Consider the following 57,671-nt stretch of genomic DNA (forward strand, 5'->3'; position numbering starts at 1 on the left):
GGCGGAGGCGGGGCATGCCCCGCCTCTTACACCACATCTCTGCACGCTACCTGCTGCGAGGATTTTCTCTTTTATATCAACCGTTTTTCCAGGCCCCTTTTGTATGGTATCAATCGCCAGGATCAAAGAATTAAGCCTAATCACGCCTCGCGCTGTCAAATTAAACTTCTTACAATCGGATGCAACGGTTCCGTCCTCAAAAATAAACACAAAACGCTCTAATGAGTCGGTTTTAAATGCAAAACGACCATGCGCGAGAGCATTCCTTATGTGATAAAACAAACTCATATATTTGCTCGTATTGCCCTTTGAATTAACTTACACAAACACCATACGCTGATCATCAACATTTTCGTAAAAAAGCTCATCCAAGTTTAGCTTTTTGCAGGCGCCCTCTAATTCTTTCTTGCTCCCTACCGAAAGCATCACATCAACATCTCTGCGACTAAATATGGCTTGATTTAGAGAAGTCTTTAAGCTTCGAGTCCCCACCCAAGGGGCGGGCGCCCATTTATCAATGTCGTTATTCTTACGGTTGCTCTGACCCGGGCAGGGAGACTCAATCAGGAAAAAATGAACTATACGCATCCAACTAGAGTCTTCCAGAATCTGAGGCGGCAGGGGCTCATTTAGCCAAGAAGTCCGAAGTGTTGCCATGTCTACCTCCTGCAACAGCTTTACAATCAACATCACAAGGCAATTCTCGACATTTGCCGAAATACCCCCGTACGAGAGACTTCTTAAGAGCCTCAAACGTTTCAATCTGTCGTTTCGCGTCAAATCGTAATTCTATGTTCCTATCGTAAGTTATATCGCGATTTATCGGTTTATATAAGTTTGTATAAACCTATATAGTGTTGTATAAGTTTATCGCGGAATATCGTTGGTCTCGATCTGCTGCATCCAACATATTGAGACGGGCAATTACCGCAGAATAGAAAGTCTGTACACCTCTAAAAGCCATCGGCTCGCTCTAACAGGTGTGCTGATTGACCCGTTATCCACGGCTTGAGGGAAATCGACCCCAACATGGTAAAGTAGTCGCAACAGGCAACCATGGAGGAACAATGCTCAGCATTCACTACGGCGACAGAGACGATGTGATTTATGACACGTCGACATTCTTTGATTACAGCTATTCTCCCTCTTGGCTGCAAGATCCCCTGTCACAGCGCATTATCAAATCTATTGATAATGGCACTGTTCTTGGCGCAAACGCAATTGACACCAAGGTGCTTGGCGTTATTCCGCCAGAGAAACTATCAACGGGCACCAAAACACTTCTACTGATGCTCTTTATGCCTCAAAACCTCTACAACGCCTCAACCTGCGGAGATAATTGCGCCTATTGGATCTTGCGCATCGCCTCCAAACATGACATCACCATCAACCTCTACCATATGATGGATTTTGGCAAAGCACGTTTTACAGCCCGTGTCATCAATTCCGGACAGATTGTTCATACCATGGATGAGCTTGTCCTTATCTCGGCAAAATGTCTGAGGGAGGCTCGAGCATGAGAGGGGAATACCAGCTGACCGTAAGGACCAATAAAGTCCAGGTCAAACTCACCATTCGCCGAAACCTCACCATCATCCAAGGCAAAAGCGCAACAGGCAAAACCACCCTGCTGGACAGTCTCCGTGCATACGAAAACCTAGGAGCCCAAAGCGGGATAATCGTTAATTGCGCAGCCCCCTGCCGCGTCATCGGCGGCATCGATTGGGAAGCGCAACTCAGCCGCATCGATAACAGCATCGTGTTTGTGGACGATACGCAAAAATTCGTAAGGAGCCATGCATTCCAGCATGCAGCTCGACACAGTTCTAACTACTACGTCATCGTTGCGAGGGACGAATTGCCCCAGCTCCCCTATAGCGTGGATGAGATCTATGGCCTCAAAAACACCAACAGGGCAACAACAAAATATCCTGTCTACACACGCACGTACACTTCTAGCTACCGCATTTACGGAGACGAGCCCTACGATGGAGATCGGCCAGAAGAAGTCATCGTCGAAGACAGCAATGCCGGCTATGAGTTCTTTAAAGTCCTGTGCGCCAAAAGTAAAATTCGCTGCGTAAGTGCCGGTGGCAAATCAAACATATACGAAACCGCTCTGAGCTCCCCAGCCCAAAAGTTGCTCGTAATTGCAGATGGGGCCGCTTTTGGGCCCGAGATGCCCTATGTCTATTCGCTCAGGAGATTTAAGGAGATCGAGCTCTTTTTGCCGGAATCGTTTGAATGGCTTGTGCTGAGATCGGGACTCTTCAACGATGTCGAAACGCAAGACATGCTCCTTCATCCTGCCGATTTCATCGACTGCGAGAAGTTCTTCAGTTGGGAGCAGTTCTTTACTAAACAGCTTAGGGAACTGACCAGAGACAGCTACCTAGCCTATAGAAAAGAAGCTCTCAATCCCGCCTACCTACAGCAACATGAGCTCAACACGATTGCTGAATCGCTACCCAAACTCGGAATCACTTCGCGCTAGATCGAGAAATACTCGCTCTCAGCGGATAAGTTCGGCCCCAACCACGGATCGCCCGTCAAGAAGAACTCAGGCCAGCACTGCATGAACAGGGCTTGCTCGCGCTTCCAGCGGCGCAGCTTTTCCTCGTTGGCCTCTTCCCTGCCGCGCGAGGTGAACTCGTAGTGGTACAGCTCGGCATAGGGCGTAAAGATGGTTCGATAGCCGGCCTCCCACACGCGCAGGCAAAAGTCTGCGTCGTTAAAGCCAACGGCGAATTCCTCGTTATAGCCCCTGACCTGCTCAAATACGTCGCGTCGCACCATCTGACAGGCACCCGTCACGGCGCTAAAATTGCTCGGGCGAACTGCGCGCTCATAGTAGCCCTCACGCCTTGCCGAGAAGTCCTGGTTGGCATGGGCAAGTGCGCCACGCACGCCAACCAAGATGCCGGCATGCTGCACCAGATAATCGGCAAAGTAGAGTTTGGCGCCCACCACGCCCGCATCGGGACGCTGTAGATACCCCATCATCTCTTCGATAAAGTCGGGGCTTATGACCTCGGTATCGTTGTTCAGCAGCAGCAGATAGTCGCCCTTGGCATGCTCAACACCAAAGTTGATGATCTGGGAGTAATTGAACTCGCCCGGCCAGTACACAACGCGCACAGCACCCTTACCGTCAGATGCAACGGCTACGCGCTCCGGCAGCGATTCGTAATACGCAAACGTCTCCGGGGCTTCGCTGTTGTTCTCCACCAAGACGATCTCGTAGTTGGCATACGTTGCCTTATGGGCGATCGACATCACACAGGCGTCAAGCGTCTCAATGTGATCCTTGGTGGGAATCACAATACTCACCAGCGGCGCAGGCTCCGGCAGCGCATAGCGCATGCGGTAGACAAACGGCGTATCGGCCTCCTCGGCCGTTCCGCAAATGCCCAGCGAGTCAAAGTGGCGCTGAAGGGCAAGGCGCCCGGCTTCAATAGCATACGGCTTGCTATCGGCAGAGCCATCGGCAGTTGAACCGGGATGCACGCGCCAGTGATACAGCACATGTGCAACGTGCTCAAAGCGCGCGCCAGCTGCAAGGCAGCGAAGCGTAAGGTCGTAATCCTGGGCGCCCGCGACGTCTTCCGGCGACATGCCAATACGGTCGATGAGTGCCTTCTCCACCATCAGAAAATGCGTCACGCAGTTATGGCTATAGAGCAGGTCGACGTTGAGCTTAGTCTTAAAGACCGGCTGGCCCCACTCCCCCGTTTTCTGGAACATGTCCTCATCGCAGAACAGGACCTGGGGACGCTCGCCCTCAACCGCCTTATTCAGCGCGGAAACATAGTGGAATAACGCGTCCGGTTCCAGGATGTCATCATGGTCCAAGAACGCGATGTAGTCGCCCGTCGCTTGCTCAATACCAGCGTTGGTGTTGACCACAATGCCGCCGTTGCCGGGAAGCTCGATGCGACGGATGCGCTCGTCATTGGCATCCGCCGCAAGATTGGCCACCGCATCCCATTCAGGCGAGGCATCCATAAGGAGCAGTTCCCAGTTGTCATAGCTCTGGGCTAGCACCGAGTCCAGCAGCTCGCGCAGGTAGACCCGATCAGTCTTGTAGCACGGCACCACAATGCTCACGAGCGGCCTATAGGCAAAGGCCGCCGAAGCGACACGCTGGCACGCCATATCGCCCGGCTTTGCGCGATGTTGCTCAAACCAACGTCGATAAGCTGCGTCGTCTGCACGCGCATCCTTCATGCGGTTCCAGCTGTCGTCAACCATGCCGTTGTACAGGCGACCATCCATGGCGCAAAAACCGCTCTGGATTAGGCCCGTGGGATCGCTCACAATCGCGACAAAATCTCGTATATTCCGAGGCATCTCTACGCTCAGATACGTTTTATTGACGCGGCAACCGTTGCGCTGCGGCACATCGAACTGCGATTCAAACACATGCACGGTGGCATCGATGGCGTTCATATGCGTATCGAAGATCAGGAGCTCAGGTGCGCACTGGGGGTCTCCCGCCCAGGTAACCTCATAGCGCCACACCGCGCCGGCGTCTGCCGGCAAATAGCGAATGGCATCGATCTCGTAGAGGCCGCAGTGTTCGCCACGTTGCGCATCGCGGATAAGCGCACACAGCGCAGGCTTAGCTTTGTAGTTAATCTTGGATTCCAGCTTGGCCACGCGGCTATCGAGGCGAATGGAGCCCAACCTTTGGTCACCGGATGCAAATGTGACGTCAATCGTAGAGCCGTCCAGAAAGGGAAGCACCAAGACGGCGAGCTCGCGCTCGTAATCGGAAACGGAAGGGCAAAGCGCCAGTACACGGCCATGATCGACCGGGAGCACCAGCGACGGCACAGAAGAACCGCTCGTCGTCGTATGGGCAAACGCTTGAGAACCCTCCCGCTCAATAAGCGCGGCGACATCCTGACCGGCAAAACGAAGCAGCACAAACAGACGGCCCTGACTGCGGCAAAGTGCCAAACGCTTGATACTCATCTACACTTCTCGCTTTCCCAGGGCGTTCGCTGCCATGCGCTTGCAGGCACCCAGACGCCCAAACCTCAAGACGTCGTAATCGAACATGAGCTTTTTGCACTCACGGGCATTGGGGGCCTTGCCGGCAAGCGCCGCACGCACCATAGCGGCAACAGAAGGAGCGCATTGTGCGAGCGCAGCATCGCTACCCACGGCAGAACCGGCAAGCGCCGTGGCAACGGCAGCAAACACCTTGCCGCAGCCCGAACCCAGCAACCTGAGCGCATCGTACAGCACCAGATCGCATAGGAAGTACGCCAGGTCCTCGGCATGCTGTACATCGAGACCGTCGCGCTGCCAGTCAGCCATCACCGCAGAGTAAATCTTCACGTGCTCCAGCAGTCGCGTCTCGTCGTCATAGCGCATAGTGTCCATAAGCGAGCCCTTGCGCGCGACACGATAGTCATACAGCTTGTTCGAGATAAGCGCGGTCTTACGCGAACGACCGTACACGGCAAAATCGAAGACCTGGTCCTCGCCATACTTGACGGTTTCGTCGAACACGATCCCGTTACCCAGCAAAAACTCACGCTTGCAGGCGGTGCGCCATGCAAAGGGGCGAGATGCTTCCTTAAACAGCAGGTCAGAGCTATAGCCTTCAAACGACACATCGCGCGGGCTCAGCACATAGTTAAGCCACGGATACCCTGCCTCGAGCGGATACGGATTCGCGCCAAAGGTCAATACGTCGCAATCCTCGCGCTCAAAGGCATCGACGATCACACGGCACGCATCGGGCGTAAACCGGTCGTCGGAATCCAAAAACGCGACGATAGGCGCCGTGGACGCGGCAATGCCCGCATTGCGCGCGCTCGACAGGCCGCCGTTCTCCTTATCGACCAGCGTAAAGCGCGCGTCCTTTTCGCAATAGGTAGCCGCAATATCGCGCGAGCCGTCCGGCGAGCCATCGTTGACCAGCACGCCTTCCCAATCGGGCATGTCCTGCGCAAGCAGGGAGTCCAGGCACCAGGCCAGGCACTCCTCCACGTTATAGATGGGAACGACAACGGAAATCTTGGGGGTAGCCATAGTCAAGTGCTCCTACTGTGCGACCGGAACGTCATCGGGGTGCGGGTTATCACCGTAGGTGCGCTGATACGTCAGCACGCGCCAGACCAGCGGCAGGCCGCCAATCTTAAAATAGTGCTTAAACGTATTGATCTTGCCCGGCTTTTTAAAGCCAAAGCGCGAATCGATATAGGCTCGGGGCGACTTGACCATCAGGCGCAAGTCGGTCTCGCCACGCGGATCGAACAGCGACAGGTCAAAGCGACCGGCATCCCAATCGGACTTGAGCTCGGGAGAGGCCTTCTCCCAAAACTGCTCGCGCAGTTCATCGACCAGGCGCTCATCATTCCAACGGTACGTATCGACCTTCATGCGCATTAAAATGCCCTGAAGCTGAGCCTTAAGCTCGGGGCGTTCATCCAAAAAGCGCTGCATCTCGGCATATTCGTCGCAAACGCAAAACACCTTGTTGGGCGAATTAACGGAGCTCTTCTCGTTATCTTGGCGATAGCACAAAATGGGGTCCGCAATAAACGCGGCACGCTCGGCGCATGCCCAGACCTTAAAGTTAAAACCCGCATCCTGATACGAGGCACCCGGCGTGGGAAGGAACCGAATCTGATTGTCGTTGAGGAACTCGCGCCGATAGATAGCCGACCAAATGGAAGGTTTGCGGTAGAAGATGCCTGGGCGATCGACGGGGCGATACGCGGCGCCCGTCATATGCTCGTCGATGATCCCAAACAGCTCACGGCGCTCGCTGGGCGTGGACCAATACAGGTAAAAGTCGCCCTTCACCACATCGGCATGCTCGGCATCGGCCTTGGCGACCAGCTTTTGGAGCGAATCCTCAAACATAAAGTCATCGGACTCAAGGATGCCCACGTACTCACCGCGCGCCATCTCCAGGCCGCGGTTCATCGAGTCGCCGTAGCCGCTGTTGGCTTTGTCGATCATCTTTACACGGGGGTCGCGCTCCATGTACTCGCGGATGATATCTGGCGAGCTATCGGTAGAACCGTCGTTAATGCAAATGATCTCAATGTCTTTGAGCGTCTGTGCCACGGCGGAATCGAGGCACTCGCGCAGGTAGCGCTCGACATTGCAAATGGGGACAAGCAGTGAAACTTTAGGGGTATCAGAGTTCTGCAAGAGAACCTCCTGTTGAATAGCGTGTAACAGGGTTATTTTAGCAGCCGAGTTGCGGCGGGCGGCAGCGCTTGGAATTAGAGAAAGCGCTCCAGGCAGGCTTTGAGACCACGAGTCGAAAGATAGAACATCGTGGCGTCTGTCATCGAAACGCCCGAGGTCGCCGCAACGAGCTTGTGGGCAACACGACAAACGGCACCCTTAGCAGGCATATCCACCCACTCCGTTCCCAAAAACGTCGTGAGGTCCATGTTGACGCGAGCCGCCACGCGATGGAAGTCATCGGCATCCAAGCGCGCCAGGTCGAACACAATGAGGTCCAAAAACCAAGTTATCAGCTCACCGGGACACAGGTCCAAAAGACCGTAGGCCGACCAGTCCTCCAAGACTTCCTCGAGCATCCTCATGTGGGCGTTAAGCTTTTTGGCGCGAGCCCCGGCACTGTTGAACTCGTGCGTCGCCGATTCGCTCTCCATCACGTAGTGGTAGAACTTGTCCGGCATGACAACGGTCTTGCGGGCAAGCGCATAGGCCGCAAATTGGAAGACAACGTCCTCGCCCAAAGCCAAACCGGGGGCGAAGCGAATGCCTTCGCGGTTGAGTAGCTCGCGCGAAAAAGCCGCACGGCAGGCATAGGGCTGCGCATTCGAATGGAACAGCAGTTGGGGATCACGGGCGCCGAAGGTACCGGCTTTGGGGCTCATGAGTTGCTGGACGCGTTTAGGGGCAGCATCGGCTGGCTCACAGACGCCGCCAAAAACGGCGGCCTCGGCATCTGCAGACTCCATGGCATGCAGCACGCGCTCGACCGTCTGCGCATCGATGTAATCGTCGGCGTCTACAAAAAAGACGGTCTCGCCCTCGGCGGCATCGATACCGGCGTTTCGAGCGCACGAGACGCCCGCGTTTTCCTGGTCAATCACCAGTACACGATCGTCGGCCTGCGCGACCTGGTGCAACACGTTCGACGAATCATCAGTCGAACCGTCGTTGACGCAGACAACCTGAATCGCGCACTCGGACTGGGCCAACAGCGAATCGAGGCATCGCTGAATGGAGCGCGCAGAGTTGTAAACGGGGACGACAATGGTAGCTTTAGGACACGAGGCCTCTTCCATGCCGACCTACCCCCTCAGCGATTCGATGAGGAAGGCGGCGACCACGCCTGGGCCTCCAACCGATGCGTAGTATTTGGCGCGTCCCAAGGCTCCATCCGTTGCAAAGTGCGGATGTTCGTCAACCCAGCCCTCAGGATCTTTGAGGATGGCAGCGAGAATTGCGCGCTTCCACGGCTTGAGGTCGTCAAGCGAAAACTCCCCCGCGTCCAAAGCCGCCTGAAATTCTTTGGCCATCTGCACCAGGAACTCCTTATAGAACTTGGGCGCCAGGCGCACGTAGTTCCACATGTACGAATCGTACTTAATGAGCTGATTGAACTTGAGCATGCGCGCGACGTCATCACCTGCGTGGTCACGGGCATAATCCTCTCGAATCCAACGCTCAATCTCGGCATACTCGGAATTGACGCAAAAGACCTTAGCCGAAGAATTGACCGAGGAATTCTCGTTGTCCTGGCGATACGACAACACGGCATCATGCAGGTAAACAGCCTTATCGGCGCACGCGATCACCTTAAAGGCGAATGACGTGTCCTGAAAGGATGCCCCCGGAGTCGGCAGGAACTTAATGCCGTTCCGCTCAAGAAAATCGTGACGGTACACGGCCGACCAAATCGACGGCTTTTGCTTAAAGAACTGCGTCGTATCGCTCGGGTGCACCGGCTTGCCACAGTCCTTGGCTTTAAACATCTCGTGCAGCGAACGGCGCTCTTCGGGCTTAGACCAGTAGAAATCAAAGTTCGCCTTCGCAAAGTCGGCATTATTGGTGTCGGCGGCCGAGACAAGCTTTTCGAGTGCGTCGGGCGCCATAAAGTCATCGGACTCCAAGATGCCAACGTACTTGCCACGCGCCATCTCCAGACCGTGGTTCATCGAGTCGCCGTAGCCGCTGTTGGCCTTGTCGATCATCTTGACGCGCCCATCGCGCTCCATATACTCGCGGATAATCGCCGGCGAGTTGTCGGTCGACCCGTCGTTAATGCAGATGATCTCAATATCCTTGAGCGTCTGCGCCAGGGCGGAATCGAGACACTCGCGCAGGTAGCGCTGAACATTGTAAATGGGAATAAGCAGCGACAGAACAGGGCTGCCAGAGGCGTTAGTAGACAAATGTGCTCCTTAGGAAATACCTGTCGTTTCATGGTATCAAAGGGTCAGCGCGCCAGCGGGCGTTTATATAATCTATGGAGTCTCTTGCGGGCAAAGTAGCCCCACGTCATGCGCCATACCCATGGCAGGTTCCTGCGTTTTATTCAAAGCTTGCCGTCAAGGTGCGCTGAGCCTTTACAATAGGACAGTCCCAAGGACGTATTCGATAGCTTCCGTGCAGCGCATGTACGCCGCGCGTGAAAGGATATATTGCCCCATGCCTTCAACCCTTCCCTCTCCCATCGATAAGCTCGCCATCGTCGTCGTTACGTACAAGCGCCAGGAACTCCTGGCCAACCTGTTCGACTCCATGACCGAGCTCACGGCAGCGCCTTGGCGCATCGTGATCGTCGATAACGAGAATTCGCGCGAGACCGAGGCCATGTGCGCCGCATTTAACGAGCGCTTGGCCAACCTGTGGGGCATCGACACCGATCAACCCGACGCAAAGGGTGGCACCGACCGCGTCATCTATGCCCCGCAGCTTGAAAACGGTGGCGGCGCGGGTGGCTTCTCCGCCGGTACCAAGTGCGCCTACGACCTGGGCGCTCAGTGGTTCTGGGTGATGGACGACGACGTGCTCGTCATCCCCGAGGGCATTGAGCGCCTGGCCAAGTGGACGGATCGCTACGACGTCATCCAGGGCTCGCGCCTGGACTTTGACGGCGGCGCCTTCTTTTGGCAGTACCAGCTCATCCTTTCACTCGGCATCCCTAACCCCATCGCTAAGTGGGATCTAGGTCCCGAGGGCTACCGCACCATGAACCAACTGTGCTTTGAGGGCGGCATGTTCTCGCGCCGCGTGGTCGACAAGATTGGCCTGCCCGACGCGCGCTTCTTTATCTACGGCGACGATGCCTGCTATGGCTACGTGGCCAGCCAGCACTTCCCCGCCGCCGTTGTTGCCGACGTGGTGCTCAAGCGCGCCCGCGCCGTCTCCAACTGGGATATCGCCGGCAAGCGCCAGCTCAACTCCACGAGCGACACCAACCGCTACTACATCATGCGCAACCGCGGTTATCTGGCACGCTACATGCAGATCTACGGCGACTACCACCCAGTGCTGTTCCGTCTGGGCAACGCCGCGACCTTCTGCAAGGAATTCATTCGCCTGGCCGCCGTTGACAAGTGCTTTAAGACCGGTATTCCGGCACTGCGCCGTGGCATGAAGGACGCCCGCAAGATCGTTAAGGATCCCGACTGGAAGCCCATGCCGCCCCTGAAGGACGCCGAGTAGTAAAGGGCTTTCGCCCGCCGCTACAGTCGTTGACACACCACGGACACACGCTGACCGTCAAAACCAAAGCCCCAACGCATGCGCCCGACGGCGGGGCGCGGCACGCGGATATCATCGATGCCGTCGCGCTCTATGTCGAGCAGCGCCTGAACCGCTAACAGTTCCAGGCCCAGGGCATCGACGCCAGGGTCATACAACATGTTGATCGTAATGAGCGGTCGCTCATCGAGCATGCCGAGCGTGTCGGCCACGTCAAACACCCGACCGGTGGGAATCACCTGGATATCCCAGCGATCCGAGACGCCACTTCGCTTGGAGCTGGGATTGCAATAGCCGGGCAGTCCAAAGCAGAGCCCCTGAAGCGCCAGATGATAGGCTGTCAGCATATCTGATTGGCCCACATCGATGCCCAGATCGCCGATAGCACAGCTCAAAGCTTGCTTTACAGTGTCCTCGTCTCCTCGACACAGCCCGTCATGGAACGAGTCGATAACTCCAACGTCCTCAACGGCGCACTCAAACCATTCCAGAATTACAAGACGGAGCGCCTGACGCACTTCGTTGTTAGGCAGGCGCAGGGAACGAAGGCACGCGCCGTCCTCCGAATGCCCTGTCATGTCCGTCGTAAGAAATCCAGACAGATACAGCGCAGTCCAGATATCTTCGGGCTTGGCGGCATCGACCTCCTCGGCATGCACATGCACTGGCGCCTCAATAAACCCATGCGGCTCAACCAAATCGAACAATGCGGACAGGCGCATGAGATTCCAGTCACCGACGCATGCGCTCAGACGGTCGGCGTAACCATACAGATCCGCCCGAACGGGCGCGACGCAATCGCGCTGTGCGTAGTCCACCACGCGCTCCGGGCTCGAGCAATAAAAACCACCAAACAGATAGCCCTCGAGCCACTCACGCGCGTCATCCAGACAGCCGTTGCGACCGATGCAATCCAACAGCACTTGGACTTCGTCGTCCGAAAAACCGAACCATCGATCACACCAACTCGACAACGCTGTCGCCGACCGATAGGAAACCCCACGTTGGGACAACGCAAACTCGGCATGACCGGGGCGCTCGCCCATCAGACACGTCAATCGCAACGAGTCGCCGGCATCGGCAATGGTGTCGAACAACATTCGGCTGAGCGACTCTAGGGAATCCACGCTACCGTCGTCCTTAGCGTCCAAACGCTTTGGACATACCGCGTCGTAGTCGTCTATCAGAAGAACAACCTGCTCATCGAAAGCTGCCTGGAGCAGCTTGATAAGCACGCCAAGCGCCGCATCGATCTCCTTATCGCTGGCCACCCCACGCGCCGCCCTCTCGATAAGACGGACTTCACGTCTTGACAGATCAGGTGCGGCAAGCAGCGGCAGCAATCGGGCGCACTCGTTCGCGACAGCGCTGCGAATAGCCGCCGCAGCATCGGCGTCGCGCCCCGCAGCGGCAGCTGAAAAGTCGAGCGTGATGATCGGATAACACGCGTACTCATCACGATAGTGACCGCCGCCCGCCTGCCAAATCTGGGAGCCGACGAACGGGCTTCGATCCGGCCGCCGGTGATCAGGTCGTTCCAAATAGCATTTGAGCATCGATAGATTCATGCTCTTGCCAAAACCCTTGGGCCGACAGCAAACCGCAACAGGTGCTTCGCTGTCCAATATATCGGCAATAAACATAGTCTTATCGACGAGTAAACACCGATTGATTGCATCGGAAAAGTCGTGTACATCAACCGGCAGAGCTGCGTTATCCGCATAACTGAGCAACCGTGCGCCAAACGCATGAGCAACACCATAATTCGCCTGTTCAGACACCGTAAACTCTCCTTCTAACGCAGCACGATGCCCATTGTAGCGAGCGGGTAGAGCGCAACAATATCGACATGCAAACGTTTCGGGCAACGGTAGCAGCAGACCCCCGAGAGGGCATAACAAATCGTTGCACAACAAAAACGGGGCCCGATGCCGCCGCACCGGACCCCGTCCCAAACTCTTATAGAAAACGATCTAGAAGATTACTCCTCCGAGCCGTCCTCCCCAGAAGCCTTCTTCTGCTGATCGAGCTTATGCTTACCACTTACGATAGACGTAGCGCCCAGTGTGGCCAAGCTCGCGCTGGCAAGGCTCGCCATCACAATCAGATCGCCCGTCTTGGGCATGTTGCCGCCCGAGGACTTGGTAGTTGTAGTCGTCGTGGTCGTGGTGGTCACCGTTTTGGAGTCATTTTGCTCTTGGACCTGGTTGTCAGCACCGCTCTTGTCGTCGTCTTCGGACTGTTTCTTTTCGCCCTCGGCCTTGCTCTTGTCCTTCTCCTCAGATTCAGACTTCTTATCCTCGTCCTTCTTCTGTTCGGACTTGTCGCTCTTCTCCTCAGAGCTAGAACCCTTATCGGATTCGGTCTTCTCGGAAGCCTTGTCCTTGGAGTCGCCCTTTGCGGCTTCGATCTTTTCCGTGGAAACCTGATCAGAGTTGCCCTTGTTCTGGGTCGAGCCGTTATTGACGCCAGCCATCAGCGAAGAGCCCAGCGTAGAGCCAAGCTGCTCGGAGAAAGAAGGCTTCTTGTCCGGCGAAGCAACGGGAACGTCCGGCGCCTTATTCGAGTCATCCTTGGAAGCATCGGAACCAGGGGTTGCGTCAGAGCCGGAGCCGCTGTTAGAGCCGGTGCCAACGGACGAATCGCTCGAGCCGGTGGATGAGTTAGAGGTGCCAGCGCCGGTCGAACCAGAAGCGTCGCTGTCCGTATTGCCGGCAGAGCTTGAAGACGAATCGCCCGCAGCAGAGCCGTTTGAATCGGAACCGTTCGAGGTAGAGCCGTTGTTGGTAGTGCCACCAGCAGAGCCATCACCGTCAGCACCGGTCGAGGGCGCATCCATCCTGTCATCGTTGGCATCGTCGCTCGAGTCGTCATTCGAATCAGGCGTCGGCGAGGGCGCCGGCGTAGGTTCGGGCTGCACGGGCGTCGCAGCGGCCTCGTCCTCGGCGATATAAACCAAGCAGTCCTTCAGCTCATTGCGGTAGCGGTTCTTCCAGCCCTCATGATACTGGGGCTGGCTCGAATACTTGGTCGCCACGTTATTGACCACACTGTTGGAAAGCGCCGTCACAAACTCGCGGTCGGACATATCGTTGGAGAGATTCGCCCAACGGAAGAAGTCCCTGCAGCCACCGGTGCCGCACATGTTGGTGATGCTCCACACCATGCCCTTAACGCAATCGGCACGGCCCGAAATATCAATGCCCAGGCCACTCTTGAGCCACGCCTCGGTCACCGCATAGTACGAGTTGTACGCATAGGCATCTTGAAGAGCTGAGAACTCAACAGGATCGATGTTATAAGCACCTTGGAAGGCATCCTGCGCGATATGGCCCAGCTCGGTGAGCTGGCCGTTCTCGTACATGGCATTGCTCGCGTTGGAAATCTCGCTGCCTCGATCAATCGCATCCTTGAGCATGCTGTATTTTTCGGGGTTGTAGTTGTAGGCCTGCTTCATAAACGGAATGAGCGACCATCGGCGGTCGAACTGGTAATAACCCAGCGCGTTATAGCCGTCGCCATACGAAAAGCCCTGGTTATAGTTGCCGTGGCTCTCGTACTTGGTAAAGTACTTCATCTCGGGGGTCACGTTAACAAACGAAACGCCCTGGACCGACCTCAGCACGCCCGAGAAGGACTGCTGGGTATAGAGACCCTTATCGATATCGGTCGCATCCGAGGCAACGCCCGGCGTGGGCTCCTCGGCAGCGGCGGGTGCCGGCGCGGAAACGGCGCCAAACGAAAGCGCCAGCGTCAGGCCCGCGACAATAGCAGAATGCTTGGGCTGCATAAGATCCTCCCTGCATTGGTGTAGTTAAAGTGCAGTTTGCAAAGATAGAATTAAGTATTGCAGCTCACCCGTTGTTGCACAACAACCCCTCGGTAAACGGCAACAACCCTCCGCGAAATCTTAAGGGATTGCGCTCAACCTACAGCTTGATGTCAAAGTTAATCTCGGGGACGGCAGCAAGGTCAGCCAACGACACGCCGTCGACGTACTTTTCGATCACGTCGTCCAGACCGCGCCAGAATTTGACGGTCGAGCAGAGATCGCTGCGGGCGCAGCTGTTGTCGATACCATCGCACGCCACCGGAGCAGTACTGCCCTCGACAGCGCGCAGGATGTCGCCAGCACGCACCTCGGAGGGATCCTTGGCCATCATGTAGCCGCCGCCCTTGCCGCGCACGCTCTTAAGCAGGCCCGCCTTCATAAGCGGACGGACCAGCTGCTCCAAGTACTTTTGCGAAATGCGCTCGCGGTCGGCGACCTCGCGAAGGGCAATCTTGCCCTCGGCATCACCAAGCGCCGCAATATAGATCATCAGTCGGAGGGCATAGCGGCCCTTAGAAGAAATGAGCATACCTACCCTCCCATCGTTACTGGGACAAAACCAGGCTTGCTTGTCCCAAATCCTATGCAAGCGGAACAAACAAACCTGATTTTATGTCCCTCATCTAAAAAGTCGAGTGGATTAGTCGGGTTTTCCCTTGACTAACGCCGAACCCATAGTAACTTTATTCCGAGAAGATTCCTAGGGTTTAGTACACCTATGAGTACACCATATACAGAGAGGGACAGCATGAGCGCAAATCCGCTGCTTTCCATCGAAGGTCTGACCGCCTCCGTGGACGAGAAGACCATCCTCCACAACGTCAACCTCAACGTCGCCGCCGGCGAGACCCACGTGTTGATGGGTCCCAACGGCGCTGGCAAGTCTACCCTCGGCCACCTGGTCATGGGCGACCCCGTTTACACGGTCAACGACGGCCGCATCATCTTTGACGGCCAGGACATCACCGAGCTCACCACCGACAAGCGCTCGCGTGCCGGCCTGTTCCTGAGCTTTCAGGCCCCGGTCGAGATCCCGGGCGTGCCGCTGTCGAGCTTTTTGCGCGCCAGCATCGCCGGCCGCCCCGGTCTGGAGATGAAGGGCAAGGAGTTCCGCCGCCGCGTCAAGGAGCTCGCGGCCGAGCTCAACATGGATACCGCCTATCTCAACCGCGAGCTGGGCGTGGGCTTCTCGGGCGGCGAGAAGAAGAAGGTCGAGATGCTCCAGCTTCTGCTGCTGCAGCCCAAGCTCGCCATTCTGGACGAGACCGACTCAGGCCTGGACGTCGACGCGCTTTCCACCGTCAGCCACGGCATGGACGCCTACCGCAAGAGCTGCGACGGCTCCATGCTCATCATCACGCACAACACGCGCATCCTGGAGCACTTGGATGTCGACCGCGTCCACGTTATGGTCAAGGGTCATATCGTGCGCGAGGACGACGCCTCGCTCATCCCCTGGATCGACAAGAACGGCTTTGAGACCTTCGAGCGCGAGGCCGCCGAGCAGCGCGCCCAGGCCGAGGCCGCCGCTGCCGAGCAGCAGGCGTAAAGGGGCGACGTAATGACCAAGAACCGCACCGAGGTCGCGGACATCGACCGCAGCCTCTACGACTTCACCTATGGCGAGGAGGGATTCGAGCGCCTCGACGCCGGCATCACGCCCGACATCGTGCGCGAGATCAGCGCCAAGAAGGACGAACCGCAGTGGATGCTCGACCTGCGCCTCAAGTCCCTCGAGATCTTCAACCGCTTCCCCGATCCGACGTGGGGCCCCTCCATCGAGGGCCTGGACATGGACAACATCGTCACCTACGTCAAGCCCAACACCGACCAAAAGCACGACTGGGAGTCGGTGCCCGACGACATCAAGAACACCTTTGAGCGCCTGGGCATCCCCGAGGCCGAGCGCAGCTACCTGGCGGGCGTCGGCGCGCAGTACGACTCCGAGCTGGTCTACCACAACATGCAGGACAGCGCGTCCAAGATGGGTATCGTCTATTCCGGCATCGAGGAGGCCCTGCACGACCCGCAGTGGGAGCCGCTCATCCACGAGAAGTTTATGACGCTCATCCCGCCCACCGACCACAAGTTTGCGGCCCTGCACGGCGCCGTATGGTCGGGCGGCTCGTTTGTCTACGTGCCCAAGGGCACCAAGCTCGACTTCCCGCTGCAGAGCTACTTCCGCCTTAACGCCAAGGGTGCCGGCCAGTTTGAGCACACGCTCATCATCGTCGAGGACGATGCCGACCTGCACTTTATTGAGGGTTGCTCCGCGCCCAAGTACAACGTGGCCAACCTCCACGCCGGCGCCGTCGAGCTCTTTGTGGGCAAGCGTGCGCACCTGCGCTACTCGACTATCGAGAACTGGTCCAAGAACATGTACAACCTCAACACCAAGCGTGCGCGCGTGGACGAGGACGGCGACATCGAGTGGATCAGTGGCTCCTTCGGCAGCCACGTGGGCTACCTCTACCCCATGAGCGTGCTCAACGGCCGTCGCGCCCGCTCGAGCTTTACCGGCATTACCTTTGCCGGCGCCGGCCAGAACCTGGATACCGGCTGCAAGGTCGTGCTCAACGCGCCCGAGACCTCGGCAACCGTCGAGACCAAGGGCATCTCCAAGAGTGGCGGCATTCAGACCTTCCGCAGTTCTATTGTGGCGACACCCAAGGCCGAGGGCTCCAAGGCAACCGTGAGCTGCCAGTCGCTGATGCTCGACGACCAGAGCCGCTCCGACACTATTCCGGCCATGGACATCCGCGCCAAGAACGTCGATATCGGCCACGAGGCCACCATCGGCCGCATCGGCGACGACAAGGTGTTCTACCTGATGAGCCGCGGTATCTCGGAGGAAGAGGCCCGCACCATGATCGTCAACGGCTTTGCCAACCCGGTCTCCAAGGAGCTGCCGCTGGAGTACGCCGTCGAGATGAACAACCTGATCAAGCTCGAGATGGAAGGAGCGATCGGATAATGAAACAGACCACGAACACCGCTGCCACCACGCTCGAGCAGGTCAATGCGATGCCGGCTGCAACTTGGGGCTGGCTCAAGATGAACCAGACTAAGCTCGAGCTTTCGGCCGAACTTGCCGCCGCACCCGCCGAGGCCGTTGAGGTCGAGGGCTTGGACGAGCAGCTTGCCGGCTCGGCCGACGCCTTCGACGCCGCCATGGACGCCATGGCCGAGCGCTTCCCCGAGCGCCGCGCCTCCGCCCCCGGCGACGCTGCCGACCGTGCCCGCATCACGCCCGAGACCGAGCTCGACGTGCCCGCCACCTCTGTCTACCAGGCCGGCGCCATCAAGCTCGAGGAGGAGCTCTCCCCTGCCGAGGCCTTCGAGACCGGCATGGGCGAGGCTGCCTATGCGTATCTGACCGAGCACGCCACCAAGCGCATCGTCATCGATGTTCCCGCCTACCAGCACGCCGCCGTTACCGTGCGCGTGAGTGGCGTCGACGCAGCGGCTGCGATTGCCGCCATCGACGTCGTCGCCCGCCCGCAGGCAACGCTCGACCTCGCCCTAGCCCTGGACTCCCCCGTTGCCGGCGAGGGCGTCGTGGGCTCCGTGCTGCGTGTGTGCGCCCACGAGTACGCCACCGTCAACGTGACCTGCACGCAGACACTCGACGACAGCTGGATCGCACTCGACGACACCGGCCTGTTCCTAGACGAGGGCGCGCGCGTCAATGTGCAGCACACCGTCCTGGGTGCCGGCGCCAGCGCCACCGGCCTTGCCGGCGACCTGCTGGGCGACACCGCCAAGGTGACCATCGATACCGATTACCTGGGCGCCCGCGAGCAGGTGCGCGACTTTAACTACGAGCTGCGCCACCGCGGTCGCAAGACCGAGTGCGAGATCGACGCCAACGGCGTGCTGACCGGCACGTCCAAGAAGGTCTACCGTGGCACCATCGACCTCGTGCACGGCTGCAAGGGTGCAACCGGCACCGAACGCGAGACGGTGCTTTTGGCCAACAAGGGCGTCGACAACAAGACCGTTCCCGTCATTCTCTGTGACGAGGACGACGTCGCCGGCAACCACGGCGCCACCATCGGTCACGTCCGCGACGAGCAGCTGTTCTACCTCGCCTGCCGTGGCCTTGACCAAAACGCTGCCGAGGACCTGTTCATCCGCGCCAAACTGGAGGACGCCGCGCTTTCCGCCACCGACGAGCGTACCCGCGCCGCCGTCGTCCGCCTAGGCAACAACCTGATCGACAACTTTGAAGAGGAGCTCGCATGATCGACACCGAGCACGTTAAATGCGACACCTGTACTGCCCCCGAGCCCATGGAGCTCGACGCCAGCGACGAGGCTTCGCGCGGCTGGCCCACCGTGGACATCGAGACCAACCCCTACAAGGGCCAGTTCCCGCTGTTCCAGCAGCACCCCGAGATCGCTTTCCTCGATAGCGCCGCCACCGCGCAGCGCCCTGCCTGTGTGCTCGACGCCGAACGCGACTTCTACCAGTGCATGAACGCCAACCCCCTGCGCGGCCTGTACTCGCTGTCCGTCGAGGCCACCGACGCCATCGCGAAGGTCCGCCAGCAGATCGCTGACCTCATCGGCGCCTCACAGGCCAACGAGGTCGTCTTCACCCGCAACACGAGCGAGTCGCTCAACCTGGTCGCCAAGAGCTTTGCGCCCACAGTGCTCGAACCGGGCGACGAGGTCGTCATCACCATCATGGAGCACCACTCCAACCTGATTCCGTGGCAGCAGGTCTGCCGCGAGACCGGCGCCAAGCTCGTCTACCTCTACCCCACCAAGACCGGCCAGCTCACCACCGAGGAGGTTCTTGCCAAGGTGGGTCCCAAGACCAAGATCCTAGCCGTGGGACAGGTCTCCAACGTGCTGGGCGTCGAGAACCCGGTCAAGAACCTCGGCAAACTCGTGCACAAGTACGGCGGCTACCTGGTCGTCGACGGCGCGCAGTCGCTGCCGCACATGCCGGTCGATGTGGCCGACCTGGGCGCCGACTTCTTTGCCTTTAGTGCGCACAAGGCCATGGGCCCCATGGGCATCGGCGTGCTGTGGGGCAAGATGGACCTGCTCAACGCCATGCCGCCCATGCTTACCGGCGGCGAGATGATCGATTCGGTCACCGAGCAGGACGCTGTCTGGGCTCCCGTCCCCGAGAAGTTCGAGGCCGGCACGCAGGACGCCGCCGGCATCTTCGCCACGGGCGCCGCACTCGATTACCTGGTCAACACGGTGGGTTACGAGAACATCCAGGCCCGCGAGCAGGCACTCGTCCACTATCTGATGGGCGAACTCATGCAGCTCGACTTTGTACAGATCATCGGCTCCATCTATTGGGACAACCACCACGGCGTCGTGAGCTTTAACGTCAAGGGCATCCACCCGCACGACGTAGCGAGCATCATGGACATGGACGGCGTCTGCATTCGCGCCGGCCACCACTGTGCGCAGCCGCTGCTCACCTGGCTGGGCGTCGAGAACCTTGCCTGCTGCCGCGCCAGCGTGGCCTTCTACAACGACAAGGCCGACATCGACAAGTTCATCGCCGGTCTGCATCACGTTTGGAGCACATTCAATGGGTAATCTGTACACCTCCACCACATTTATGGAGCACAACTCGCACCCCGACTACAAGTACGAGATGGACGCCCCCACGCACGAGCACGACGGCATCAACCCCAGCTGCGGAGACGAGCTCACCTTGCAGCTACGTGTCGAGAACAACGTGATCGAGGAGGCCTCCTTTACCGGCCACGGCTGCGCCATCAGCCAGGCCAGTGCCGACATCATGGCCGACCTCATCACCGGCGAGACCGTCGAGGAAGCTCGCCGCTTGGCAGAGCTCTTCCTCGCCATGATCCGCGGCGAGCAGCTCTCCGAGGAGGACCTGGAAGACCTGGACGAAGCCGCTCAGCTCCAGGACATCTCGCACATGCCCGCCCGCGTCAAATGCGCCGAGCTCGCCTGGCGCACCCTCGACGGCATGCTCGAAGGGCAAGCTAACCAGTAGCGGATGCCCCAAATCCAAGGATTTTGATTGCCGAGCCGCCCGATACGGGCGGCTCGGCTTTTTTATAACGAGTACACACAGTCCACGCGTCCGGCGCCCCGTCTGTCATTAAACGAACGGCCAACCGCGAACACGGATGTTCTCCACAGCACCAATGGCTTGCGGCAGGGCCACGGACACTCCACGCAACGTCCCATGTCCTGCCCCGCTGGACTCCGGTTCGCTTTGCGTCTGCCACAGACGGGTCCCCTAGGGTGCGGCGTGCATTTTTGCGAGTATTCAGCACGCCAAGCTGTGTGTATACGCATCGGAAGTGTTAATCAACAACTCAAGTCGCCTTTACATTGCGATTTAGAACAAGCATCGAGGTCTCAGGGGGCGCAAACATGAGCTTCGGAGGCTCATCGGTAGGCACAAATCGCTTCGGAGCCCGTATGTTTCAAGATTGCGACGGTGCCGACAGTACCACGATGCTGAATACTCCGCTTTTTGCACGGAGTAGACGGGGGTAGGCACAGGCTAAACCTAACTAAGCCGTTATTTTATGCATGAAGGCGACCGTTCTATGCAAATCTAGATGCGCAGTTACCGTACCAAGCTTTTACAATGGTTGTGGCATATGGGCAACCCCGGCTGCGGTGCACAGGTAGCCCTACACCACGTTTTCGCCAGTCCGCACCTCCGCTCGCGCACGGGCGCGCACAATACGAGAAACGGTACTTTTGCCAATCCCCGTATACCGCTCAATCTGACGCACCGTAAATCCGGCATCATGCAATCCAAGAATAACGATATTGCGCTGCGCCGACGATGCGGCTTTAACCTCGTGGAGCGGAACCCCGAGACCCTTCGCCAGCTTTTCGGCAAAGGCGTGCCGCTCCCACTCCGTCTCTTCCAGATCGGGCATCGCAGGCTCGCAGGCATCGGGCGTCGAAAGCGAATAGGCAATAAAGGCCTTGGCAGAACCAAAAAGCTCAAGCACGCAAGACGGGTCGGAAAATCCCCTCGTCATATCGTTGTCATAGGCCCGTAGATACTCGACAAAGCTGCTCCACGCATAGCGCTCGATTAAGCTGATGCCAGCCTCCTGCGGATCGGCGTGTACAGAGCGAACAGCCCCCATCACCTGCGAGTCGATATCGAGCGAGCGGCGCTCAAAACGTTCACGAAATAGACAGCCCGAGCGCCCAGTGCGCTTATTGAACCGACGGGCATACGTCAACAGCAGCCGCTGCATGGCTGCGCTCATTTCGTCCTCGTAATCCAAAAGCACCAGATCCACGCAGTCGCTCATGAGACACCACGCCACAATCGTCACCTGGGCCTCGCGGCAGCAGTCGCGCATCAGCTCCAAAAACTCCCGCCGGTCGTCATCGGTCTCAAAGATGATCTGTTTTCCGATGCCACGGGCCGAAACATGGTAAAAGCCGGTGACCGTTCTCCAAACGCGCTGCATGGCGCTCCCTTCGCCGGGATCCGCTCCCCATCAAATACAGCACGATTGAAGCGTGCCATCAAAACATTCACGCAAAACAATACACTCGCGCGGCCAAAGGCGGTAAACAGGCGGCGAACGGCACCGTTGCAACAGGTCAACCCCTGCAACGCTTGCAAGAGCTGACCAAAAGCTTGCCCAAGACGGACCCCCTCTACGGAAGTTCGCGACCACAGAACATAGAGTTAAATCGCTTCAATTGAAAGTTCCGCGCTTCTCGCTACGAAAACTGAGCCGTTCGCCGAATATTCCGTGCATTTCGCGGTATTATAGGGCTGCATGTCATGTCCCTTTCGAAGGGTCGCCCGGCAATCGCCAGCCACGACCCCCAGACGGGACGCCAACACGATAGAGAGGAGAGGCATGCAGTACTCACAGGAAGTGGAGAACATGTGCCCCGTTGCCAAGGGTGCATACCACGGCCCCGCACCCATCCCCGAGGAGGGCAAGTGGGTCCAGGCTAAGGAGATTTCCGACATCTCCGGTCTTACGCACGGTGTGGGTTGGTGCGCACCTCAGCAGGGCGCCTGCAAGCTCACGCTGAACGTCAAGGACGGCATCATCGAGGAGGCCCTCGTTGAGACCATCGGCTGCTCGGGCATGACCCACTCTGCCGCCATGGCTTCCGAGATCCTTCCCGGTAAGACCATCCTCGAGGCCCTCAACACCGACCTCGTCTGCGACGCCATCAACGTTGCTATGCGCGAGATCTTCCTGCAGATCGTTTACGGCCGCAGCCAGACCGCGTTCTCCGAGGGCGGCCTGCCCGTGGGCGCCTCCCTCGACGACCTCGGCAAGGGCCTTCGCTCCCAGGTCGGCACCATGTTCGGCACCAAGGCCAAGGGCGCTCGTTACCTCGAGCTCGCTCAGGGCTACGTCACCCGCATGGCTCTCAACGACAAGAACGAGATCATCGCGTTCGAGTTCCTGAACCTCGGCAAGTTCACCGACGCCGTCAAGGCCGGCAAGACCCCCGAGGAGGCCATCGCTGGCGCTATGGGCCACTATGGTCAGTGGGAGAACGCTGCCAAGTACATCGACCCGCGCACCGACGAGGAGACTCACTCCGTCGCCAGTGTGTTCCCGGTTCACGAGTAGAAAGGGAGGGAAATAACTATGACTGTTACGTTCGAAGGTTACGAGCGCCGCGCTGACAAGATCAACAAGTGCCTCGCCGACAACGGCATCGCCTCCCTCGAGGAAGCTCTGCAGATCTGCACCGACAAGGGCTTCAACCCGCGTGAGATCGTCAACAACACCCAGTCCATCGCCTTCCAGAACGCCGAGTGGGCCTACACCCTCGGCTGCGCTCTCGCTGTCAAGCGTGGCGCCAAGACTGCTTCTGAGGCTGCCGCCATCATCGGCGAGGGCATCCAGGCCTTCACCGTTCCCGGCTCCGTCGCCGAGGACCGCAAGGTCGGTCTGGGCCACGGCAACCTGGGCGCTATGCTGCTCTCCGACGACACCGAGTGCTTCGCCTTCCTGGCCGGCCACGAGTCCTTCGCTGCCGCTGAGGGTGCTATCGGCCTGGCTCTGAACGCCAACAAGGCTCGCAAGAAGCCGCTGCGCGTTATCCTGAACGGTCTGGGCAAGGACGCCGCCCAGATCATCGCCCGCATCAACGGCTTCACCTATGTGAAGACTCAGTTCGACTACTACACGGGCGAGCTCAAGGTCGTCGAGACCATCCCCTACTCCGATGGTCCCCGCGCTGCCGTTAACTGCTACGGCTCCGACGACGTCCGCGAGGGCGTTGCCATCATGTGGCACGAGAACGTCGACATCTCGATCACCGGCAACTCCACCAACCCCACGCGCTTCCAGCACCCCGTCGCTGGCACCTACAAGAAGGAGCGCCTCGAGGCTGGCAAGAAGTACTTCTCCGTCGCTTCTGGTGGCGGCACTGGCCGTACCCTGCACCCGGACAACATGGGCGCCGGCCCTGCCTCTTACGGCATGACCGACACCATGGGCCGTATGCACTCCGACGCCCAGTTCGCCGGTTCTTCCTCCGTGCCTGCGCACGTCGACATGATGGGTCTCATCGGCATGGGCAACAACCCCATGGTCGGTGCCACCGTCGCCTGCGCTGTCGCCGTCGAGGAGGCCCTCAAGGCCTAATCGCGCCCGCGCGATGCTCATATAGTTGAGCTTTAGAGCCGCTACCTTTCGAGGTAGCGGCTCTTTTTGTTTGCGCTATCGCAGGGTAGCGAATGCCGATATATCAGTTGGGGCGAAATACGAGATGTGACGAGATGAAACGTCAGAGCGTCCATGACGCCCACCTGTCATATGTGCCCTTTACCGATTTGCCGAGTCTTTGCGGCCCCATTACCGATCACCCGTGCGACAATGCGCCGGACGAGAAAGGAATCCGATGGAATCGACTGATGTACTGGTAATTGGATCTGGCATTGCGGGCCTTTGCGCCGCCATCGAAGCGGCGCGCACGGGTGCAACCGTCGCTGTGGCAAGCGCCGGCAAGACTATGAGTGGATCGAGTTTCTTCCCCGGAACCTGGGGCTTGGGGCTTATCGGACCCGTTAACGAAGACGACGAACAAGACCTCATCGACACCATCCAGACCGTTGGTGGCGGCGTCGCCGACCCCGAGCTTGTCCAGACGTTTGTCCACGGCATTCCCCAGGCAATTGAATGGCTCGAGCAAGACCTGGGCGTTGAGCTCCAGCGTCCGCAAAGCGCTGAGAGCGCTCAGCAAAAGCAGTTTATCCCCTGCTTTGACCACAAGACGCGCATGTGGCGCGGCCTCACCCGCAAGCCCCTTGAGGACGCTCTGACGACCCGAATCGAGTCACTCGGCATTCGCCTGCTCCCCCGCCATGAGCTTATCGACCTTGTTGAGAACACGAACGGCAGAATCACCGGAACCGTGCTCTACGACCTTACCGAAAATCGAATCGTGCCCTTTGCTGCCAAGGCCACGATCATCGCAGCCGGTGGCACAGGCGGCCTGTTCGAGCGCAGCCTTACGTCGGCTGATGTGCTCAGCTCCTCGCAGGCCATCGCACTGGCGCACGGCGCATCGCTTACTAATATAGAATTCATGCAGATGATGCCCGGCTTCATCGAGCCCAAGCGCAACCTGGTCTTCAACGAGAAAACCTGGCGCTACGTACATGTAGACCAGCCGGTCGATATTGCCGACGACAAGCTGGACGACCTGCTCGAGCAGCGCTCTGGATATGGTCCCTTCACGTCACGCTTGGCCTCCCGCGCTATCGATCTCGTCATCGATCAGGCAGGTGTCGAAGGCCTGGCACTCCACTACGACTTTCCCCGCGAGGATGTCCCAGAGTTTGTGCAGACCTTTGCCACCTGGCTGCAAGACGAGCACGGCATCGCCCCGACTGACGAGATGCGCGTTGCGATGTATGCCCACGCCGCTAACGGCGGCATCAAGATCGATAAGACCGCGCAAACGGGCGTTGAGGGCCTCTACGCTTGCGGCGAGGCGACAGGCGGCATGCACGGCGCCGACCGCATTGGTGGCTTGTCAAGCGCCAACGGCATCGTGTTCGGGCGCATCGCAGGCGCATCGGCAGCCCAAGCAGCACAGAAAGAGCCCGAGACAGCCCTGAAGGCGGATATCGCCCTCCCCCAGTACGGCATAGCCGCAACAGATGCTGAACGCCTGACACACAGCCTAAGGCACACGATGAGCACCTATTGCATGATCAACAGGACCGAAGCAGGTCTATCCAAGGCCCTGCAACAGCTTGAAAGCCTGAAAGACGAGGCAACGGCGCTGAGCAAGCCGCATGCCAAAGACAGCGAGATCGCAGCCCTCGCCCGCCTGCAATCGCAGAATCAGCTGGCAACGGAGATGGTCAAAGCCATGCGCAAGCGGACCGAAAGCCTGGGTTCGCACTATCGATCGAATTAAACTGGACACCTATCTAGAGCAGAGCACAACTAATCGATATCTATGGGCCCCGTGACCTCGAAGTGGCACGGGGCCCATTCGTGTCCGCACGGCAGCGTATCCTTATTCTGAGTACAGAGCGGGCAAAGCGCGCATAGACAATAGATCAGCGAGGAGGAGATATGGACAGTAGAGATATCGAGAAGTGGCGTGTCGAACTTGATAGCTACGCCAATGTGGAAGACGGCGTTGAGTATTGGCTCGCACGAGATTTAATGGAACCCATGGGGTACACGCGATGGGAAAACTTCGCCGAAGTTGTTAAGAGGGCAAAAGTCTCGTGCGAAACAAATAAAACTCCAGTTGATTCCCATTTTCGTGACACCACGAAAATGATAACTGCCGGTGTCGCCGCTCGCGCGGTTAAAGACTACAAGCTTACGCGCTATGCATGCTATTTAATCGCCCAAAACGGAGATTCAAACAAGCCAGAGATCGCGCTCGCCCAGGCATACTTTGCCGTGCAGACGCGCCGCCAAGAGCTCATAGAGCAGCGCTTCGCAGAGATTCAGCGCTTGCAGGCGCGCCACTCACTATCCGATTCAGAGAAACAGCTCTCGGGTATTGCGTTCAAACGCGGCGTGGACTCCAAAGGATTCGCGATCATCAAGTCGAAGGGCGATGAAGCGTTATTCGGCGGCAGAAGCACGGCGGAAATGAAGCAGCAGCTCGGCATACCCAAGAGCGCGGCATTGGCGGACAGGTTAGCCGATGTCCTCATCAAAGCAAAGGACCTTACGAACTCGATGACGGCCTTCAACGCCGAGGAACACGACCTGTACGGTCTGGACCAGATCAAACAAGAGCACGTCGAGAACAACACAAGCGTACGTGGCAGCCTCATCGACCGCGGAATTGTCCCCGAGAACCTACCGCCCGCCGAGGATACAAAAAAGCTCGAACGTCGCGTGAAAGCAGACGAGAAAAAGCTCAAGGAGGGTACAGACGGATTCACCGACCCCCAGGGCAGGCTCGACTTGTAAAGCGTCTGTGCCCTTACGGGTTCGGCCCCATGCGAGGTTAATAAAAAAGACGGCCAACCGAAATTGACCGTCTAAACATGCTTTGGTGGGCCGTCAGGGGGTCGAACCCTGGACCTTGGGATTAAGAGTCCCCTGCTCTACCAACTGAGCTAACGACCCAAAGCTAAAGTCCGTTGTGGCGGACTTTAGAGGAGATATCGTGTGGTGGGCCGTCAGGGGGTCGAACCCTGGACCTTGGGATTAAGAGTCCCCTGCTCTACCAACTGAGCTAACGACCCGATATCAACACGAAGCAAGAACTGGGGTGGGTAAAGGGACTCGAACCCTCGACCTACGGGACCACAACCCGTCGCTCTAGCCAACTGAGCTACACCCACCGTGTCCTGTGCGCTTCGCGCTCGACTATTATTGCAAGGAACGCCACGCGATGCAAGCCCCAATTTTCAAGAATTTTGAAAAGAGTTTTTCGAGACCATTTCGAGCAAATCCCACCGGTTCCATAGGAGTAAACTTGCTCCACCCAATGCTCGAAAGGATAGGCATGAAAGAACTCTCCAACCGCACGGCGGCGTTTACCGATTCGGTCATCCGCCGCATGACGCGCATCTCCAACAAGTATGGTGCCGTCAACCTGTCGCAGGGCTTCCCCGATTTCGATCCCCCGGCGCAGCTGCTCGATAGCCTCAGCACCATTGCCACCGACCCCAAGCCGCTTTACCACCAGTACTCCATCACCTGGGGCTCCCAGGCCATGCGCGAGGCGCTTGCCGCCAAGCAGGAGCACTTTATGGGCATGCCGATCAACCCCAACGAGAACATCGTGGTCACCTGCGGCTCCACCGAGGCCATGATGGCCGCCATGATGACGGTCACGAACCCCGGCGACAAGGTCGTCATCTTCTCGCCATTCTACGAGAACTACGGCGCCGACACGATCCTTTCGGGTGCGGAGCCTATCTACGTGCCGCTCAACCCGCCCACCTTTGACTTTGACCGTGAGGTCCTGGAGGCGGCCTTCCGCGACAACGATCCCAAGGCGATCGTTCTATGCAACCCGTCCAACCCCTGCGGCAAGGTCTTTACCCGCGAGGAGCTCACCCTTATCGCCGACCTGTGCAAAAAGTATGACGCCTACTGCATCACCGACGAGGTCTACGAGCACATCGTCTACGCGCCCCACGAGCACGTGTACATGGCCACGCTGCCCGGCATGTTTGAGCGCACCATCAGTTGCAGCTCGCTATCCAAGACCTACTCCATCACCGGCTGGCGCCTGGGCTACACCATCGCTCCTGCCGAAATCACCGAGCGCATCAAAAAGGTTCACGACTTCCTCACCGTGGGCGCCGCCGCTCCCCTGCAAGAGGCCGTCGTCACCGCCCTCAACTTCGACGACAGCTATTACCAGGAGGTCCTCGACCTCTACACCGCCAAGCGCGACCTATTCTGTCAGGGACTCGACAGCATCGGACTCACGCACAACGTGCCGCAGGGCGCCTACTACGTGATGATGGATATCTCGGAGTTTGGCTATAACAGCGACCTCGACTTCTGCGAGGATTTGGCCTCCAAGGTGGGCGTGGGCGCCGTGCCCGGCTCGAGCTTCTTCCGCGAGCCCGTCAACCATCTGATTCGTTTCCACTTTGCCAAACGAGACGAGACGCTTAACGCGGCACTGGAGAACCTCAAGTCTCTGCGTGATAAAATCGAACCGCGCGGGTAAGGACGGTCAGTAACTAAAGGCACTAAAGAAACCTCGTGAACCCGTTGGGCCACGAGGTTTCTTTTTATAGCGACCTCATTTATTTTTTTGAGCGCTATACTTTAGTCACGGAGCAACTCGTCCCAGAGAGGAATACTATGGCAGAGCAGCTTATCGGAGCGCTCGAGGCCGGCGGCACCAAGATGGTCTGCGCCACGGGCTATGCAGACGGTATGGTCCTGGAGTGCGAGCAGATCGCGACCACGACCCCGCAGGAGACCGTCGAGGCCGTCAACGCATGGTTTGCGAACAAGGGCATCGCCGCGCTGGGCATCGGCGCCTTTGGCCCCACCGCAGTCAACCCCGCCTCGCCCCAATACGGCAAGATCCTGGAGACGCCCAAAACGGCATGGCGCTACTTTGACCTGCTGGGCACCATCCAAAACGAGCTCAATATTCCCTGCGGCTACGACACCGACGTCAACGTCGCCTGCCTGGGCGAGGTCACCTTTGGTTGCGCCCAGGGCCTCACTGACGTGGTGTATCTGACCATCGGTACCGGCGTGGGCGCTGGCGTGCTCTCGGGCGGTAAGCTCGTGCACGGCATGATGCATCCCGAGGCCGGTCACATCCTGGTCACGCGCGACCCGCGCGACACCATTGGCGAGCACAGCGCCTGCCCCTTCCACGACAACTGCCTCGAGGGCCTCATCGCCGGCCCCGGCGTTAAAAGGCGCTGGGATGGCAAGAGCGCCGGAGACATGGCCGATGACCCGGAGGCCATGGATCTGCTCGCCGGCTATCTGGCGCAGGCGCTCATGACCTACATCCTGTGCTATGCGCCGCAGAAGATCGTCATCGGCGGCGGCGTGGCCGACCACACCCCCATCGTGCCGCTCGCGCGCAAGAAGTGCGCCGAGATGCTCAACGGCTATATCGTCACGCCCGAGATGGCCGACATCGATAGCTATATCGTCAACAACAGCCTCGAGGGCAAACAGGGCATTATGGGCTGCTTGGCCCTGGGCGCTCAGGCGCTTCAGTAGCAGACGCACCCACAGGGCGTGGCGCGCCCGGCAAATCCGACCTACGGAACGACGCCACCACGCCTCATATAAGCCCTCAAATAAAAAAGGCCGCCTAGGACCAAACAATACGTCCTAGGCGGCTTTTTTGGCGCGCATCAGCGGCCGTAAGAGATATCGGAGCACAACGCCCGTTGCCGCACCACAGCAGTCGATCATCACATCGGTGATCATGCCGGCGCGTCCCGGCACAAAGAGCTGAATCGTCTCGTCGATCGAAGGAATCAGCAGCAGGAACACCGCCGTGGGCAGCAGCACGTCAAAGGTGCGCCGGCCCTCAAAATCAAAGGCGTGCGTTGCCAAGATGCCGAGCACCATATACTCGGTAAAATGCGCGCATTTGCGAACAACAAAGTTGGTCACCCATTCATATGGAAGTCCCACGCCGCGCAGGAAACCGCGGATAGCTTCCATGACCGTTAGGCTCAGCGAACCCGACCCCGAGCCGGGAACCAGCGAATTGCCCCAGATCAAGAGCGCCATCAGGCAGGTCACGACCGCCCATTTTCGATTGATCTTAACCATGCAGAAGTTATGCCTCCGCGCGGAGCGGCGCGAAGCTGGCGGTACCGCCCTCGATAACGCTCAGATAGGCACGGCCCGTACGCTTGGCGGTAGAGGACTGCAGGCGCTCGATCTCTTCCTCGAGGATCTGATTGACGCGCTCGTGACGACGATTTTCCATAATGCCGGCGGCAATAGCCTCGGCTCGCTCGATGCCCTCGCGCGAGATACGGGCGGTATCCTCGGGGAACACAGCGCTGTGACGGCCGACATAGGCGGGTGCAGCAGGCTGAGGGGCAGCGACGGGAGCGGAAGCTGCAACAGGAGCAGGCTCGTCGATCTCGTCCAGAATCGCGGTGGCAGCGGCCCACATGTCCTCGTGGCCCGAGTAATCGGCCATGGGGACATCAACCTCGAGCGAGGCATCCGGAAGGTCGCCGGTGTCGATGCGATCTTGGGCATCAATCGATGCGGTGATGGCTGCAGGCTCATCGAGGTCATCGAGATCGATGTCCGCGGCACCGAAAATGATAGGCATGCTGGCGAGGTTTGCGTTGTACGGCGCAGCCTCAGCCGCCTGCTGCTGGGCAGGAGCGCCCCAAAGCGAGCTTTCGGCGGCACGGCGGGCGGCAACGGCCTCCTCGTCCGCGGTCATGGCTTCATCAACGTACGAATTATCGGCAGAAGCGTTCACGTCCGCCGAGGTGGCGCTGCAGGCGTTATTGGCTGCCGCGTTGGCAACGAGTGCCACAAAAGCCGCCGTGCTGCCCGCAGGGGCGGCCTGGGAGCCAGACACGGCGCGTGCCGCGGCGGCGATGTCGTCGCGATTGAAGGAGCCGGTCTGCCCGCCGTTGGTGAGCTCGTCGATGGCGACTTGATAGACGTCGCGCGAGCGCGCAGGGTCGCAGCTCACCGGCGAATCGTCGTCGAGCATACTGTCGATCATGGACCAAGCCTCGGCCTCGTCCATGGCATCTGCGGCTCGAGCGATGGTAGGGACACCATCATCGGCATGACGGCGCTGGAACGCACCAGTCAGGCCGGAAAGGAATGCCGAGGTAGACTGCTCCGACTGAGCCTGAGAAGCAGAAGCGGCAGCATATGGAGTCGCATCCTGCTGCTGAGCTGGAATCGAGGCGGTCTTGAACTCGCTTTGATGCTGATTGAGATTGGCGGCACCGCCCATGGCATCGGGCTGGAACAGACGCTCTTCACGCTGCGCACGGTACTCGGAGATACCCAGCGAGGCGGCATAGATGCCCACGCCCGCCACCGCACCCACGGCGAAGGGAACTGCACCCGCCACGACCGTCTCGTTCACCGACGAAAACGGCAGCGTCGCGGCATACATAACCACGGGAGCGGCAAGGCCGATCCCACACGAAAGTCCGGCAAGGACTGCTCGTTGTGTTGCATCAGAAGAAGCCATGAGCTCTCCCCATCTTCCAGCACCCAAATCGCATCATTCAGTTGGCTGCGCGAGAGAAGATGAAGCGGGGCTATGCCCCAAAGCAACGGTATATGGTTCGTTTCATCTGCGTTTTCCGTCGCGAAGCTTAAAAGCTATTATGCGAAACCGCCCTGCCGATTGCAAGTGACGATGTCGGATTGAAACGGGAAACCTGCTGCTCGTCGGTCTTACGGTCAAAAATAAGCGCGGAGCGGCGCTATAGAAAAGGGCCGAGGCTCAAAGCCCCGACCCTTTATCGCATTGATGACTATCGCTGCGCGTGGATGACAACCTAGAACGTCTGCTCGTAGTCGCTGTGTTTTTTGGCCGAACGCACCAGGAACTCCTGGTTGGTGTTGGTGCCCTTAAGACCCTTGATAAACGATGCGGCTGCGCGCTCGGTGTTGTTCATGCCGGCAAGAATGCGACGCAGACCAAAGACAAACGGACGCATCTGCTCGTCGACCAACAGGTCCTCGTTACGCGTACCGGAGGCAACGGGGTCGATAGCCGGGAAGATGCGGCGGTCGGCCAGGTCGCGGTCGAGCTTAAGCTCCATGTTGCCGGTGCCCTTGAACTCCTCAAAGATGACTTCGTCCATCTTGGAACCGGTGTCGATGAGGGCAGAGGCCAGGATGGTAAGCGAGCCACCGTTCTCGATATTGCGGGCTGCACCCAGGAAGCGCTTGGGCGGATATAGGGCCGCCGAATCGACGCCGCCCGAAAGGATGCGGCCCGAGGCGGGCGCCGCCAAGTTGTAGGCGCGGGCGAGGCGCGTGATGGAGTCGAGCACCACCACGACGTCGCCACCCAGCTCTACGATGCGCTTGGCGCGCTCGATGACGAGCTCTGCCACGCGGGTGTGGTTGTCGGCAGGCATATCGAAGGTCGACGCCACAACCTCGCCCTTGATGGAACGCTGCATATCGGTGACCTCTTCGGGGCGCTCGTCGACGAGCAGGCAGATGAGGTGCACCTCGGGGTTGTTAATCGAGATAGACTGGCAGATCTTCTTGAGGATCGTGGTCTTGCCGGCCTTGGGCGGGGACACGATCAGGCCGCGCTGGCCCTTGCCGATCGGTGACACGATGTCGATGGCGCGGCCGGTAATAGAGTCCTTGCCGTGCTCCATGCGCAGCGGCTCGTTGGGATAGACCGGGGTGAGGTCGCCGAACTTGGGACGGTTGCGAATCTGCTCGGGGTCCAGACCGTTGACGGTCGTGATTTTGGCGAGGCCGGCGCGCTTGTCGCCGCCGCGCGAAGGACGCAGCGAGCCCTCGATGACGTCGCCCGTGCGCAGGCGCGCGGAGCGGATGAGGTAGGCGGGCACGAAGGCGTCGTCGTTGGACTTCATGTAGCCATGGGCGTGGATGATGCCGGAGCTGTCCGGGCGAATCTGCAGAATGCCCTTGATGTCGCGGAAGCCCTCGGCCTTCGCAGCGGTGACGTAGATTTCCTCGACGAGCTCGGCCTTCTTCTTGCCGGTCGTCTCGATCTCGAACTCCTTAGCCTTCTCGCGCAGCTCAGCGACCTTCATGGCCGCGAGTTCCTCGCGCGAAAGCGTGGGCTCGGTGGGAGCGGCATTACGCTCCTTGTTGCGCTGTTTGCGATCGCGCTGGCGGTTGCGACGGTCGTTGTTGCGGTCGTCCTTACGCTCGTTGCGCTCGTCGTTGCGCTTGTGCTGGCGACGGTTGGGACGAGTGCCGTCTTCGCCCTCAGCGGGGGCGGCACCATCGGTTGCGGCGGTGCCAACATTGGCCGCGGCGGCGTCATTGGCCTCGGCGCCAGAATCAACCTGCGCTTCGACATCCTGCTGCTCGGACGCCTTGGCCTTAACGGACTTCTTACGACCGCGCTTGGGCTTCTCGGACGCAGGCTGTTCGACGTCCTGGGCCTTGGCGACATCAGTCGACGCATCGGCGGTCGTCTCGGCAGAATCCTCGGACGCACCCTTCTTGGCAGCCTTGGCCTTGGACGTGCGCTTAGCAGCAGTACGACGGCTGCGACCGGGACGGACGTCGGCGGGCTCGGCATCGGCGGGAGCGGCCTCGGAAGTCGTAGCATCCTGGACGGGTGCATCGGCAGCGGTTGCAGACTCGGCGGTCGCCGCAGCATCCCGAGCGGCGGCGGCTGCTGCTGCGGCCTTCTCTGCCTCGACAAAGGCCTTGGGCTTGCGACCGCGACGGTGCGGGCGCAAAGCCGGATCGACAACGGGAACTTCGTTGGCCTCGACAGGCGCAGCGGGCTCAACAGGCAATGTGCCCTCCCCTGCCGCGGAACGGACCGAAGCCTCAGTGAGCTCGGGGGCTACCTGTTCCGCAACTTGCTCGGCCTTAGCAGCCGTGCGGCGGCGTGTGCGCGGTGCCGGCTTCTCGGTCGGCAGGTCGGCGGCAGGGGTCTCGATGGCGGCAGGCGTCTCGGGCACAGACGGAGCTGCAAGCTCGGTCAGAGCCGCGGCCTCGCGCTCGGCAGCACGACGGCGGGCGCGCACCACCTGAGCCTCGCTAATCTGCGCCAACGCACGTGCCTGCGCGACCTCATCGGAAATCGGCGCCGAGGAGTCAGCTGCAACGGTGCGCTTGGCGCGCGTCGTGCGCGTGGTACGGCGCTTGGGCTTGGTGACCTCCTCGCCGTCAGCGGCAGGCTTGGCCGTGCGGCGCGCGAGCTTGGGCTTTGCCGGAGCAGCCTCCTCACCAGTTGCAGGCGCAGGCGTCGAAGCAGCCTTAGGCGTCTCGGGAGCCGAGGCTTGCGCGGGCGCCGCGACCTGGTCCGACGCAACCGGTGCAGCGGGAGCGGCTTGCGTCGTCGTTATTTCGTTTTCTTGCTGTTGATCAGACACAGTGTTTGCTCAACTTTCTTTTCAAGCCCTGTGATCACATGCTCCCTGCATAAACCTTCAGGGCGGCTAAACAGTCTAGTTCCGTTCAAAACGACGGACATCATTGATCTGTATCGAGATGATTGCGTCAACTACGCAGCGTTAGTGTAACACAACCGCCGCCACCTGCAACTTAGTCATTGGGGGCGTTCTTAAACGACTAGTCAAAAGGGACACTCTTTGGTCTACCACCCACAAATCAGACTGCCTCCGCCAAAACTATGGCGGTTTACTACGACGAATCGATCAACCGCGACCACTCCGAAACATGTTGAACTAAAAACCGCAGGTAGATGCCTTGCGCTTTTTTGCGAAAAGCCGGCGTGGTTGGAAATTCCCAATTCATCGTAGTAAACCGGCATAGTTTCGTATTTCCAGCAGTTCCAAATTCGTCAATACGTCGGCATTTGCGAAAAAAGCCCGACCTCCGTGGGAGATCGGGCTTATAGGGCTCAGTTAAACCAAACCTACACGGTCAAATGACCCGCAGGTTACATCTGCTCGGGCGCGGAAACGCCAACGAGGGTGAGCACCAGGGCGAGCGTCACGCGGACGGCATCGCAAGCGGCCAGACGGGCACGCGAAAGCTCGGGGTCGACGGGACGGCCCTCGCTCGGCAGCACCTGGCAGGCAGCGTAGAAGCTGTGGAAGTCACCGGCGAGTTCCTCGGCAAAGTGGGTCAGACGGAACGGGGCGCGATCGCGAGCACAGCTGGCGATCAGGTCGGTGAGCTCGTTGAGCTTGCGCGAAAGGGCGAGCTCGGTCGGGTCGGTCAGCAGCGAGTAATCGACGTTCTCACCGATGGCCTTGGCGGCAACGGCCTTCATGCCCATCTCGTCGGCCTGCTCGGCGGTAACGTCGGCGGCACGGCGCAGGATGGAGCACACGCGGGCGTGAGCATACTGCACGTAATAGACCGGGTTGGAGTTGTCGCGCTTCTTAACGGCCTCGATGTCGAAGTCGACCATCTGGTTGGAGCTCTTGGAGATGAGCGTGTAGCGAGCGGCATCGGAGCCAACCTCGTCGACGAGCTCCTGAAGGGTCACCATGGTGCCCTTGCGCTTGGACATACGGACGGGCTTGCCGTTACGCAGCAGGTTGACGAGCTGGCCCAGTAGAACCTCGAACTTGCCGGGGTAACCCAGAGCGTCGCAGACGCAGCGGACGCGCTCGATGTAACCGTGGTGGTCGGCGCCCCAGATGTCGATGACGTGGTCGACGCGCTGGAACTTATCCCAGTGATAGGCGACGTCGGAGGCGAAGTAGGTGTACTCGCCGTCGGACTTGATCAGGACGCGGTCCTTGTCGTCGCCCAGATCGGTGGAGCGGAACCACAGGGCGCCGTCCTTGGTGTAGAGGTAGCCCATCTTGTCGAGCTTCTCAAAAGCGCGGTCGACGGCGGAGGTGCCGGCGGTCTCGCCCTCGGTGTCCTTCACATACAGCGAGCGCTCGGAGTACCAACGGTCAAAGTCGCAGTTGACGGCGTGGCAGAGGTCGCGCATGTTGTCGACCATCTTCACGTAGCCGCGCTCACGGAAGCTCTCCATACGCTCCTGCGGATCGGCGTCGACCCACTTGTCGCCGTCGGTGCGCCAGAACTCGGCGGCCTCGTCGATGATGTAGTCGCCGCCGTAAGAGTCCTTGCCCAAGGTCTCGGCAAAGTTGTCCTGATACGGATGGGTCTCGGGGTGCTCGTCGTTCTCGTCGGCAACAAAGGCGTCACGGTCGGCGATCAGCAGCTTGTGAGCCTCGTCGATATCAACGCCCTGCTTGGCGATGATGTCGGCGAGCTGCATGTAGCGCGTGCTGATGGAGTTGCCGAAAGTGTTCATCTGAGAGCCGTGGTCGTTGATGTAGAACTCACGCTGGATGTCGTAACCGGCGTGGTCCATGACGCGGCAAAGGGAGTCGCCCAGAGCAGCCCAGCGGCCGTGGCCGATGTGCATGGGGCCGACGGGGTTGGCGGAGACGAACTCGACCTGAGTCTTCAGGCCGCCGCCGACGTTGGACTTAGCAAAGTCCATACCCTTCTCGCGGGCCTCGCCAAAGATGGCGTTCTTGACGGCGACGGAGAGGTAGAAGTTGATGAAGCCGGGGCCGGCGATCTCGACCTTCTCGATCGCGGGGTCCTCGGGCATATGGGCAACGACGGCCTCGGCGATCTTGCGCGGGGCGCAGTGAGCCAGCTTGGCGGACTTCAGAGCCATGGTGGAAGTCCACTCGCCATGAGAAGTATCAGCCGGTCGCTCGATAGCGCAATCGTCAAGTTCAAATGCGGAAAGGTCGCCGGCCTCCTGGGCCGCAGCAAGCGCAGCGCGTACCAGCTCTTCAATCTTCTCGGGCATAGATCCTCCTTGTGTTAAAGCCCCCGAGCTCTTGGTCACTCGTAGGGCAAAAGCCAGAGTTTGTAGCACTCTATCACAAGCAGTAGCTACTGTCGCAGGGTAAAGTTAATCGATATTGCATATGCACAAAAATGACTACAGCTCGCACAGGACCATTCAAAGATAGCGGTCTGCCTGCCGATTGTGCACCTGCCGAAAATGCATAAACATGTGCATGAGCTGCTCGGAATATCGAATACTCTTACCTATCGGAGTTGTGTGCTTTTCCTGCATAAAGTAATGGTTTGCGCACGTCAACGTGGTATTCTAGACATACGCAAATTCGTATAAGTTGGAGGTAGCATGTTCTCAATCGGTCAACACGTCATTCATCCGGGCCAGGGAGTCTGCACCGTCGTCGGTTTTAGGGACGACACGCCGCAGCCCATGTTGTTGCTCGAGACCAAGCAGGGACATGCGCAGACGATTCTCATGTACCCCGTGGCGCAGGCCGACCGCCTACATGCCGCCATCTCTCAGCAGGATGCCGAGCACCTGCTGAGCCACTACGACGAGCTGGAGTGCGACACCTTTACCGAGCGCAACAGCTCGCTTGAAGAGACACACTTTAAGCAGCAGCTCAAGCTGGGCGCGCCCGAGACGGTCCGTGTGGCCAAGACGATGATGCACCGCATCCGCCAGGCCGAGGAAGCTGATAAAAAGCCCAGCTCCTACTACATGCGCGTACTCAAGGAAGCCAAGCGCCGCTCCATCGAGGAGTTCGCCGTGGCCCTGGGCGTCACCGAAGAGGCCGCCGAAGCCCGCCTAGCCCAAGCCGCCCTCAACTAACCTGTCAAAAACCACCACAAAGGGGACAGGCACCTTTGTGGTGGTTTTCTTGTTCTAGTAGTATTCAATCTCATCGATACCCACGAGCACAAGGAGTCTGTTATGGCAGAGACGCTTACCGCCGGAATCACCCGCGACCGCGCATTCGAACTGCTCAACGAGCACAACAAGGATCCGTTCCACATCACCCACGGCGAAACGGTCGAGGGCACCATGCGCTACTTTGCGCGCGAGTTCGACCCCGAGAACGAGGAGTTCTGGGGCATCGTCGGCCTGCTCCACGACCTGGATTGGGAGGAGCATGAGGACGACCCCATGAACCACACCATCTACGCTGCCGAGATCCTCGAAGGCGAGGGTGCCTCTCCTGAGCTCATCCGCGCCATTCAGTCGCACACCTCTGATTTCAACACCTCGCTGCCCAAGCCCGAACTGCAGATGGAGAAGATCCTGTTTGCCTGCGACGAGCTTACCGGCCTGATCGGAGCCGCGGTTATCATGCGCCCGAGCAAGAGCGTCATGGACTTTACGACCAAGTCGCTCAAGAAGAAGTTCAAGGACAAGCGCTTTGCCGCCGGATGCTCGCGCGACGTGATTTCGCAAGGCGCTGAGATGCTGGGCTGGGAGCTTCCCGAGCTCTTTGACCGCACCATCGCGGCTATGCAGTCCTTCGCTCCCGATCGCGACGCCTTCCAGGCCTAGCACCAAAACCACCACAAAGGGGACAGGCACCTTTGTGGTGGTTTTTGTTTGCGTGGGCGTTAGGGGCGGACCTGACCGGTGCCGCGAAGCTTGTATTTGTAGGTGGTGAGGGCCTCGGCGGCAAAGGGTCCGCGGGCGTGGAGCTTTTGGGTCGAGATGCCAATTTCGGCGCCCAGGCCAAACTCGCCGCCGTCGGTAAAGCGCGTGCTAGCGTTAGCGTACACGGCCGAGGCATCGACCTCATCCAAGAAGCGCTCGCAGGCGTCTGCGTCCTCGGCGATGATGGCCTCGGAATGCATGGTGCCATAGCGGTTGATGTGCGCGATGGCCTCTTCCTCGTTCGCCACGACCTTCACGCTCATCTCGAGGGCCAGATACTCGCGGCCCCAGTCCTCCTCGGTTGCGGCAACGTAAGCATCGCCCTCGGCAAGACCGGCGGCAACGCAAGCGGCACACGTGGCCTCATCGCCGTGAATCAGCACATCGTGGTCGTGCAGCACGGCAACGACCGCAGGCAAAAACACATTGGCCACAGCATGGTCGACCAGCAGCGACTCGGCGGCATTGCACACGCCTACACGCTGGGTCTTGGCATTAACGATAATGTTGAGCGCCTTATCAAAGTCGGCGGACTCATGCACGTAGATGTGACAGTTGCCCGTGCCCGTCTCGATCACCGGCACGAGAGACTCGCGCACGCAGCGCTGGATCAGGCCTGCACCGCCGCGCGGAATGAGTACGTCGACAATACCGCGGAGCTTCATGAGCTCGCCAGTGGCCTCGCGGTCGGTGGACTCGATCATCGACACGGCCTCGCGCGGGAAGCCCTTGGCCTCGAGCGCATCGGCCAGCAGCTCAGAAATCATGGCACACGAGTGATAGGCCAGCGAGCCGCCGCGCAGAATGCAGGCGTTGCCGGTACGGATGCAGATGCCCGCGGCGTCGGCCGTCACGTTGGGGCGCGCCTCGTAGACCATAGCGACCAGGCCCAGCGGCACACTCACACGGGTCAGGTCCACGCCACTTGCAAGCACGCGGTGGTCGAGCACGCGGCCCACGGGATCGGGCAGCTCGGCGAGCTTTTCCAGGCCGGCGGCCATGCCCTCGACGCGCTCGGGCCTCAGCAGCAGACGATCGAGCAGTCCGGCCGAGGTACCCGCATCGCGCGCGGCGGACATATCGAGCTCGTTGGCGGCAACGATGGAGTCGATACCGTTGCGCAGCGCTGCGGCCATGGCGCGCACGGCCTCCTGGCGCTGTTCATCGCTCGCCGTGGCAAGCGAGGCCGACGCTGCCTTGGCGGCAACGGCAAGATCGTGGACATACGTGGCTATATCGACCGACATGGGCGGCCCTTTCTCCTAGAAGTTTGCAACCATGGTAGCCGATTTGCGCATGGCCTCGCCCGCGGCGGTAGAATTGGTCAACCCGAAACACCGCAACGAATGGAAGCATTACATGGCCCTCATCACTTCGTACCACGTCCCCGGCCTTTACGTCGAGGACCACAGCATCGACGTCCCCCTTGACTGGCGCGGCCTGGAGCCGATGCTCCTGGCCGTCGGCAGCACCATGCGCCGCGGCGCTATGCCGGCGCCCATCGCCGGCGCGCACGAGAGCATCAAGCTCTTCTACCGTGTGGTTTGCGCGCCCGACCGCATCAACGACGATCTGCCGCTGCTCCTGTTTTTGCAGGGCGGCCCCGGCGGCGAGAGCCCGCGTCCGCTGTCGCCCACAAGCGACGGCTGGATCGAGGAGGCCGTCAAGCACTTCCGCGTGGTCCTTCCCGACCAGCGCGGCACCGGACGCAGCAGCTGCGTGGACGGACGCACGATCAAGGCACTGGGTGATCGCGCAACGGCCGCCGGCGCCGATACAGCACGCTCGCAGGCGGACTTCCTCAAGCGTCACCTCGCCAGCTCTATCGTGCGCGATTTTGAGTACCTGCGCCTGGTAGGCTTTGGCGGCAGGCCCTGGGTCACACTCGGGCAGAGCTACGGCGGCTTTTTGACGCTGAGCTATCTGTCGCTCTTCCCCGAGGGCGTGGCGGCAAGCTTTACCTGCGGCGGCATCCCCCACGTGCCGGCGAGCGCAAGCGAAGTCTACGCGCACACCTTCCCGCGCATGGTCGCCAAGACGCAGCAGTATTACGACCGCTACCCTGCCGACGTCGAGCGCGTGGCAGCCCTGGCCGATGCGCTCGAGGCTCAGAAGCCCGTGCTGCCCGACGGCTCGCCGATGACGGTCGAGCGCCTACAGCTCATGGGCAGCGACTTTGGCATGAAGCCGAGCTTTGAGCGCATGCATTGGATTATCGATCACGCTTTTGTTGACGGCGACGGCACGCTGACCTGCGGCACCTCGGTATCCGACAGCTTTTTGATGCGCGCCTTCGAGCGCACCAACACGCGCACGAATCCGCTGTACTGGACGCTGCAGGAGTTCATATACGCCGACGGTGACACCATGCCCATTGGCTGGGCCGCGGCTGAAGAGAAGGCACAGCGCGCCGAGTTTGACACCCTCGCGCGCCCGCTCATGTTTACCGGCGAGGCCATGTTCCCGTGGATGTTCGAGCAGATGCCCGAGCTCAAGCCCTTCAAGCCCGCCATGGACCTGCTGATGGAAGACACCAGCTGGGACAAGATCTACGACCCGCAGCGACTGGCGTGCAACGAGGTGCCCCTGCAGGCCGCGGTGTATTTCGACGACATGTACGTCGACTCGGGCATGCAGCTCGATACGCTCAGCCGCGTGGGTAACTCGCATGCCTGGGTGACCAACGAGTTCGAGCACGACGGTCTACACGGTAGCGTGGTGTTCAAGCACCTCTTCAACGAAGCCCTCAACCGCGGAGACCTGCGCCAAATCTTCTAGCAAAGGAGCGTCCCCACCTGCCGGCACAAAAGAAACATCCCCAAGTGCCGAACAAGTGCCGGCAACGACAATGCCGCAGGTAGAGGACGGAAAGCGAAAACGCCCCTTAGCAGTGGCTTTAAATCGTAGGTCGAACAAAAGAAGCGAGCGCCGCCCAGAGCGAACAAGTTGGCATGAAAAAGGCGAGGCATAGACCTGATGGTCATGCCTCGCCTTTTGAATGACAAATTGTCGCTCTGGGCGGCGCGCAGCGTCGACCCGTTAGGCGAAGACGATTAGATTATCCCTGTGTATCGCGGGCTTCTCGGCCAGGTCTGCGAGCAGGCGGTTGCTGGCGATCTGGTCCTGGCGGCGACCGGCAGCAAGCTCCAGCACGTCCGAATCGGCTTCGGCGATACCGCGGGCGACGACCATACCGCTCGGATCGCACACATCGAGCACATCGCCCTCGGCAAACTGGCCATCGACCTCGAGAATACCCACCGCAAGCAGGGAAGAGCCACGGCTGACCAGCGCCTTCGCAGCACCATCATCGACCGTCACCGAGCCATGTGCCTTGTCGCCCAGCGCGATCCACAGCTTGCGGGGTGCGATGTCCAGACGCTCCGCCGGCGGATCGAACAGCGTGCCCACGCTCTCGCCGCGGGCGAGACGCACGAGCGCATCGGGCTCCTCGCCCGAGCAAATCACGCTCTGAATGCCCGCCGTCATCAGGATGCGGCTCGCGCGGATCTTGGTAATCATGCCGCCCGTGCCCACCGATGTGGAAGAATCGCCCGCCGAGGCAATAATCTTGGCATCGATCTTATGCACGACAGGAACAAACTCGGCCGTGGGGTCTTCATGCGGATTGGCAGTATAGAGACCATCGATGTCCGAGAGCGTCACGCACAGATCGGCAGAAACCAGGCAGCTCACAAGCGCCGCCAGCGTGTCGTTGTCGCCAAACTTGATCTCATCGACGGTGACGGTATCGTTCTCGTTGACGACCGGCACCACACCCAGCTCCACCAGGCGAAGCAGGGCGTCGCGCGCGTGCAGGTAGGACGTGCGGCGCGCCGTGTCGTGACGCGTGAGCAGCACGAGCGAGGTGAGCAGGTCGCGCGCATGGAACTCCTCGTCGTAGGCCGACGAGATGATGCACTGACCGGCCGAGGCGCAGGCCTGCAGGCTCGGCAGGTCACCGACCGGCTTGCGGTCGAAGCCCAACACGGGATAGCCACAGGCGATAGCGCCCGAGCTCACCACAACCAGACGCCAGCCGAGCTTGCGCAGCGCTGCGGCCTGATCGGCAAGTCCGCCGATAAAGGCGCGGTTGACCTTGCCATCGGCACCCACCACCGTGGACGAACCGATCTTTACCACCATCGTTTTATAAGAAGTCGTCATACGTCAAACCAATCAACTGTTCAGCGAACGGCCGAGCCGGCGGCCAGGGAAGCGTGACACGCCCCTACCGCCCAAGGAATTAGTGGGCCCAGGGAAAGGCAGAGGCCGCGGCCATGTTCTTACGCACGAGCTCGTCGCGCACCTGAGCCAGGCCCTGCTCCATACCCACCACATAGGTCTGCGGGTACAGGAAGCGCTTGAAAGCTGCGTCCAGATGGTCGAGCGCCCAAGCACAGCGCTCGCGCGCGTCCTGGATGCTCTCACGCGGAGCCACCGCACTGCCATCGCGCACGATCGGCACCAGCAGCTCGCGATACTCAAGTTCGGACACGTCGGTCACCAGGGCGGCATCGTTCACGGCCACAAGGGTATTGCCGCGCGCGGCGCCCTCCCCTGCCAGATGGTCCTCGTCATAAATCATGTCGCAAACCGGGCCGCCAAAGCCGTCGTAATAGCGTCGTACGCGCTGAACACCGGGAATTGTGCGCTTGTAGGGCTGCTCGGAGAGCTTCACCACCGGCGTCCACGGGTCCGTCTCACTCGCACGGCGGGCGGAAAGCTTGTACACGCCGCCCAGCGCCGGCTGGTCATAGCAGGTCGCAAGCTTGGTACCCACGCCAAAGCTATCGATGGGCGCGCCCTGGTCGAGCAGTGACTGAATCGTGTACTCATCCAGATCGTTAGAAACCGAGATCCCCACATAGGGCAGGCCCTCGGCATCAAAACGGCCACGAACATACTTGGAGAGCTTGGCGAGGTCGCCCGAGTCAATGCGAATAGCCGACAGACGCTCGCCCACCGCCTCCATCTCCTTGGCAACCGTAATGGCATGCTCGCAACCCTCGCGTACGTCGTAGGTGTCGATGAGCAGCGTGCAGTTCTTGGGACTCGACTTAGCAAAAGCCCGGAATGCCTCGAGCTCGGAGTCGAAGCTCATCACCCAGCTGTGCGCATGCGTGCCAAAGACGGGAATACCGTAGCGGCGGCCGGCGAGCACATTGGACGTAGAGGAGCAGCCGGCAACGTAGCTCGCGCGCGCGACGGCCAAGCCGCCATCGGGACCCTGAGCGCGGCGCAGGCCAAACTCGGCAACGGGACGGCCGTCCGCCGCCAGCACCACGCGCGCCGTCTTGGTGGCGACAAGCGTCTGGAACCCAACGATGTTGAGCAGCGCCGTCTCAAGCAGCTGGCACTCCAGCGCGGGGCCGGTGACGCGAACCATGGGCTCGCGCGGAAAGACGAGCTCGCCCTCGGGCACGGCGTCGATGTTTACATGCGCACGAAAATCGCGCAGGTAGTCGAGGAATCCAGGCTTGAACATCGCGCCGCCGGCCGGGGCCTGGAGCGAGGCGAGGTAGTCGATGTCCTCGGGCGTAAAGCGCAGATTCTCGACCAGCTCGGGCAGTTCGGCGGTGCCGCACATGACGGCATAGGCGCTGCCAAAAGGATGGTCGCGGTAAAACGCGGTAAAACAACCCTGCTCATTGGCCTTGCCGCTCTCCCACAGGCCCTGGGCCATAGTGAGCTCGTACAGATCGGTGAGCATTGCAATGTCGGTGGGATGCGAGATGTCGGTCAAAGCCATGGGGCGACCTTTCGGATGCGTTGTGCAGAGGTTGAGGGTTGGAAAAGGGCAGAGTGTTCGGGCATGGCACCCAGCGCGAATGGGCTAGAGCAGGCCCATGCTGGTCAGGATCGTGTAGCCCATAAAGATGACAAACGCGATGAGGGCAAGGACAATGATGATTTTTTGAGCCGGCGCCATGCCAGGGATCTCGTTCTCGCCCGTAGGCTCCTTGGAGGTGACCATGCGCTGGGCAAAGGTCATCTCGTCACGGCTCGGCTTGGGCTCGACGGACTTGGAACGAGCGACCTTTTTAGGCTGAGGTTTAGGTGCGGTGGGCGCGGGCTTCGCGGCGGCGGGCTTGGGCGCGGGGGCGACGTTCGCGGCGGCCTCCTCGGCCTTCGCACGCTCGGCACGCAGGGCGGCCAGCTCCTCACGCTCGCGGCGTGCCTCTTCCTGGGCCTCGCGACGAGCTTTCTCGGCGCGGAGCTCTTCCAACTCGGCGCGTTCCTCGGCAGACAGTGGTTGGGACTCAAGCTTGGCCATGGTACAGCCCTTTCTTTTAAAAAAAGCCGCCGACACAATGTCAGCGGCTTATCAAATCCAAGGGTGGAGACGAAGGGAGTCGAACCCTCGGCCTCTGCCATGCGACGGCAGCGCTCTCCCAACTGAGCTACGTCCCCAAGACAAGTTGATATTTTACCTACGGCTCGCCAACTGTCAACGCCCAATACCCAGTCTTTTTGGGACGCGGCTATTTTGACAACTTTTCGAGCAGGCGATCCTCTCGATGATTTTTTAATCCCCGTCCCAGAAAAATCATCGGCGAGCGCACTACTTTGCGCTGGTGAGGACGCCGGTGGTGTCGAACGCCGGGGTGAAGCTCTCGTCTACCGCTCCACCTTCTTGCCAAAACATCGTCGTAAAGCCCAGGTCGTCGGCATGGTCGAGCACCTGCTCGTACTCCTCGCGCGTCACGGCGCGCGCCAGGTCGCCGCCTTGTTCGCGCATGAGGGCATTGGGCGTGTACTGGTTCATGACCGAGATCGGCACGTCGCCCATCGTCTGCCACACCAGGTCCAACACGCGGCACGAATCGTCCGCATGCCCCGGCAGCACCAGATGACGCACGATTATGCCGCGCTTCATGAGCCCGTCCCCGTCTACCAGCTCTCCCCCGCGGCGCTCAATTTCGCGCGCCATCTGGGCCAGACCCGACACAGCCACGCGCGGGTAGTCCTTAATATGAGAGAGTGACTGCGCAAGCGCCGCATTGGCATACTTAAAGTCGGTAAGCCACACGTCGACCAAATCGCCGAGCGCCGCCACGGCACTCGCACGCTCATAACCGCTCGTGTTGTAGACGATTGGAATGACCAGTCCGCGCTCCCGAGCTGCGGCAATCGCGGCCGGCAGCAGGTGAGCATAATGCGTCGCCGTCACCAGATTGATGTTATTGGCACCTTGGTCCTGCAGCTCCAGCATAATCTCGACCAGGCGCTCGGGCGAAATCTCAAGCCCAAAATTGCCCGTCGAGATCTCGTGGTTCTGGCAATAGATACATTTGAGCGAACAGCCGCTAAAGAAAATCGTACCCGAGCCGGCCTCGCCCGAAATGGGCGGCTCCTCCCACATATGGAGCGCCGCGCGGGCCACCTTGAGCGTGTCATCGGCACCGCATACGCCGTGCGCACCCTCGTCGCGCACCGCACCGCAACGGCGCGGACACAAATGGCAGGCGGGCGAAAAAAGTTCGGTCAACGGCGTCGACATAAAAACATGCTCCAAAACAACGATTCAGCAGCTCAAACGTAAAGGGACCAACCGCACAGACGGCTCGAGCCCAAGGCGCCGTAATCGTCCGACACGATTTTTGTAATGTCAAGACTGGAATCGATAAAGTGCCGCTTTATGATGTAGGTATTCCGCCCCCCGCGGAGCAACTGGGTGAACCGTCGCGTTTATTTAGGGAGCCCACACAGTCGTACCTAGTACAGGTATCCTTCGTTGTTAAGGACGCTGGAACAGTCGATGAGGGCACCCACCTGTTTTAGGTGGGTTCATTTTCGTAACGTGGGGGGTGGTTTTTATTTGCCGAAAACCACCATTACAGCCCATATGGATCCCCGCCGGTATCCCGACAATCCATCGACAACATCCCAATATCTGGTAAGCGCGTGATTATCGCTGCGTGCAATTCCATGCACCCCCCTTGGTCGAGTATCATGGTTCGGCTATGCCCTTTGCGCTTAGCAACCTTTGACCTTTTCCTTCGACGCTTGGCGGTTTTTAGATTCATGGCTTCATCCCCGAGCTACATACCGTATCTATGCGTGGCAGCGGCGGCCTTTATCACGACCTTCCTCACGGTGCCCCTGGTCAAGCGCTTGGCAATTAAGCTCGACGCCGTCGACTATCCTTCTAAGCGCCGCATCAACACCAAGCCCATCCCGCGTTTGGGCGGAACGGCGGTGTTTTTGGGCCTGGTCGTTGCCTGTATTGTGCAAATCCTAGGCACCTGGTACCTGGGTTGGCCGCCCGTTTTGGTGCCCCACCCCCGTCTGCACATCAGCTACCCCATACTTGCGCTTTCTTTTACCGTCATCTTTGCGACCGGCGCTATCGACGACGTCTTCCAGCTCAAGCCCAAGCAAAAGCTGGCCGGACAGGTCCTCGCCGCGCTTATCGCCTGTATCGGCGGCCTGCGGATCGGCGTCATCGTCAACCCGTTTGCCCCCGGCGAGATCATGCTCGGATGGCTCGCCTACCCCATCACCGTGATCTATCTGGTGGCATTCACCAACATCATTAACCTCATCGACGGCCTCGACGGCTTGGCCACGGGCATCTGCGGCATCGCGTCGTTCACCATGTTTTCGATGGCCGTTCTCTCGGGCCGCATCGACGCCGCCGCGCTCTCCATTGCGCTCTTTGGCGCCTGTCTGGCCTTTTTGCGCTACAACTTCAACCCCGCAAGCATCTTCTTGGGCGACTCGGGGTCGCTGCTTCTGGGCTTTGCGCTGGGCTCCATCTCGCTGCTCAACGTGAGCCGCACCGCCGCGCTCACCTCGCTTATCATTCCGCTCATCGTTGCCGGCGTGCCCATCATCGACACGTTTAGCGCCATCGTGCGCCGCAAGCGCGCCCACATTAGCATCGGGCAGGCCGACAAGGGCCACATCCACCACCGCCTGATCCAAGAAGGCTACAACCAAAAACAGGCAGTGCTCCTCATCTACGCCTGGTGCATCATGCTTTCGGCCGGCGCCGCCGCGATTAACCAGGTCGAGGTGCCCATGCGCGTGCTCATCTTTACCGTGCTCGCCATTGGTTCGGCGGCCTTTGCCAAGCATCTACATCTGTTTGAGCCCGTGCTGCGCCACCATTACAACAAGCGCACACACGAGGATGAGCTCGTCACCCCCGACGACCCCGCCTTTAAGCAGGAGGAGCAGGCAGCCGAGGAACGTAAGGAAGAGCGCCACCACAAGCTCTAGGGTAAGCTGCCGAGGAAGCGCCCAGGCGCCGCCGGCCAAACGCGCAGCCATGCCGCGCCCATCGCACATGCCGCCGATCTCCCGCCCCTCGCCTACTTACGACCCGCCCCTCCAATAAACGCGTTATCATCTTGACCAATGAACATACGTTAGGAGCAATCATGCCAAACGAGAACAGCTACGAAGTCGCGCTGCAAAAGAGCAACGCCATTCGCGAGGGCCTGGCAAAAACGCCCGAGAAGTTCACCATGCTTACCGGCGACCGCCCCACCGGCCGCCTGCACCTGGGTCACTACTTCGGCACCCTCAAGGGCCGTGTGGAGCTGCAGAACATGGGTGCCAAGACCAACGTACTCATCGCCGACTACCAGGTCATCACCGACCGCGACACGACCGAGCACATCCAGGACAACGTGTACAACATGGTCATGGACTACCTTGCCTGCGGCATCGACCCCGACAAGACCATGATCTACGCGCACTCCGCCGTGCCCGCCGCCAACCAGCTCATGCTGCCGTTCCTGTCGCTGGTCTCCGAGGCCGAGCTGGCGCGCAACCCCACGGTCAAGGCCGAGATGGAGGCCTCGGGCCACGAGCTCACCGGCCTTCTGCTCACCTACCCGGTGCACCAGGCCTGCGACATCCTGTTCTGCAAGGGCAATGTGGTGCCCGTCGGTCGCGACCAGCTGCCGCACATCGAGCTCACCCGCACCATCGGCCGCCGCTTTAACAACCGCTACGGCAAAGTGTTCCCCGAGGTCGAAGCGCTGCTGTCCGAGACCCCGCTACTGCCGGGCCTGGACGGTCGCAAGATGAGCAAGAGCTACGGCAACGCCATCAACATCTCGATGACCGCCGAGGAGACGGCCAAGCGCATCAAGAAGAGCCAGACCGACTCCGAGCGCATGATCACATTCGATCCCGAGAACCGCCCCGGCGTGTCCGGTCTGCTTTCGACGGCCGCCATCTGCACTGGCCGTTCCGAGGTCGAGATTGCCGAAGAGATTGGCATGGGCGGCTCCGGCCAGCTCAAGAAGTACGTGACCGAGGCCGTCAACGAGTACTTCGCGCCGATCCGCGAGCGTCGTCAGCGCTACGAAAACGACCTGGACTATGTGAAGGACGTGCTGCACGAGGGCAACCGTCGCGCCAACGAGATTGCCGAGCAGACCCTGGCCGAGGTTCAGGACGCCATGGGCATGGTGTACTAGATCGATCTGCTGGCTAGAACTTTCGATTGCTATAGGGCGGGCGCTAGTGCGTCCGCCTTTTTTGGTGCCCGACCGGTTCGGCTCTGCCCATTGCACTCCCCCGAAAAACAGGAACAGGCCCGCTGGCAGTTAGTTGCCAGCGGGCCTGTTCCCGAAGTACACCGTTGAATCGCACAGAGGGGAGGAATGCGAATCAAACTCAACAGGGCAGGCTTTTTCATCGCCTATTGCCTGCTCCGTTGCTGAATACAATATAGTTCACCGTGGTTTACTTTGTAGCGTCAATATGTTCCCCCATAGCTTCTCCATAAGTTAGCTCAGGTAAACTAGAACCACCACAAAGGGGACAGGCACCTTTGTGGTGGTTTTAACCACGGCAGAGCCGCTAGAGCCCTGCAGGCCAGCGACAGGCGGCCAAGTCGACGTGCATGTCGTCCTTAAACGCCACACCCTCCCCTAGCAAAAGCTCACGTTGAGCATCGGGACCGCCAAAAGCAAAACCATCGCATATGCGGCCATCGGCAAACACCACGCGGTGACAGGGAATCTCGCCGGGGCGCGGATTGCCATGCAGGGCATACCCCACGTACCGCGCACTTCGTGGACGTCCAGCAAGCAGCGCCACCTGACCATACGTGGCGACCATCCCCTCGGGAATCTGCTCGACCACCTCGTACACCCGCTCAAAAAAGCCCTCAGACGCCATTGCTCGCTCCCTTCCACCCGGAATAGCATAAACCACCACAAAGGTGCCTGTCCCCTTTGTGGTGGTTTTGGCAGGTGGGCTAGTTAACGGGCTGGAAGAAGGCTACGGCTACGGCGCCGGGGCCTACATGGGTGCCGATGGTGGCGCCGATGGTGTGAACGGGCAGTTCGCCCTCGGTGTGGCCAGCCCACAGTGCCGCGCTGTCCTCGATATACTTCTTGAGCACCGCATCCGAAAGGCCCGTATAGCCGAGCGCCAGCGGCATGGAAAAGTCGATGCCGCCCGCCTTTTCGACCTTCTGGTTGAGCAGGTTACGTCCGTTCTTGGAACCGCGCGCCTTGCCCAGCTGCACGATCAGACCGTCCTCGGCAGCCACCACGGGCTTTACGTTGAGCAGCGTACCCACGGCACCGGCCGCAGCAGACAGGCGACCGCCGCGCACCAGGTACTCCAACGTCTCGAGCAGGCCGATGACGACCACGCGGTCGCGCACGGCCTCGACAGCCGCCGCAACCTGAGCCGCGCCCTGGCCCTCGTCCACCAGGCGCAGCGCATACTCGACCAGCACGCGCTCGCCCAAGGTCACGTTATTGCTGTCCACGACGAACATGTCGCCGCCCGGCGCCTCGGCAAGTGCCGTACGAGCACTCTGGTTGGTGCCCGAGAGCTTGGCTCCCACGGTAATAATCACGGCCTCATCGCCGGCCTCACGCGCTTCGGCAATCGCCTGCGAAAAGGCGTACGGGTTGACCTGACCGGTCTTGGGCAGCTCATCGCGCTCCACAAGCATCTCGTAAAAGCGCTGGTGATCGATGTCGACGCCATCCATATACACATCGGTGCCAAAGGTGACGGACAGCGGCAGAACACGCAGAGCGGGGTGCTCCGCCGGCGACATATCGCTTGCGGAATCGGTAATAATGCGGACGGACATAACGAATCCTTTCTTGCGCAGGTCTCGCGCAGGGAATTTTGACAGCAATGTCCCGGCACGGCGTACGCGCTCAAACGGGACGATGCAGTTCTTGGCTGAAAGCTAGCGCCAGCGCGGCTCTAGATCTCGCGCAGGGTGTTGAGGATCGTGCGCAGCGATGCATACATCTGCTCGCGCTGCTCCACGCCCATGGCCTTGCCGGTGGTATCGAGCACCTCGCGAATGATGCGATCGGCCTCGCTCATGCTCTCGCCGCCCAGGGCAGTCAGGCGCACCGGAGCACGATACTTGACGGCCGCATCACCCGAGTCGTCAACCTCGACGTAGCCGCCCTCCTCCAGATGTGCCAGTGTGCGCGAAACGGCGGCACGGGTAACGCCGGCCATGCGGGCGAGGTCGGCGCCAGTCAGGCCGTCCTTGCTGCGCTCAAGATAGTACAGGCACATAACGTCGGAGCCCTTGAGGCCCAGCCTTGCGCCTTCGGACGTCTTGATACGCTGGATCTCCTTGTAGAGCCCGCTGATCAGTCCGACAAAGTCCTCGAAACGTGTCTCGTCGTTCTGCTGCATGGTGACGACCGCCTTTCGCTTACATGATGCTAACGGGTAAACATCTTAGCCGCACAAGGCAACACCCGTACCCAAATATCCCATTTGTTAACCCATCAACATAAAAACCACCACAAAGGGGACAGGCACCTTTGTGGTGGTTTGGGGCATCGAGTTTGATCCGCAGACTTCGCTACAGCCCCACGCAAGGATTGTCGCGGGTCACAAGCGTTTTAACGACAACCGTCGCTCCCAGATAGCGCTCGAGCAGCTCGGCTAAGCGATCGATCGCGGCCTGGCAATCCCCCATCCGCTCGGGCTCCACGCACTCAATCGCCAGGAAAGCATCGGCCGAATCATCGGACAACGCCGTTCGAACGCCATCGCGCCAGTTCCAGCAGCGGCATACGGCGCCCGCATCATCGATGTAGGCGAGCTCGCCGGGAAGCGTCGGGTCATCTGTCTCCTCGCCAAGCGGCAGAAATGAATCGCCACCGTCGGTCACCTTCAGGCAAAGGTCTCCCTCAATCGCGTGCAAATCCTCGCCGCCTACGGGCAGCGCGTAGGACAGCGACACCGTGTTGTAGATGTCCACCGCGGGCGTAATGTGGCCCACCGGCTTGCCTTTGAGCACGCGCTTGAGCAGGTTCTCAATTGAGCAACGCGCGCCCTTCTTGGTCTTGAATAGGCGATATGCCTCGCGCCATGCCTTAACCGGCGCATTCTCGCTGATGGTATCACTCGTCAGGTGACGCTCCGCATCGATATTGGCGCGGTCGAGCAACGCGGCAATCGCATCAACGTCCTCTTGAGGAATCTGAGCCGCGGGCTTCATGCCCTTTACGACCACAACACCGACAGCCGCCTGCGGAAATAGCTCCCAAAACGAATCCTCGGCAATAAAGCCCTTCATACGTGCTCCCTTCACGATTCGCCCCACGCGAGCGTCTAAACAAAAAGCGCTCTTACAGCGGCCACCTTCAAAGTCCTACGGTGCCGCCACAAGAGCGCTTACGCTGCCCCCATCCGGAGAAGGGGGCAATATGTCAGGCGTATTGTAACCCGAGTCATCCGCGCGAGTAAAACCACCACAAAGGTGCCTGTCCCCTTTATGGTGGTTTTGGGTCTGAAGCAACGCTAGTGTCGGAGTCCCAGCAGGCCGCGGCCGCGATGACGGGCGTCGGCGTGCACCTGAGCGTGCGGACCGGCGGCCTTCACGGACTCGGGCAGGTGCGAGTACTTCTTCTCAAAGTTCTCCTCGAACATCACGGCCAAGTTGTGCGCCGCCTCGTCGTAGCGCGCGGTGCTCTGCCAGTACTGGCGCGGCACCAGGATGCCGTCGGGCACGCCGTGGCACGTGGTGGGAATGTCGACGTTAAAGATATCGTCATGCACGAATTCGCTGTCCTCGATGGTACCGTCGAGGGCGCGGGCCACCAGGGCGCGCGTGTAGGCAAGCTCGATGCGATGGCCCACGCCGTAGCCGCCGCCAATCCAGCCGGTGTTGACCAGGTACACACGCGTGCGGCCGTCGGCGATGCGCTCACCGAGCATCTTGGCATAGACCATGGGGTCGAGCGGCATAAACGGCTCGCCAAACAGCGAAGAGAACGTGGGCGTGGGCTCGGTGACGCCGACCTCGGTGCCGGGGATCTTGGCCGTAAAGCCCGTCACAAAGTGATACATGGCGGCGTCGGCCGTCAGGCGCGAGATGGGCGGCAGCACGCCAAAGGCATCGCAGGTCAGGAAGAGCACGACGCTTGGAGTGGTGCCCATGCCCTTGGTCCACGCGTTGGGGATATGCTCGACGGGGTAGGCCACGCGCGTGTTGTGCGTGATCGAGATGTCGTCGTAGTTGGGCTTGCGGTTCTCGTCGAGCACCACGTTTTCGCAGATGGCACCAAAGCGGACGGCGTTGAAGATCTCGGGCTCGTGGAACGCGTCCAGGCCCTCGCATTTGGCGTAGCAGCCACCCTCGATGTTGAAGATGCCCATGTCGGACCAACCGTGCTCGTCGTCGCCGATCAGCAGCCGCGTGGGGTTGGCCGAAAGCGTGGTCTTGCCGGTGCCGGACAGGCCAAAGAACACGGCGGTCTCGTGCGTGACAGGATCCATGCTGGCCGAGCAGTGCATGGGCAGCGCGTCGTCCTCGACGGGCAGCAGATAGTTCATGACGCTAAAGATCGACTTTTTAATCTCGCCGGAGTAGCCGGTGCCGGCGACCAGAATCACGCGTTCCTGGAAGTTGATGACCACGGCGGCGCTGGAGTTGAGGCCCTTGATGGCAGGGTCGCACTGATAGCCGGGCGCTGCGAGCACGCAGAAGTCGGGCTCGCCGGTGCGCGCGATTTCGCGGGCGAGCGGGCGGGCGAGCATCTGCTTAATAAAGAGTGCCTGGCTGGCACGCTCGCAGGCAACGAGCAGGCGACGCGTGTGGTTGCGGTCGGCGCCCGCCATGCCGCGGGTGACGAACACGTCGCGCTCGTTGAGATAGTCGACGATGCCGGCCTTGATGGCCTCATAGCTCTCGACGGACAGCGGGCGGTTGACGGCGCCCCAGGCAATTTTGTCGTGGACATCGGGGGTGTCGACGATAAAGCGGTCATTGGGGGAACGGCCGGTACGCTCCCCCGTCTCGATCACCAGCGCGCCGTTGGATGCCATGCGGCCTTCTTCGCGGCGGATAGCGTGCTCGACGAGCTCCGCGGCGGGTAGATCGACCAGCAGACGGGGTTGATTCTCGGCGGGATCTTCAACGAGCGTAATACCAAAGTTGGACAAAACTTCTGCAGGGGTAACACCAGGCATGGGGCCTCCTTTAAAAACGCGACACGTGGACGCGACGCGCACTTTACTCACGTAAAGCCCGTTGTACCCGATATGCAAAAACGTTTTTGCGGCAACGGCGAAGCGCCCGCCCAACGGTCAAAAATCGCACGCAAGCGGCCTAGTCATTGGGTAGTCATTGGGGACGTTCTTAAACGACTAGTCGTTGGGGACACTCTTGAAAAGGCAACAACCAAGGAGCGTCCCCGGATGCCGGCACTTAGGGACGTTCCCAAAGTGCCGGCACATAAGGAACGTCCCTAAGTGCCGACTACCGAATGGCGCCGCCGAAATTATCGAACAACCTGTTCAAAAACACGAGCGAACACCGCGGTGTCTATACTAGAGCGCAGCAATAGAAAGGACTCCGCTTTGAGCATCACGCCCCTCGATAGCATTCGCCGCGCCATCGCCCGCCGCAATGGCATCTCCAACCCCGCTGCATCGAGAGACGGCGCCGCGAAGGCCCAGGGCGGTCGCATCGAGAACGGCCTCTTCCCTGCCTCCCACACGGCCGAAGAGCTCGCACGCATCCAGGAGCTGAGTCAGCGCAACGCCGGCGGCCCCGACAGCAGCCAGGCCACGCGCCGTCACCGGCGCGAACACGATCGGGAGCCCGGCCCCGTCCGCCGCATGGTCAACGCTTGGTGGAACCGTCTGCTCGGCGCCGTCTACGGCGGCGGCTTCTCCATGCAGGAAGCGGAATACGAAGAGCACGCCACCAGTCGCGACTATCTTTGGAACACCCTCGGCACCGCCGTGTGGGGCATGGCGTTTCCGCTGCTCACCATTGTGTCGACGCAACTCGTGGGCGCCGAAGAAGCAGGCAAATTCTCCATCGCCTTCGTCACCGGCACGCTCATCATGATCGCATGCAACTACGGCGTGCGCAATTTCCAGGTCTCAGACATCGACGAAAAGACGTCCTTCGCCTCCTTCCAGCTCAATCGTTGGATCTGCGGAGCGCTCGCGCTGGCATGCGGCCTGGTATACAGCAGCGCCCGCGGCTACGATGCGCAGATGGCCACGATCGGCCTGGGCGTCTACCTCTATAAGGTGATCGACGGCATCGCCGACGTGTACGAGGGCCGTCTGCAGCAGGCAGACAAGCTCTATCTGGCCGGCATGAGCCAAACGCTACGCTCCGTCGGCGTCATCGCGGTCTTTAGCGTGGCACTGTTCCTCACGCGTAGCATGCCCATCGCGACCATGGCCATGGGCATCGCCGCGATTGCCTCGCTCGTGCTGGTCACCGCCCCGCTCGCCCTGCTCGAAACCGAAAAATCGCGCCGCGTGAGCCTGCGCGAGGTCGGCCACCTGTTTGTCCAGTGCGCCCCACTCTTTGGTGCGCTGTTCCTGTTCAACCTTATCGAGAGCATGCCCAAGTTTGTGATGGAAGGAACACTAGCCTACAAATACCAGCTGTACTTTAATGCCCTGTTCTTTCCGGCGCAGGCTATTTTGCTGAGCATTGGATTTATCTATAAACCGCAGCTCCTGCGCTTGTCGAGTATTTGGGCTAATCCTCGCAAGCGTCGTCGCTTTGACCTGATTATTGTTGCCGTTATGGCGCTGATCGTGGTCATCACCGGCGTGTGCGCCGCATTTATGGCAGGTCCCGGTATTCCCCTCATGAGCTTTATGTACGGTCTCAGCTTTGAGCGCTACCGTACGCTGGCGCTGCTGATGGTCGTCGCCGGCGGCGTCACCGCGGCCATCGATTTTATCTACGCCATCATCACGGTGCTGCGCCATGCCGGCGACGTCACCAAGGTCTACCTGATTTGTTTTGCCGTGAGCGTGGTGCTGCCGGTGATTCTAATCAATCTGCTCGGCCTGATGGGCGCCGTCGTGAGCTACCTGGCCATCATGGCCCTGCTGCTGGTGCTGCTGATCGTCGAGTACGCCCACATCCGCCAGCGCATCGAGCGAGATCGCAACCCATACGGTGCCTAGGTAGCTAATTTGCGTCACCCAAAACTAAGTGAGTAGGCTTTTGTCGAATCGCCGACCACGCCGACAAAGCACAAGTCTGTGTCCTGCGGTTTTATTGAAGCAAATCTGTTGTGTGCTCAGCATTTCTAAAATAGCCTACTCACTTAGCCAGCGAGCAGCCAAAAAAGAACCGTCGCAACGTTATTGAACTCCGTTGCGACGGTTTTTCGTGCATTTTCGCGCATCCGCGGTCGCAGACGCGCCCCATTTCTAGTAGATAGACCGCTTTCGAATGTGACAAAGGGACTGCCCCTTTGTCACATTCCGGCGGAGCCCCTACTCGCCCGGATGAACGTCAGCGTAAAACTCCGCTCCGTCGTCCAAGCGCAGGATGCCCACGCGACCGAACTCGGAGCCGGTGGCGGCAGCGCAGTCGATGTCGATGCGATCGGGCACACCGGCGGCATCCTCGCCGCCCAGGCGCACGATCTGCCCGCGGCCCGACTCCTCATCGAGCCCCGCAAGACCACCGACCTCGCAATAACGCCCGAGCGACACCGTTGGCGTGTGACCGCTCACCACGACCGGACCCTTGCCCCCGGCAGAAAGCAGCCCGGTCGGCGCATCCCAATAGCCGTGACGAATCCACAGCAGGTCATCGGCCGACTGCACCGCGAGCATCTGCTGCAGCAGCTCGCGATCGGCACCCACCGCTCCAACGCCATCGGCACAATCGACGCCATGCTCAAGCAAAAACGCGCGCGCCGCCTTCATCTCGATTCCAGCATGTACCAGCAGATACGGGCGCTCCTCGGTCTCGGCCACCGCGTAGAGCGGCAGCGCGGCCATCCATCGCACGAGCTCCTCGTATGCGTCAAATTCCATGTCGTTGAGCTGCTCGCGCGTCGTCCAGCCACCGTTGATATCCCAGGTCTCGGCATCGAGCGGATCCTGGCCAATGATGGCATCGAGCATGATCTGCTCGTGATTGCCCTTGAGCACGAGGGCGTTGGGCAGCGAGCGCACGAGCTTAATAACGCCGACCGGATCGGGCCCGCGATCGATCATGTCGCCCAGCACGTACAGCGTGTCGTCGGACGCCAGCGAAATCTTAGACAGGGCCTCGTCAAGCGCACGCACGTGCCCGTGAGCATCAGATGTCACATAGATCGCCATGGTACGCCTCTCCTTGCATTGCGGCCAAAGCCCGGCGCCGCAACTAAAACTTCAAGTTGAACTTAAACGTTACCCATTGTACTCCGTTGCAATAAAGCTGGAAAGGGTTTCCGAGCAGAGGCAAAGACGGCAGCCGTCTATGACGATATCGCGCACGCCCGCAATCCAACCCCATAAACCCACCATCTTTGGGTACAAATAACCGCAGACAACTAACCGTGCCACGCCAACCACCCAGGAGCGGACACCATCCATGAACCAGATCCTTCTTTTTATCGGCCTCGTCATCATTTTGTGCCTGACCATCAAACCCATTGGCAAAAAGCTCCCCTTCCCCACCCTGCTTATCTTTATCGCGCTCGGCATGCTGTTGGGCGTCAACGGCCCGGCGCATATCGACTTTAGCGACTACGCACTCACCGAAACCGTCTGCAGCACGGCGCTATTGTTCATCATGTTCTACGGCGGCTTTAACACCAACATAGACCGCGCCAAGCCCGTCGCCGCGCCGGCGGTGCTGCTGAGCACGCTCGGCGTCGTCATCACCGCAG

The 57,671-nt window shown here is 59.9% G+C and carries 47 protein-coding genes and 4 tRNA genes (1 of these 51 running past the window's edge); 21 read left to right on the plus strand and 30 right to left on the minus strand.

The features are described from left to right. Together DWX63_RS11450 and DWX63_RS01300 are read right to left on the minus strand one after the other, a co-directional pair. Window positions 1–288, minus strand: a 288-nt coding sequence (locus DWX63_RS11450; protein ID WP_233514430.1) for a hypothetical protein, incomplete at its 3' end; no start/stop codon positions are given. A gap of 30 nt (window positions 289–318) precedes the next feature. Continuing rightward, a complete protein-coding gene (locus DWX63_RS01300; RefSeq protein WP_147336045.1) occupies window positions 319–657 on the minus strand; it encodes a hypothetical protein in 339 nt (112 codons plus the stop codon). A gap of 410 nt (window positions 658–1,067) precedes the next feature. On the opposite strand from DWX63_RS01300, the gene DWX63_RS01305 reads away from it, so the two are divergent. After that, the gene (locus DWX63_RS01305; RefSeq protein WP_117821341.1) at window positions 1,068–1,520 is read left to right on the plus strand and encodes a DUF4869 domain-containing protein; all 453 of its coding nucleotides are present in this window, start codon (window positions 1,068–1,070) and stop codon (window positions 1,518–1,520) included. Continuing rightward, complete coding sequence (locus tag DWX63_RS01310) at window positions 1,517–2,494, plus strand: translation initiation factor 2 (protein WP_117842580.1); 978 nt, start codon at window positions 1,517–1,519, stop codon at window positions 2,492–2,494. Before DWX63_RS01305 ends, DWX63_RS01310 begins: the two co-directional genes overlap by 4 nt. On the opposite strand, the gene DWX63_RS01315 is transcribed toward DWX63_RS01310, so the two are convergent. The 5 genes from DWX63_RS01315 to DWX63_RS01335 all read right to left on the minus strand — a co-directional run bounded on the left by DWX63_RS01315 (window position 2,491) and on the right by DWX63_RS01335 (window position 9,401). Continuing rightward, window positions 2,491–4,977: a glycosyltransferase family 2 protein gene (locus DWX63_RS01315; protein WP_117842581.1), complete on the minus strand. Its 2,487-nt coding sequence runs from the start codon at window positions 4,975–4,977 to the stop codon at window positions 2,491–2,493. The genes DWX63_RS01310 and DWX63_RS01315 overlap by 4 nt on opposite strands. Next, window positions 4,978–6,045: a glycosyltransferase gene (locus DWX63_RS01320; protein WP_117842582.1), complete on the minus strand. Its 1,068-nt coding sequence runs from the start codon at window positions 6,043–6,045 to the stop codon at window positions 4,978–4,980. It abuts the gene before it with no gap. Window positions 6,046–6,057: 12 nt separating this feature from the next. Next, the gene (locus DWX63_RS01325; protein ID WP_117758323.1) at window positions 6,058–7,176 is read right to left on the minus strand and encodes a glycosyltransferase family 2 protein; all 1,119 of its coding nucleotides are present in this window, start codon (window positions 7,174–7,176) and stop codon (window positions 6,058–6,060) included. A 74-nt stretch (window positions 7,177–7,250) separates the two neighbouring features. Next, window positions 7,251–8,291, minus strand: a complete 1,041-nt coding sequence (locus DWX63_RS01330; protein ID WP_117842584.1) for a glycosyltransferase — start codon at window positions 8,289–8,291, stop codon at window positions 7,251–7,253. 6 nt (window positions 8,292–8,297) lie between these two features. Continuing rightward, a complete protein-coding gene (locus DWX63_RS01335) occupies window positions 8,298–9,401 on the minus strand; it encodes a glycosyltransferase (RefSeq protein ID WP_117842585.1) in 1,104 nt (367 codons plus the stop codon). Window positions 9,402–9,657: 256 nt separating this feature from the next. Between DWX63_RS01335 and DWX63_RS01340 the strand changes: the two genes are divergently transcribed. After that, window positions 9,658–10,677: a glycosyltransferase gene (locus DWX63_RS01340; protein ID WP_117842586.1), complete on the plus strand. Its 1,020-nt coding sequence runs from the start codon at window positions 9,658–9,660 to the stop codon at window positions 10,675–10,677. A 20-nt stretch (window positions 10,678–10,697) separates the two neighbouring features. On the opposite strand, the gene DWX63_RS01345 is transcribed toward DWX63_RS01340, so the two are convergent. The 3 genes from DWX63_RS01345 to DWX63_RS01355 all read right to left on the minus strand — a co-directional run bounded on the left by DWX63_RS01345 (window position 10,698) and on the right by DWX63_RS01355 (window position 15,077). Next, on the minus strand, window positions 10,698–12,656 hold the full coding sequence (locus DWX63_RS01345) for an AAA family ATPase (RefSeq protein ID WP_370445863.1): 1,959 nt from the start codon (window positions 12,654–12,656) through the stop codon (window positions 10,698–10,700). A gap of 41 nt (window positions 12,657–12,697) precedes the next feature. Further along, complete coding sequence (locus tag DWX63_RS11185; protein ID WP_158559583.1) at window positions 12,698–14,506, minus strand: hypothetical protein; 1,809 nt, start codon at window positions 14,504–14,506, stop codon at window positions 12,698–12,700. A gap of 139 nt (window positions 14,507–14,645) precedes the next feature. Further along, window positions 14,646–15,077 (minus strand): Rrf2 family transcriptional regulator, encoded by a 432-nt coding sequence (locus DWX63_RS01355; protein ID WP_117778422.1) that lies wholly within the window; start codon window positions 15,075–15,077, stop codon window positions 14,646–14,648. Window positions 15,078–15,296: 219 nt separating this feature from the next. Here DWX63_RS01355 and sufC point away from each other — a divergent pair, with 219 nt between their 5' ends. Genes sufC through sufU form a run of 5 tightly spaced genes read left to right on the plus strand, consistent with a single transcriptional unit; the run spans window position 15,297 to window position 20,542 of the window. After that, window positions 15,297–16,097, plus strand: coding sequence for a Fe-S cluster assembly ATPase SufC (gene sufC / locus DWX63_RS01360; protein WP_117842588.1), 801 nt, complete (start codon window positions 15,297–15,299; stop codon window positions 16,095–16,097). A 12-nt stretch (window positions 16,098–16,109) separates the two neighbouring features. Then, complete coding sequence (gene sufB, locus DWX63_RS01365) at window positions 16,110–17,522, plus strand: Fe-S cluster assembly protein SufB (RefSeq protein ID WP_117842589.1); 1,413 nt, start codon at window positions 16,110–16,112, stop codon at window positions 17,520–17,522. After that, complete coding sequence (locus tag DWX63_RS01370; RefSeq protein WP_117629104.1) at window positions 17,522–18,793, plus strand: SufD family Fe-S cluster assembly protein; 1,272 nt, start codon at window positions 17,522–17,524, stop codon at window positions 18,791–18,793. The genes sufB and DWX63_RS01370 overlap by 1 nt, the downstream gene beginning before the upstream one ends. After that, a complete protein-coding gene (locus DWX63_RS01375) occupies window positions 18,790–20,115 on the plus strand; it encodes an aminotransferase class V-fold PLP-dependent enzyme (protein WP_199411058.1) in 1,326 nt (441 codons plus the stop codon). Before DWX63_RS01370 ends, DWX63_RS01375 begins: the two co-directional genes overlap by 4 nt. Then, window positions 20,108–20,542, plus strand: a complete 435-nt coding sequence (gene sufU, locus DWX63_RS01380; RefSeq protein ID WP_055252288.1) for a Fe-S cluster assembly sulfur transfer protein SufU — start codon at window positions 20,108–20,110, stop codon at window positions 20,540–20,542. The genes DWX63_RS01375 and sufU overlap by 8 nt, the downstream gene beginning before the upstream one ends. A 652-nt stretch (window positions 20,543–21,194) precedes the next feature. Here the strand turns inward: sufU and DWX63_RS01385 are convergent. Then, window positions 21,195–21,998, minus strand: coding sequence for a transposase (locus DWX63_RS01385; RefSeq protein WP_117842590.1), 804 nt, complete (start codon window positions 21,996–21,998; stop codon window positions 21,195–21,197). Window positions 21,999–22,400: 402 nt separating this feature from the next. On the opposite strand from DWX63_RS01385, the gene DWX63_RS01390 reads away from it, so the two are divergent. From DWX63_RS01390 to dinD, 4 genes are all read left to right on the plus strand, one after another. Beyond that, window positions 22,401–23,135 carry an iron-sulfur cluster assembly scaffold protein gene (locus DWX63_RS01390; protein WP_006235554.1) on the plus strand — a complete coding sequence of 245 codons (735 nt, stop codon included), beginning with the start codon at window positions 22,401–22,403 and terminating at the stop codon, window positions 23,133–23,135. Window positions 23,136–23,153: 18 nt separating this feature from the next. Next, window positions 23,154–24,158, plus strand: coding sequence for a GGGtGRT protein (locus DWX63_RS01395; protein ID WP_055252290.1), 1,005 nt, complete (start codon window positions 23,154–23,156; stop codon window positions 24,156–24,158). A gap of 256 nt (window positions 24,159–24,414) precedes the next feature. Continuing rightward, the gene (locus DWX63_RS01400) at window positions 24,415–25,941 is read left to right on the plus strand and encodes an FAD-dependent oxidoreductase (RefSeq protein ID WP_117842591.1); all 1,527 of its coding nucleotides are present in this window, start codon (window positions 24,415–24,417) and stop codon (window positions 25,939–25,941) included. A gap of 161 nt (window positions 25,942–26,102) precedes the next feature. Then, window positions 26,103–26,963, plus strand: coding sequence for a DNA damage-inducible protein D (dinD, locus tag DWX63_RS01405; protein ID WP_117842592.1), 861 nt, complete (start codon window positions 26,103–26,105; stop codon window positions 26,961–26,963). A gap of 83 nt (window positions 26,964–27,046) precedes the next feature. On the opposite strand, the gene DWX63_RS01410 is transcribed toward dinD, so the two are convergent. The 3 genes from DWX63_RS01410 to DWX63_RS01420 all read right to left on the minus strand — a co-directional run bounded on the left by DWX63_RS01410 (window position 27,047) and on the right by DWX63_RS01420 (window position 27,340). Further along, a tRNA-Lys gene (locus DWX63_RS01410) sits at window positions 27,047–27,122 on the minus strand. Window positions 27,123–27,165: 43 nt separating this feature from the next. Further along, a tRNA-Lys gene (locus tag DWX63_RS01415) sits at window positions 27,166–27,241 on the minus strand. 22 nt (window positions 27,242–27,263) lie between these two features. Next, window positions 27,264–27,340: transfer RNA gene (locus tag DWX63_RS01420), tRNA-His, on the minus strand. Between the two features lie 164 nt (window positions 27,341–27,504). On the opposite strand from DWX63_RS01420, the gene DWX63_RS01425 reads away from it, so the two are divergent. After that, window positions 27,505–28,686, plus strand: coding sequence for a pyridoxal phosphate-dependent aminotransferase (locus tag DWX63_RS01425; RefSeq protein ID WP_117778427.1), 1,182 nt, complete (start codon window positions 27,505–27,507; stop codon window positions 28,684–28,686). 137 nt (window positions 28,687–28,823) lie between these two features. Then, on the plus strand, window positions 28,824–29,711 hold the full coding sequence (locus tag DWX63_RS01430; RefSeq protein ID WP_117842593.1) for an ROK family protein: 888 nt from the start codon (window positions 28,824–28,826) through the stop codon (window positions 29,709–29,711). A gap of 114 nt (window positions 29,712–29,825) precedes the next feature. Here the strand turns inward: DWX63_RS01430 and DWX63_RS01435 are convergent, their stop codons facing one another. The 4 genes from DWX63_RS01435 to argS all read right to left on the minus strand — a co-directional run bounded on the left by DWX63_RS01435 (window position 29,826) and on the right by argS (window position 36,927). Continuing rightward, window positions 29,826–30,275 carry a VanZ family protein gene (locus tag DWX63_RS01435; protein ID WP_117842594.1) on the minus strand — a complete coding sequence of 150 codons (450 nt, stop codon included), beginning with the start codon at window positions 30,273–30,275 and terminating at the stop codon, window positions 29,826–29,828. Between the two features lie 7 nt (window positions 30,276–30,282). Continuing rightward, window positions 30,283–31,683, minus strand: a complete 1,401-nt coding sequence (locus DWX63_RS01440) for a hypothetical protein (protein WP_147336046.1) — start codon at window positions 31,681–31,683, stop codon at window positions 30,283–30,285. A gap of 313 nt (window positions 31,684–31,996) precedes the next feature. After that, the gene (gene rho / locus DWX63_RS01445) at window positions 31,997–34,543 is read right to left on the minus strand and encodes a transcription termination factor Rho (RefSeq protein WP_233514432.1); all 2,547 of its coding nucleotides are present in this window, start codon (window positions 34,541–34,543) and stop codon (window positions 31,997–31,999) included. A gap of 530 nt (window positions 34,544–35,073) precedes the next feature. Continuing rightward, a complete protein-coding gene (gene argS, locus DWX63_RS01450; RefSeq protein WP_117766929.1) occupies window positions 35,074–36,927 on the minus strand; it encodes an arginine--tRNA ligase in 1,854 nt (617 codons plus the stop codon). Between the two features lie 342 nt (window positions 36,928–37,269). Here argS and DWX63_RS01455 point away from each other — a divergent pair, with 342 nt between their 5' ends. Both DWX63_RS01455 and DWX63_RS01460 read left to right on the plus strand, forming a co-directional pair. Continuing rightward, complete coding sequence (locus DWX63_RS01455; RefSeq protein WP_006235480.1) at window positions 37,270–37,755, plus strand: CarD family transcriptional regulator; 486 nt, start codon at window positions 37,270–37,272, stop codon at window positions 37,753–37,755. A gap of 102 nt (window positions 37,756–37,857) precedes the next feature. Continuing rightward, window positions 37,858–38,457: an HD domain-containing protein gene (locus DWX63_RS01460; protein ID WP_117637809.1), complete on the plus strand. Its 600-nt coding sequence runs from the start codon at window positions 37,858–37,860 to the stop codon at window positions 38,455–38,457. 59 nt (window positions 38,458–38,516) lie between these two features. Here the strand turns inward: DWX63_RS01460 and DWX63_RS01465 are convergent, their stop codons facing one another. Beyond that, complete coding sequence (locus DWX63_RS01465) at window positions 38,517–39,803, minus strand: glutamate-5-semialdehyde dehydrogenase (protein WP_117766927.1); 1,287 nt, start codon at window positions 39,801–39,803, stop codon at window positions 38,517–38,519. Window positions 39,804–39,834: 31 nt separating this feature from the next. Between DWX63_RS01465 and DWX63_RS01470 the strand changes: the two genes are divergently transcribed. After that, window positions 39,835–41,334 carry an alpha/beta fold hydrolase gene (locus tag DWX63_RS01470; RefSeq protein WP_199411059.1) on the plus strand — a complete coding sequence of 500 codons (1,500 nt, stop codon included), beginning with the start codon at window positions 39,835–39,837 and terminating at the stop codon, window positions 41,332–41,334. Between the two features lie 261 nt (window positions 41,335–41,595). Here the strand turns inward: DWX63_RS01470 and proB are convergent, their stop codons facing one another. The 5 genes from proB to DWX63_RS01495 all read right to left on the minus strand — a co-directional run bounded on the left by proB (window position 41,596) and on the right by DWX63_RS01495 (window position 46,060). Continuing rightward, window positions 41,596–42,723 (minus strand): glutamate 5-kinase, encoded by a 1,128-nt coding sequence (gene proB, locus DWX63_RS01475; RefSeq protein WP_117842596.1) that lies wholly within the window; start codon window positions 42,721–42,723, stop codon window positions 41,596–41,598. A gap of 79 nt (window positions 42,724–42,802) precedes the next feature. Continuing rightward, a complete protein-coding gene (locus tag DWX63_RS01480) occupies window positions 42,803–44,308 on the minus strand; it encodes a nicotinate phosphoribosyltransferase (protein ID WP_117641006.1) in 1,506 nt (501 codons plus the stop codon). Window positions 44,309–44,392: 84 nt separating this feature from the next. Next, window positions 44,393–44,833 carry a hypothetical protein gene (locus DWX63_RS01485; RefSeq protein WP_117635034.1) on the minus strand — a complete coding sequence of 147 codons (441 nt, stop codon included), beginning with the start codon at window positions 44,831–44,833 and terminating at the stop codon, window positions 44,393–44,395. A gap of 64 nt (window positions 44,834–44,897) precedes the next feature. Next, window positions 44,898–44,970, minus strand: a tRNA-Ala gene (locus DWX63_RS01490). A 151-nt stretch (window positions 44,971–45,121) separates the two neighbouring features. Next, window positions 45,122–46,060: a radical SAM protein gene (locus tag DWX63_RS01495; RefSeq protein ID WP_117637806.1), complete on the minus strand. Its 939-nt coding sequence runs from the start codon at window positions 46,058–46,060 to the stop codon at window positions 45,122–45,124. Window positions 46,061–46,584: 524 nt separating this feature from the next. Between DWX63_RS01495 and DWX63_RS01500 the strand changes: the two genes are divergently transcribed. Beyond that, on the plus strand, window positions 46,585–47,784 hold the full coding sequence (locus DWX63_RS01500; RefSeq protein ID WP_117637805.1) for an MraY family glycosyltransferase: 1,200 nt from the start codon (window positions 46,585–46,587) through the stop codon (window positions 47,782–47,784). A 161-nt stretch (window positions 47,785–47,945) separates the two neighbouring features. Then, window positions 47,946–48,995 (plus strand): tryptophan--tRNA ligase, encoded by a 1,050-nt coding sequence (gene trpS, locus DWX63_RS01505; protein WP_117806382.1) that lies wholly within the window; start codon window positions 47,946–47,948, stop codon window positions 48,993–48,995. Between the two features lie 385 nt (window positions 48,996–49,380). Here the strand turns inward: trpS and DWX63_RS01510 are convergent, their stop codons facing one another. The 5 genes from DWX63_RS01510 to pckA form a co-directional block, all read right to left on the minus strand. After that, window positions 49,381–49,701 carry an MGMT family protein gene (locus DWX63_RS01510; protein ID WP_089572047.1) on the minus strand — a complete coding sequence of 107 codons (321 nt, stop codon included), beginning with the start codon at window positions 49,699–49,701 and terminating at the stop codon, window positions 49,381–49,383. A gap of 79 nt (window positions 49,702–49,780) precedes the next feature. Continuing rightward, complete coding sequence (locus DWX63_RS01515; protein ID WP_117641033.1) at window positions 49,781–50,635, minus strand: DegV family protein; 855 nt, start codon at window positions 50,633–50,635, stop codon at window positions 49,781–49,783. A 119-nt stretch (window positions 50,636–50,754) separates the two neighbouring features. Then, window positions 50,755–51,204 (minus strand): MarR family winged helix-turn-helix transcriptional regulator, encoded by a 450-nt coding sequence (locus DWX63_RS01520; RefSeq protein ID WP_022093866.1) that lies wholly within the window; start codon window positions 51,202–51,204, stop codon window positions 50,755–50,757. A 172-nt stretch (window positions 51,205–51,376) separates the two neighbouring features. Continuing rightward, on the minus strand, window positions 51,377–52,096 hold the full coding sequence (locus DWX63_RS01525) for a B3/4 domain-containing protein (RefSeq protein ID WP_117803081.1): 720 nt from the start codon (window positions 52,094–52,096) through the stop codon (window positions 51,377–51,379). 224 nt (window positions 52,097–52,320) lie between these two features. Further along, complete coding sequence (pckA, locus tag DWX63_RS01530) at window positions 52,321–53,991, minus strand: phosphoenolpyruvate carboxykinase (ATP) (protein ID WP_199411060.1); 1,671 nt, start codon at window positions 53,989–53,991, stop codon at window positions 52,321–52,323. A gap of 390 nt (window positions 53,992–54,381) precedes the next feature. Between pckA and DWX63_RS01535 the strand changes: the two genes are divergently transcribed. Next, window positions 54,382–55,965, plus strand: coding sequence for a lipopolysaccharide biosynthesis protein (locus DWX63_RS01535; protein ID WP_370445864.1), 1,584 nt, complete (start codon window positions 54,382–54,384; stop codon window positions 55,963–55,965). Window positions 55,966–56,280: 315 nt separating this feature from the next. Here DWX63_RS01535 and DWX63_RS01540 read toward each other — a convergent pair whose 3' ends face one another. Continuing rightward, window positions 56,281–57,120 carry a metallophosphoesterase gene (locus DWX63_RS01540; RefSeq protein WP_117842597.1) on the minus strand — a complete coding sequence of 280 codons (840 nt, stop codon included), beginning with the start codon at window positions 57,118–57,120 and terminating at the stop codon, window positions 56,281–56,283. A gap of 253 nt (window positions 57,121–57,373) precedes the next feature. Here DWX63_RS01540 and DWX63_RS01550 point away from each other — a divergent pair, with 253 nt between their 5' ends. After that, a protein-coding gene (locus tag DWX63_RS01550) for a potassium/proton antiporter (protein WP_117842598.1) crosses the window boundary here: on the plus strand, window positions 57,374–57,671 show its start. Its footprint extends 1,322 nt past the window's final position; the window shows 298 of its 1,620 coding nt (coding positions 1–298); the start codon lies at window positions 57,374–57,376; its stop codon lies beyond the right edge, outside the window.

The organism is Collinsella sp. AF20-14LB, assembly GCF_003459505.1.
Taxonomy (GTDB): domain Bacteria; phylum Actinomycetota; class Coriobacteriia; order Coriobacteriales; family Coriobacteriaceae; genus Collinsella.

Excerpts from the sequence above, each read along its gene's own strand:
- DWX63_RS01300 (WP_147336045.1), bottom strand. The coding sequence starts at position 657 with ATGGCAACACTTCGGACTTCTTGGCTAAATGAGCCCCTGCCGCCTCAG.
- DWX63_RS01305 (WP_117821341.1), top strand. The coding sequence starts at position 1,068 with ATGCTCAGCATTCACTACGGCGACAGAGACGATGTGATTTATGACACG.
- DWX63_RS01310 (WP_117842580.1), top strand. The coding sequence starts at position 1,517 with ATGAGAGGGGAATACCAGCTGACCGTAAGGACCAATAAAGTCCAGGTC.
- DWX63_RS01315 (WP_117842581.1), bottom strand. The coding sequence starts at position 4,977 with ATGAGTATCAAGCGTTTGGCACTTTGCCGCAGTCAGGGCCGTCTGTTT.
- DWX63_RS01320 (WP_117842582.1), bottom strand. The coding sequence starts at position 6,045 with ATGGCTACCCCCAAGATTTCCGTTGTCGTTCCCATCTATAACGTGGAG.
- DWX63_RS01330 (WP_117842584.1), bottom strand. The coding sequence starts at position 8,291 with ATGGAAGAGGCCTCGTGTCCTAAAGCTACCATTGTCGTCCCCGTTTAC.
- DWX63_RS01340 (WP_117842586.1), top strand. The coding sequence starts at position 9,658 with ATGCCTTCAACCCTTCCCTCTCCCATCGATAAGCTCGCCATCGTCGTC.
- DWX63_RS11185 (WP_158559583.1), bottom strand. The coding sequence starts at position 14,506 with ATGCAGCCCAAGCATTCTGCTATTGTCGCGGGCCTGACGCTGGCGCTT.
- DWX63_RS01355 (WP_117778422.1), bottom strand. The coding sequence starts at position 15,077 with ATGCTCATTTCTTCTAAGGGCCGCTATGCCCTCCGACTGATGATCTAT.
- sufC (WP_117842588.1), top strand. The coding sequence starts at position 15,297 with ATGAGCGCAAATCCGCTGCTTTCCATCGAAGGTCTGACCGCCTCCGTG.
- sufB (WP_117842589.1), top strand. The coding sequence starts at position 16,110 with ATGACCAAGAACCGCACCGAGGTCGCGGACATCGACCGCAGCCTCTAC.
- DWX63_RS01370 (WP_117629104.1), top strand. The coding sequence starts at position 17,522 with ATGAAACAGACCACGAACACCGCTGCCACCACGCTCGAGCAGGTCAAT.
- DWX63_RS01375 (WP_199411058.1), top strand. The coding sequence starts at position 18,790 with ATGATCGACACCGAGCACGTTAAATGCGACACCTGTACTGCCCCCGAG.
- sufU (WP_055252288.1), top strand. The coding sequence starts at position 20,108 with ATGGGTAATCTGTACACCTCCACCACATTTATGGAGCACAACTCGCAC.
- DWX63_RS01385 (WP_117842590.1), bottom strand. The coding sequence starts at position 21,998 with ATGCAGCGCGTTTGGAGAACGGTCACCGGCTTTTACCATGTTTCGGCC.
- DWX63_RS01390 (WP_006235554.1), top strand. The coding sequence starts at position 22,401 with ATGCAGTACTCACAGGAAGTGGAGAACATGTGCCCCGTTGCCAAGGGT.
- DWX63_RS01395 (WP_055252290.1), top strand. The coding sequence starts at position 23,154 with ATGACTGTTACGTTCGAAGGTTACGAGCGCCGCGCTGACAAGATCAAC.
- DWX63_RS01400 (WP_117842591.1), top strand. The coding sequence starts at position 24,415 with ATGGAATCGACTGATGTACTGGTAATTGGATCTGGCATTGCGGGCCTT.
- dinD (WP_117842592.1), top strand. The coding sequence starts at position 26,103 with ATGGACAGTAGAGATATCGAGAAGTGGCGTGTCGAACTTGATAGCTAC.
- DWX63_RS01425 (WP_117778427.1), top strand. The coding sequence starts at position 27,505 with ATGAAAGAACTCTCCAACCGCACGGCGGCGTTTACCGATTCGGTCATC.
- DWX63_RS01430 (WP_117842593.1), top strand. The coding sequence starts at position 28,824 with ATGGCAGAGCAGCTTATCGGAGCGCTCGAGGCCGGCGGCACCAAGATG.
- DWX63_RS01435 (WP_117842594.1), bottom strand. The coding sequence starts at position 30,275 with ATGGTTAAGATCAATCGAAAATGGGCGGTCGTGACCTGCCTGATGGCG.
- DWX63_RS01440 (WP_147336046.1), bottom strand. The coding sequence starts at position 31,683 with ATGGCTTCTTCTGATGCAACACAACGAGCAGTCCTTGCCGGACTTTCG.
- argS (WP_117766929.1), bottom strand. The coding sequence starts at position 36,927 with ATGCCCGAGAAGATTGAAGAGCTGGTACGCGCTGCGCTTGCTGCGGCC.
- DWX63_RS01455 (WP_006235480.1), top strand. The coding sequence starts at position 37,270 with ATGTTCTCAATCGGTCAACACGTCATTCATCCGGGCCAGGGAGTCTGC.
- DWX63_RS01460 (WP_117637809.1), top strand. The coding sequence starts at position 37,858 with ATGGCAGAGACGCTTACCGCCGGAATCACCCGCGACCGCGCATTCGAA.
- DWX63_RS01465 (WP_117766927.1), bottom strand. The coding sequence starts at position 39,803 with ATGTCGGTCGATATAGCCACGTATGTCCACGATCTTGCCGTTGCCGCC.
- DWX63_RS01470 (WP_199411059.1), top strand. The coding sequence starts at position 39,835 with ATGGTAGCCGATTTGCGCATGGCCTCGCCCGCGGCGGTAGAATTGGTC.
- proB (WP_117842596.1), bottom strand. The coding sequence starts at position 42,723 with ATGACGACTTCTTATAAAACGATGGTGGTAAAGATCGGTTCGTCCACG.
- DWX63_RS01480 (WP_117641006.1), bottom strand. The coding sequence starts at position 44,308 with ATGGCTTTGACCGACATCTCGCATCCCACCGACATTGCAATGCTCACC.
- DWX63_RS01485 (WP_117635034.1), bottom strand. The coding sequence starts at position 44,833 with ATGGCCAAGCTTGAGTCCCAACCACTGTCTGCCGAGGAACGCGCCGAG.
- DWX63_RS01495 (WP_117637806.1), bottom strand. The coding sequence starts at position 46,060 with ATGTCGACGCCGTTGACCGAACTTTTTTCGCCCGCCTGCCATTTGTGT.
- DWX63_RS01500 (WP_117637805.1), top strand. The coding sequence starts at position 46,585 with ATGGCTTCATCCCCGAGCTACATACCGTATCTATGCGTGGCAGCGGCG.
- trpS (WP_117806382.1), top strand. The coding sequence starts at position 47,946 with ATGCCAAACGAGAACAGCTACGAAGTCGCGCTGCAAAAGAGCAACGCC.
- DWX63_RS01510 (WP_089572047.1), bottom strand. The coding sequence starts at position 49,701 with ATGGCGTCTGAGGGCTTTTTTGAGCGGGTGTACGAGGTGGTCGAGCAG.
- DWX63_RS01515 (WP_117641033.1), bottom strand. The coding sequence starts at position 50,635 with ATGTCCGTCCGCATTATTACCGATTCCGCAAGCGATATGTCGCCGGCG.
- DWX63_RS01520 (WP_022093866.1), bottom strand. The coding sequence starts at position 51,204 with ATGCAGCAGAACGACGAGACACGTTTCGAGGACTTTGTCGGACTGATC.
- DWX63_RS01525 (WP_117803081.1), bottom strand. The coding sequence starts at position 52,096 with ATGAAGGGCTTTATTGCCGAGGATTCGTTTTGGGAGCTATTTCCGCAG.
- pckA (WP_199411060.1), bottom strand. The coding sequence starts at position 53,991 with ATGCCTGGTGTTACCCCTGCAGAAGTTTTGTCCAACTTTGGTATTACG.
- DWX63_RS01540 (WP_117842597.1), bottom strand. The coding sequence starts at position 57,120 with ATGGCGATCTATGTGACATCTGATGCTCACGGGCACGTGCGTGCGCTT.